Source organism: Pseudorhodobacter aquimaris (genome assembly GCF_001202025.1).
Classification (GTDB): domain Bacteria; phylum Pseudomonadota; class Alphaproteobacteria; order Rhodobacterales; family Rhodobacteraceae; genus Pseudorhodobacter; species Pseudorhodobacter aquimaris.
The window spans coordinates 285,185-341,475 of sequence record NZ_LGHS01000076.1 but is presented as its reverse complement, the minus strand read 5'-3'; the positions used below and the strand labels follow the sequence as shown (position 1 = coordinate 341,475).

Here is a 56,291-nt window from a genome sequence, read left to right as displayed (position 1 = left end):
AACTGTCATTGGCGGCCTTTCGTGCCCTCAACCTTTCCCTGACCGATTTACCCGAGGTTACGATTTATGCGCAATAGGTTGATCCCGCTGACCGGCGATTGGGCCGCAAAACGAGCCGCTTTTAAATGGCAGTGGCCCGAGGCGTTCAATATCGCCAATGCATGTTGTGATGATTGGGCCGCAGCCGATCCCGACCGCATCGCCCTGACCGAGGTTTCCGACCATAGCAATACCGATTGGACCTATGGCGCGCTGAAAGAGGCATCTGACCGGCTGGCAAGCGCCTTTGCCGAGGCAGGTGTGCAGCGCGGCGATCGGGTGGCCGTGCTGCTGGCGCAATCGGCCGCCGTTCCCGTCGTGCATTTCGCCGCGATGAAGCTGGGCGCAGTCGCCCTACCGCTGTTCACCCTGTTTGGAGAGGATGCGCTCTTGTTCCGCTTGTCCGATTCAGGGGCTGCGGTCGTGGTGACGGATGGCGAAAGCCTGCCAAAGGTTCTGAATATTTCCGACCAACTGCCTGATCTGAAACTTGTTCTATGCACTGACACCAATCAGCACACGCCCACCCTATGGGATGAGATCGCAGCACATCCGCCCTTGGCCAATCCTGTGACCACATTGGCCGAGGACCCGGCCCTGATGATCTATACCTCGGGCACCACGGGATCACCAAAGGGCGTTCTGCATGCGCACCGCGTTCTCTTTGGCCATTTGCCCTGTATGGAGCTGACGCATGAGGGCTTTCCCCAAGCTGGTGACAAGGGCTGGACCCCTGCGGATTGGGCCTGGATCGGCGGGCTGATGGATATGGCAATGCCTTGCCTTTATTACGGCGTGCCGCTGGTCGCCCACCGGATGCGCAAATTCGATGCGGCCGCGGCCTATGCGATGATTGCCGAACACAACATCCGCAACCTGTTTATGCCGCCCACAGCGTTGAAACTGATGCGCGGGGTCGATGTGCCTGCGGGGGTGAATATCCGTTCCATCTCGTCGGGCGGCGAAAGCCTTGGGGCAGAGATGCTGACCTGGGGCAAGGAGACACTGGGCGCGCCGATCAACGAGCTTTATGGCCAGACCGAATGCAACCTTTGCGTCACGCAGGTGGCAGGGATGATGGCGGTCAAGACCGGCAGCATGGGACAACCCCTGCCCGGTTTCGATGTGGTGGTGATGGATGAGGATGGCACCCCATGCCCGCCCGGCGTGATGGGCGAGATTTGCGTGCGCAAGGGGGCGGCCAGCATGTTCCTGCGCTATTGGAACCAGCCCGAGCAGACCGCCCAGAAGTTTCGCGGTGACTGGCTGCGCACCGGCGATCTGGCCAGCGTCGATGCAGATGGCTATCTGACCTTTGCCGCGCGCGATGATGACGTGATCACCTCGGCCGGATACCGCATCGGGCCGGGCGAGATTGAAAACTGCCTGATGGGGGACCATGATGTGGTCATGGCCGCCGCCGTTGGCATCCCCGACCCGATCCGCACCGAGGCCGTGCGCGCCTATGTCGTGCTGCGCGAGGGGGCTGCCCAAGAGGGCGTCGAGGCGCGGCTGATCGCCCGTGTCCGCGCCCGCATCAGCCCCCATGTCGCCCCGCGCGATGTGATCTTTGTCGACAGCCTGCCGATGACCGCAACCGGCAAGGTGATGCGACGGGAATTGCGCAGCCTGTAGCCGTGCCTTTTCAGAGCGGCAGACGCGCCTCAACCATGCCGACATACCAGCTGGCGCCAAAGGGGATCGCGCCGTCATCAAAGTCATAGGCGGGGTGGTGGATCATCGCGGAATCCCCGTTGCCAAGAAAGATATAGGCGCCGGGGCGTTCATTCAGCATGAAGCTGAAATCCTCGGCCCCCATCATCGGCGGGGTGGCCGTATTTATCCTGCCCGAAACCGAATGCGCCACCTCGGCCGCATATCCGGTGTTATCAGCCGCATTGACCGTGGCGGGATAGCCGCGCTGATAGGCCACCTCGGCACGCGCGCCGTAAGCAAGGGCCATTTGCACCGGCAGATCCCTGACCCGCGCCTCGACCATATCCTGAACCTCGGCATCAAATGTGCGCACTGTGCCCTTCATAACAACGGTTTGCGGGATGACGTTATGGGCGTTGCTATCGGTGGAAAGGGTGCAAGTAGAAACCACCGCCTGTTTGAGCGGGTCGAGATTGCGCGCCACGATGGATTGCAGCCCGACAATGATATGGCTGGCAACCAGCAGCGCATCCACGCAGTCATCAGGTTTGGCGGCATGGCCCCCCTTGCCGGTCACGGTGATCTCAAAATGGTCAGCAGCGGCCATGATCGGGCCCGGACGGATCTCAAAATCACCGACCGGATAGCCGGGCATATTGTGCAGCCCGTAGACCTCCTGGATGTTCCAGCGGTCCATCAGCCCGTCTTTGCACATCGCATCGGCGCCCGCGCCGCCCTCTTCGGCGGGCTGAAAGATCATCACGGCCTTGCCGTCAAAGTTCCGCGTTTCGCACAGATATCTTGCCGCACCAAGCAACATGGTACTGTGCCCGTCATGGCCGCAGGCATGCATCTTGCCCGGCACCTTGGAGGCATAGTCAAGCCCCGTCGCCTCCATGATCGGCAGCGCATCCATATCCGCCCGCAGACCGATAACCCTGCCCGCGCTGTCGGTTTTGCCGTGGATCACACCGACCACGCCGGTACGGCCCACGCCCTCCACCACCTCGTCACAGCCCCAAAGCCGAAGCATCTGGGCAATTTTACCAGCCGTTCGATGCACCTCATAGAGCAGCTCCGGGTTTTCATGGAAATCACGGCGGATCGCTGTCAGTTCAGGCAGCATTTCAGCAAAACGGTTCTTGACGGGCATAGGGGCCTCATTTGGAAAACATAAGGGGCAAGCTGGGCCAAACTGCAAGGGCGCGCAAGGGGGGCCAGCGCCATTCCCGGCCACATCAAGCAGTAAACCGCCATGCGACCAGAATAAAACAAATCCTCCGGCACAAGGGCCTGCGGCAGACAGGTATCGCCTTTTGGCCCCGTGCTTAGGGTCGACATTCCGCGTGACATTCCAATGCGGGACATCCTTCCAACCCCTCGGCACCGCCAGACCGGTCGCGCTATTGTCTTTCAAGACCGCTTACCGCAAAGGAAACCGAATTCCGCAGCGCGCAGGAGCATATATGTTTGAGTCCCTTGGTTTCGAAAACCTGACACCACGCGGTGCCTCGGTGATCCTTGGCCTGCTGATCGGTCTTGCCTTTGGTATCATGGCCGAGGCGACCCGCTTTTGTCTACGCCGCGGGTTGGTTGGCCCCAAGGCAGAGCGCACCCCTGCCCTTGCCCTTTGGGCGGTGGCGCTGGCAACTGCGCTGATCGGCACCCAAGCCGCCGTGTCATTGGAGTGGATTTCCTTCGAGGGCCACCGCCTGATGACACCGGATCTGCCTTGGGCGGCGATCCTCTTGGGTGGGCTGGCCTTTGGCGCGGGGATGGTACTGACGCGCGGCTGTGCATCGCGGCTGACGGTGCTGACGGGCACGGGAAACCTGCGGGCGCTGACGGTTCTGGTGGTCTTTGCCATTGCCGCCCACGCCACAATGAAGGGGCTGTTGGCGCCCCTGCGCACCACGCTTGGTAGCCTGACCCTGCCGATGGGCGATGCGATCAGCCTTGGCCTGTTGCCCGGTGGCCCGCTTTTGGTGACGGGGCTTTTGGCGGCGGTGGCCCTTGCCTATGCCCTCTCGGCGCGGCTTGGCATCATGCAAATTATCGCCGGTGTGGCAATCGGTGCCTTGGTGCCGCTGGCCTGGGTTGGCACGGGGCTGGTGCTGTTTGACGAATTCGATCCCATCGGCATGGAGAGCCTGTCCTTTACCCTGCCCCTGTCCGAGACGCTATTCTGGGCGATTGCCTCATCCTCGGTTGCGGCAAGCTTTGGCATCGGGCTTTTTGGCGGATCGGTTGCGGGGGCGGCGCTGTCGTCACTGGCCACGCGCCGCTTTAAATGGCAGAGCTTTTCTGCCCCTGCAGAAACGGGCCGCTATATTTTGGGCGGGGCCTTGATGGGGGTTGGCGGCGTCTTGGCTGGCGGCTGCACCCTTGGGGCCGGGCTGGCCGGTGTGCCGACCTTGTCGGTGGCGGCCCTTCTGGCGCTGGCCGCGATTGCGCTTGGCGCACGGATGACAGACCGTGCTTTGCAAGGGCGCGACGCCCAGCCCGCCTATTGCTAATGAAACTTCTTGCGGATCCGCCGCACCATGCCCCAGACCCCTAAAATCACCAAAGGGGCCAGCAGGGCCAGCGTCATCCCTTTGGACAGCCCCGCACTTTCGGTCAGCGGATAGACAATATAGGCCAGCAGGTTCACCGCGTAATAGCTGATCGCCACGACCGAGAGCCCCTCTACCGTGGTTTGCAGCCGCAGTTGCAAATCGGCCCGCGCATCCATGCTTTCCAGCAAATGCTGGTTCTGTGCCGAGCGTTCCACATCCACCCTTGTGCGCAGCAATTCCGCCGCTCGGGTGGCACGGGCGGCCATCGCCTGCAAGCGCGCCTCTACCGATTTCACCGTGCGCATCGCAGGATCATACCGGCGCATCATAAACTCGCCAAAGGTCTGGCGGCCATTCACGCGTTCTTCCCGCATAACCGCGATCCGCTGGTTGACGATCGCCTCATAGGCCCCAGTCGCCGCAAAGCGAAACCCCGATTGTACCGAAAGGTTTTCCAGTTCTGCCGCAATTTGCAAAAGGGTTTGCAATGCGACCTCGGGCGGTCGGTCCGTCGCCGTCATCCCCGCAATCAGGGTCGAGAGCTGCGCGTCCAGCCGGTTGATTTCCACCCCCAAATCGCGCGCGCGCATCAGGCCCAACATCGACATGGCGCGGTAGGTTTCCACCTCACACAGGCGCTGCACAATGCGGCCCACACGCCGCCCCTCGGCCCCTTTGCGGATGAACACAGCAAAACGCATATGGCCCGCCGGATCGATATGGAAATCGCCTGCGATCACTGCCGCACCGTCCACCACACGCGAAATGGCAATACTTTCGGGCACGAACCATTCCTCAAGCTTGGCCAGCATATCGGCCTCATCCGCGGGCATTTCCTCAACCCGGATCAGGGCGGAGACAAGCCGCGAACCGGGGGCGTTGGCAAGCCAGTCTTCGGGAAAGACATCAGCCTCATCCGGGTCAAAAGCACGGGCCGAAAGCCCTGTTCCAAAGGCTGAATAAGTCACGAATTCGGTATGGCTTTCCCATTTCAGGCTGTGCCGTCCGATGGCGGTCGAATAATGCGTGGCACCGGGTTGAGGATGGGCGCAACCGTGCCGGTCCAACAAGGCCAGAAGATGCGCAATATCGGCCGCGCGGTCGCGGCTGACGGCGCGCTCGGGCTCCTTGATTGCCACATAGACGGCATGGCTGGGCACAGCCAACGCGGGAAACGGGCGGGCGTGCAATTCATTCACAAGGGCGTAGCGTTGCGGGTGGTCTTCGATCTTTGGCATAGGGTCCTCAGTCAGATATGACACTTAAGGACGCGACAGCCGCATTGTAAATTCCGCAGGGGCAACCTGCGCGGTGCGCAATGGTACACTGGTATTTCCGCCACGCTCGACATGCAAAACGCCCCGCCGTTTCCAGCGGGGCGTTTGAATATTCGGCAAGACCTGCGTCAGTCGATCAATGGCAGCAATGCGTCCAAAGACTTCTTTGCATCACCGTAAAACATCCGGGTGTTATCCTTAAAGAACAATGGGTTCTCGATCCCGGAATAGCCGGTCCCCTGCCCCCGCTTGGAGACAAACACCTGTTTCGCCTTCCAGCATTCCAGAACCGGCATGCCGGCGATGGGGCTGTTGGGGTCTTCTTGGGCCGCAGGGTTCACGATGTCGTTGGAGCCGATAACGATGGCCACATCTGTTGTCGCGAAGTCCTCGTTGATCTCATCCATCTCCATCACGATGTCATAAGGCACCTTTGCCTCGGCCAAGAGCACGTTCATATGGCCCGGCAAACGCCCCGCAACAGGGTGGATCGCAAAGCGCACATTTTTACCCTTGGCGCGCAGCTTGCGGGTCAGTTCCGCAACCGCCGATTGCGCCTGCGCTACCGCCATGCCGTAACCCGGAATGATGATCACGCTATCGGCCTCATTCAAGGCCGCGGCTACACCTTCGGTATCGATCGCGATTTGCTCACCCGAGATTTCCATTGCAGGGCCGGTGGTGCCACCAAAGCCGCCAAGGATCACCGAGATAAAGCTGCGGTTCATCGCCTTACACATGATGTAGGACAAGATCGCACCCGAGGAACCAACAAGTGCGCCGACCACGATCAGCAGGTCGTTGGAGAGCGAGAAACCGATCGCCGCCGCCGCCCAGCCCGAGTAGCTGTTGAGCATGGAAACCACCACCGGCATATCCGCACCACCGATGCCCATGATCAAATGGTAACCGATAAAGAAGGCCAGCAAGGTCATCACGATCAGCGGCAGTGCCGAAGCCGTTTGCAGATAAAGCACCAGCATCAACACAGATCCAAGCGCCGCCCCTGCATTCAACAGATGCCCGCCCGGCAGCTTGTTGGCCTTGCCGTCCACCTTGCCCGCCAGCTTGCCATAGGCAATGACCGAACCGGTAAATGTCACCGCACCGATGAACACACCGAGGAAAACCTCAACCCGCAGGATCGTCAGCTCTACCGGCGCTTTATGCGCCAGCAAGGCTGCGAAACCTTCGAGGGCTGCGCGTTGATCCTCGGGTGTGCCCGCAACCAAAGCCGCCTCAATATGCGCGTTGTAGCCGATGAATACCGCGGCCAGACCAACGAGCGAGTGCATCGCCGCCACAAGCTGTGGCATCTCGGTCATCTGCACCCGCTGGGCCACGACCCAACCGATGCTGCCACCGATGATCAGCATCAGGATAGAGATCACCCAATTGCCGGCCCCCGGCTCCATGATCGTTGCCAAGACGGCCAAAGCCATGCCGAAAATGCCGTACCAGACCGCCCGTTTCGCGCTTTCTTGACCCGAAAGCCCGCCGAGCGATTGAATAAACAGAACCGCCGATACGACGTAAGCCGCTGTTGTAAAACCATATTCCATAATAATCGCCCCTCTTTACGACTTTTGGAACATGGCGAGCATGCGCCGTGTCACCATGAAACCGCCGAAAATATTGATCCCGGCCATCAAAACCGACAATCCCGCCAGAATAACCACCAGCACGCTGCTTGACCCGATCTGGAGCAAGGCCCCCAAGATGATGATCGAGGAAATCGCGTTGGTGACCGCCATCAGCGGCGTGTGCAGGCTATGGGCCACATTCCAGATCACCTGGAATCCGACATAGCATGCGAGCACGAAAACAATGAAATGCGACATGAAGCTTGCAGGCGTGAACATCCCCGCCAGCAGCAACAGCCCGCCCCCGACCGCCAGAAGCCCGACCTGATTGCGGGTCTGGGTCTTGAAGGCCGCGACCTCATTGGCGCGGATTTCTTCGGGTGTCAGCTCTTTGGCCTTGGGTTTGGGCTTTTGCACAGCAATCGCCGCAACCTTTGGCGGTGGCGGTGGAAAGGTGATTTCCCCCTGATGGGCGACCGTAGCACCGCGGATCACGTCATCTTCCATGTTATGGTTGATAACGCCGTCCTTATCCGGTGTAAGATCGGCCAGCATATGTCTGATATTGTTGGAATAAAGCGTCGATGCCTGTGCCGCCATCCGGCTTGGGAAATCGGTATATCCGATGATGGTCACACCATTATCCGACACGATTTTCTCATCCATAACCGTCAGGTCACAGTTGCCGCCACGCTCAGCCGCAAGGTCAATCACGACTGAGCCGGGCTTCATCATCTCGACCATATCCTTGGTCCACAGCTTTGGCGCGGGCCGACCGGGGATCAGGGCGGTGGTGATGACGATGTCGATATCGGGTGCCAACTCACGGAATTTTGCCAATTGCTTGGCCTGGAATTCCGGTGTCGAGGGGGCCGCATAGCCACCCGTCTCCGCACATCCGGCAGTTCCGAGGCGTCAAATTCCAGAAAGACGAACTCCGCGCCCATCGATTCAATCTGCTCGGCCACTTCGGGACGCACGTCAAAGGCATAGGTGATCGCACCAAGCGAGGTCGCCGTACCAATCGCAGCCAGACCGGCCACACCGGCACCAACCACCAGCACTTTGGCCGGCGGCACCTTGCCCGCAGCCGTCACCTGTCCGGTAAAGAAGCGGCCAAAGTTGTTGCCCGCCTCGATCACCGCACGGTAGCCCGCAATATTGGCCATCGACGACAGCGCGTCCATTTTCTGTGCGCGGCTGATGCGCGGCACCATATCCATCGCAATGACAGACGAGCCTTGCGCCTTCATCTGTTCCAAAAGTTCGGCGTTCTGTGCCGGCCAGAAGAAGGAAATCAACGTCTTGCCCGCAACCAGCCGTTTGGCCTCCTCAGCCTCCGGCCCGCGAACCTTCACGATCACATCCGCAGCCTCAAACAGTGCTGCAGCGGTTTTCACCACTTCGACGCCCGCATCCGCATAGGCCGTATCGGAAAAGCCCGCACGCACCCCGGCGCCGGTCTCTATCAAACATGTATGGCCCAGCTTTTGCAGCAGCTTGGCCGAGTCCGGCGTCATCGCTACGCGCGCTTCGCCCTCAAAAATCTCTTTGGGTGCCCCAATCTTCAACAGCTTCTTCCCCCGTAAAAATGGCCCAACATCGGGCTGCATGCCCTTAGGAAAACCCTTAAACACTGCGTAACATTATTTCACAAGACACCAAGGAACAATAATATATACCAATCCGCAGCTAAAAACGTGATATCCGCACCGCTGCGCTTTGTCACGGCTGCTATCATTCAACTTGAAACCGGCCCGGTGACGCGGTTCAATACCGCAAGTCACACAAGGATGCCCGATGACAACCGATTTTCCCAGCCTGCGCGCCCAGTTTGATGTGCCCGAGGGGGTGATCTATCTCGACGGCAACTCTCTTGGTCCGCTGCCGCGGGCAACGGCGGCACGTGTGGGGCAGGCAATTACGCAAGAATGGGGAAAAATGCTGATCACCGGCTGGAACAAGGCCGGCTGGATGGCGCAACCGACAGCGATCGGCGACCGTATCGCACGGTTGATCGGGGCGGAGGCGGGATCGGTGGTGATGGGCGATACGCTCTCGATCAAGGTCTATCAGGCCTTGGCCGCAGCCCTTGAGATGAACCCAAAGCGGCGTGTGATCCTGTCGGATACCGGCAATTTCCCGTCCGATCTTTATATGGCCGAGGGGCTTTGCCGCACGCTTGGCCCCGATTACACCCTTAAAACTGTGGCGCCCGAGGATGTAGCAGACGCCATTGATGACAGTGTCGCGGTCTTGATGATCACCGAGGTCGACTACCGTACGGGGCGCAAGCATGACATGGCCGCCTTGACGGCACTTGCCCATAAGGCGGGGGCCTTGACGGTCTGGGATCTGGCCCATTCCGCAGGGGCGCTGCCGGTGGCACTGGCTAAGTGTCAGGCCGATTTTGCGGTGGGCTGTACCTATAAATACCTCAATTCCGGTCCCGGCGGGCCCGCGTTTATCTATGTCGCGCCCCGTCACCATGATACCGCCCGACCTGCCCTTTCGGGATGGCTGGGCCATGAGGCCCCCTTTGCCTTTGACCTTGATTACCGACCCGGCGCCGGGGTGGAACGAATGCGCGTCGGCACACCGCCGGTGTTGCAACTTGCCGCGTTGGAGGCGTCGCTTGATATCTGGGATCAGGTGGATATGGCCGATGTGCGCGCCAGGTCGATCGCCCTTATCGACCGTTTCATCGCAGGCGTTGAGGCGCGTTGCCCCGACCTCGTGTTTGCCTCTCCGCGCGATGGCACGCAGCGTGGATCACAAGCATCTTTCCGCCACCCCGAGGGCTATGCGATCATGCAGGCTTTGATTGCGCAGGATGTGATCGGCGATTTTCGCGCACCAGACATCTTGCGATTCGGCTTTACCCCGCTGTTCATCAATGAGGATGATGTCGACAAGGCAATCGCGATCATCGGGGACGTAATGGACAATGACCTATGGGATCAGCCCGCGTATAAAACCCGCGCCCGCGTGACCTGACGTATACTTGCATACGGGCAAAGGTTGTGCGGGAATATCCTTTGCGGACGGCACATCCGGCGGGCGGCCGATACACACAACTATGTGAACAGGGCCTGTGACCTTGGAAATAGGCGGATTTACGTCAGATTTTAAAGCCTTGGTCTTTGACCCCGGGGCGGGATTGATTTACCACATCCTAAATGAATATCGCTGCCTTCGGGTGGCATTGTGGAAGTCTGTCTTTATGCGCCGACCCGGTTTCTCCCTTCGTATGGCTGCCGTTCCCTTGGCTGTCGCCCTGCTTTTGTCGGGCTGCGTGGCCCCTGTCGGCACCGCGCCAACAGATCCGGCAACGGCCAAGCGGAACGCCCCCGTGGAACCGGCCGAGGTGGCCTATGTTGCAAAAATGGACGGTGATATTGCGATCCCCGCCGTACCGCTGGAAAAATTCCCAGAGCAATACCGCCGCCAAGAGGTGGATTATACAACTGATCAGCCCCCCGGCTCTATCATCATCCATCCCGGACAAAAGTACCTGTATTTCGTGACCGGCAAAAACCGCGCGATCCGCTATGGTATCTCGGTGGGGAAATCCGGTTTTGAATGGGCTGGTGAGGCTGTTGTCTCCCAAACCAAAAACTGGCCGACCTGGACACCCCCAAAAGAAATGATCGCCCGCAGCCCCAAGCTGGAAAAATGGAAAGACGGCCAACCCGGCGGCCCAACCAACCCGCTTGGCGCACGCGCGATCTATCTTTTGTCAAACGGGCGTGATTACGGCTACCGTATTCACGGCACACCGGATTGGTGGTCAATCGGGCGCAATGCCTCTTCGGGCTGTATCCGTATGGTACAGCAGGATATTATCGACCTGAACCAAAGGGTCAGCAAAGGCGCGAATGTGCTGGTGTTGAACGCGGATGGCTCTATGCCCAAGGGGTTGAAAATCCCGACGCCGCCAAAACCCAAAAAGGTTGCCAAGCCCAAAATGACTCCTATCCCCAAAGTGGAAGAGCCGGAAATCAAAACTGTCTCTTATCAACCTGAGGCAGAAGAGGTCGACTCAGCAGCGGGTACTGCGCCCAAGCCGCCGGTGGCGGATACTATCGTGCCAACGATCCCTGAGGTCCCGCGCCCCTCGGTGCCCGCTGATACGGCAGCAGCGGAGCGCGCCGAGTAAGCGCCCCGCCCGTCAGGCCACCTCGGCTGATATTCGCATCGGGCTGTGATCGGCAGCCCATGCCGCGGCGGCCTTGCCAAAGGCTGTAAAAAGCGGGCGTGACACCGGATCCGCCGCCGCGTTCCACTCTGGATGCCATTGCACCGAGAGCGTGAAACCGGGGGCACCATTGATATAGATTGCCTCTGGCGTGCCATCGGGGGCATGACCATCCACAACGACCCGCGCACCTGCACGACAAATACCCTGACCGTGCAACGTATTGGTCATCACATGATCCGCCCCAAGCAATCGTGCAAAAACACCGCCAGCGGTAAAGGTAACCGGATGGCGCAGGGCAAATTTTTCCTCAATCGTGCCATCGGGCGGCATGCGGTGGTTCATCCGCCCCGGCAAATCCCGGATCTCGGGATAAAGGCTGCCGCCCATCGCCACATTCACCTCTTGAAACCCGCGGCAAATGCCAAAGAAGGGCTGGCCGCGTTCAACACAAGCACGCACCAAGGGTAAGGTAATTGCATCGCGGCACTGGTCGAAATCGCCATGCGCAGGGGTTGGGTCCTCGCCGTATTCGCTGGGATGCACGTTGGGCCGCCCGCCCGTCAGCAAAAAACCGTCACAAAGCGAGAGCAGTTCCTCAACACTGACGAAATTGGGGTCCGGTGGAATGATCAGCGGCAAACAGCCCGACACCTGCGCAACAGCCTCGGTGTTCATGGTGCCGCCCGCATGCACGGGATAGCTGTCGTTCAGCATGCTCATATTGCCAATAATTCCGACGACGGGTCGGCGCGCGGTGCTACGGGTCATGAATAGGTCCGGACATAATACATCATCGCTCAAAGATAGGGCGATTTTGGCCCGGGGTGAAGCGGAATGAACGCGCGGCTGCTATCAACGCTCTGTGATACGGTCAAAAAGCGTGACAAATGGGCGTAATTGGGCCAGATGAACCAAATTATTCCTGAATGGAGATCACGATGATCAAAAGCTATACCCTTCAGGACAAGCTCCTGACCCCGCATGACGGCGACCTTGCACAGGCTGTCTGGGTCGACCTTCAATCCCCAACACCCGAGGAAGAGCGCGCAGTCGAGGCCGCGCTGAACTTTGAACTCCCGACCCATGAGGAGATGCATGAGATCGAGGTCTCTTCGCGGCTGTATTCCTATAAGAACACAGCCTATATGACGGCCGTTCTGCCCGCAAATTCAGACAGCGGCGACCCGGCGATGGGGCCGGTGGCCTTTGTGCTGACCCGGACGCATCTGGTCACCATCCGCTTTCACGATCCGCGCGTATTCACCAATTTTCCGGCACGTGCCCAGACAACGCATGCCGAAATGGATGGCCCACAGGATATGCTCGTCGGCATTCTAGAGGCGATCATCGACCGCCAGGCCGATATTTTGGAACGCAGCGCGCGCGATATTGACCGATTGTCACGCGATATTTTTCGCCCCGTTCAAAAAGGAAAAACCCGTGATTTCCAGGCGGTTCTGGAAAAGGTGGGGCAAATGGGGATCCTGAACTCCAACATCCGCGACAGCCTGCTGACGATGGACCGGCTCACGGCATTTCTGATGCAGATTCTGGACAAGAACCAGGTAGAGGCCAGCCTGCGCGCCCGTGGAAAAACCCTTGGCAGCGACCTGAAGTCACTGGCCGATCATGCCGATTTCTTGTCAGACAAGATCACTTTTCTGTTGGATGCCACACTCGGCCTGATCAATATTGAGCAAAACGGCATCATCAAGATATTCTCGGTGGCTGCAGTGATTTTTCTGCCGCCGACGGTGATCGCCTCGCTTTACGGGATGAACTTTGTGAATATGCCAGAGCTGGAGTGGACCTACGGCTATCCCTTTGCATTGGGGTTGATGGTGATCTTTGCGGTGCTGCCCTATCTCTATTTCAAATACAAGAAATGGCTTTAACTTTGCGCCATAACATATTGAACTAAAGATATATCACCCGAAATGCGCTGAGACCACCTTGGTCGCCGCAAGGACCCCGCCCTCGCCATGTGCGATGTTCAGGCTTTGCATCCCCGCCTCCATGACCGCCAGCACGCCAAGCGTCATATGCGCATTTACATGCCCCATATGGGCCACCCGCAAAAACCCGTGCCATGCCGGATCATCTGGCGGGGCCATGCCAAGGCCAATGCCCAGCGTGACCCCTCCCTGCTGTTCGCACCATTCACGCAGACGCGTCGCATCCCTGCCGCCCAGCCGTGCCGCTGTCACGGCACAGCCCCGGTTCACGGCCTGCACAACATTGAGCGCAATTGCGGGGTTCCCCCCTCCCCAAACCTCAAAGGCCGACCAGACCGCCCCCGCCAAGGTGCGGTGACGCGCCCAAACATTTGCCAATCCCTCGTCCTCGATCATCTTCAAGGCTTCAGACAGCCCATAGATATGATGCGTGGGGGCGGTACCACAGAATTTCTGCCAGAACTGGCTACCACAGGCGCGTGGCTCCCAATCCCAATAGGGCGTGCGAATATCGCTGTCCGCGCAGCGCGCCCGTGCCTTTTCGGAAAACCACAAGAACCCCAGACCGGGCGGCGTCATCAACCCCTTTTGGCTGGCGGCGACGGTCACATCGACACCCCAATCATCCATGTGATATTCATCGCAACCCAAGGAGGCGATGCAATCCACCGCCAAAAGCGCCGGATGCCCGGTCGCGTCCAGCACCCCACGCAGCCCCGTGATATCGGTCTTGATAGAGCTTGACGTATCGACATGGGTGGCCAGCAACGCCTTGATCTTATGACCAGTATCGGCGCGCAAGGCGTCCTCAACCTGCGACAGATCAACCGGGGTGGATATCCCAAAATCGAGCACCTCAACATCGACCCCAAGCGCCCGCGCGGACTGCGCCCAATTCAGCCCGAAATGGCCGACAGCCACCACCAGCGCCTTGTCTCCACGGCTAAAGAGGTTGGCATTCGCCGCCTCCCATGCCGCATGACCGTTGCCAATATAGACCGCGCAATGCTGCTTGGTACGCGCAACCGCCTTCAGCCGTGGCCAGATGGCATCGACCACGTCATAGACCTCCCCCCCATAGATATTGGGCGCGGCGCGGTGCATGGCCTGCAACACCCGGTCCGGCATAACCGATGGGCCGGGAATGGCCAGATAGGGGCGCCCGAAGGCAAGCGAGGCAGCGCGAGGCGTATCAGACATCAGCAGACTTTCTGGGTTCTATTCTGCATCAAGTGCTAGGCGCGTGCAGGCGTCGGGTCAATACCGATCCAGCCGCCTGCGCTTGCGGCCTGCGATCATATCGCGTTACATCAGGGCAAACCTGATCCAATGATGGCGGCCCCCTTCCCGTGACCCAAAGAAAACCCGTGAACCCTTACCGTTCCTCTCGCCTTTTCGGGCGGCTTTGGGCGGGGTATCTTCGCCCATTCAAAGGGTTGATGGCCTTGGCCTTTGGCGTGATGGTGGTTGAGGGCAGCACGCTTGGCGCGCTCTCCTATTTGCTAAAGCCGTTGTTTGATAAGGTGTTCTCAGAAGGTGGGCAGGATGCGTTGATCTGGGTCGGCTTTGCAATTTTGGGGCTGTTTGTGCTACGGGCGATCACCTCCATCACCTCTAAGTCCTTGCTGACCACGATTGCACAGCGGTCCTCATCGGCGATGCAGGTGGATCTGTTGCGTCATATCCTGACGCTGGACGCCGGATTTTTCCAATCCAATCCGCCCGGCGCGCTGATCGAGCGGGTGCAGGGCGATACCCTAGCGGTGCAAGGGGTCTGGTCCACGCTGATCACCGGCGTCGGGCGCGATATCATATCCTTGATCGGGCTGTTTGCGGTGGCGCTGGCGGTTGATCCGACATGGACCCTTGCCGCGCTGATCGGCGCGCCTTTGCTGATCCTGCCCGCCGTGGTGATCCAGCGCTATATCCGCCGCAAAACCGCCGCCATGCGCATTGATGCAGGTCAGCGCGCCACACGGCTGGATGAGGTGTTCCACGGCATTCAGGCGGTCAAGCTGAACCGGATGGAAGAGTACCAAACCGGCCGGTTCCGAACCATCGTCAACATGATTGTCCGCGCCGAGATCAAGATGATGATCGGCCGTTCCACCCTGCCCGCGCTGATTGATGTGATCACGGGCATCGGCTTTTTCACCGTGCTGATGCTGGGGGGCGCGCAGATTGCCGATGGCACCCGCACGATCGGGGATTTCATGGCCTTCTTCTCGGCCATGGCGCTGACGTTCCAACCCCTGCGGCGGTTGGGCGATATGGCGGGGTTCTGGCAAGTGGCCGCGGCCAGCCTGGAACGGCTTTTCCGGCTGTTTGACACGCAACCTGCGCCGCGCCCCGATGCCACCGCCACCCTGCCCAATGCGGGTCAGGCGCCGCGTATCGAGGTTCGCGATGTCGTCTTCGGCTATGGCGATGTGCCGGTGCTGCACGGGCTGTCACTGGTGGCCGAGGCGGGCAAGATGACGGCCCTTGTTGGCGCATCGGGGGCGGGGAAAAGCACGGTCTTTAACCTGTTGACGGCGATGGCCACCCCCCAAGCAGGGCAGATCACGCTGGACGGCACCGATATCGCCACCCTGCCCCTGCCCGCGCTGCGCAGCCAGTTTGCCGTGGTCACTCAGGATGCCGCGCTCTTTGATGAGACCATCCGCGAGAATATCGCCCTTGGCGGCAACCCGACCGAGGCCCAGCTGCGCGCCGCGATGGATGCCGCCCATGTCACCGAATTCGTGGCGGGCTTGCCACTTGGCCTCGACAGCCCCGCAGGCCCGCGTGGGTCGGCCCTGTCAGGCGGGCAGCGTCAGCGCGTGGCGATTGCGCGCGCCCTGCTGCGCGACGCCCCTGTCCTGCTACTGGATGAGGCGACAAGCGCGCTGGACGCCCAATCCGAGGCACTGGTGGCCGAAGCACTGTCCCATGCCGCCAAGGGGCGCACCACGCTGGTCATCGCCCACCGGCTTGCCACGATCCGCAACGCCGACCGCATTGTGGTAATGGATGCAGGCCGCGCGGTCGACAGTGGCACACATGATGAACTGCTTGCCCGTTCCGGCCTTTATGCCGATCTGTGCAAGCTGCAATTCCAATCCTGAGGGGGTATTTCCATGCAAGGTGAGATGACAACCGACCGCCGCCTGATTTCTGTGACCGGCAAGGATGCGCTGGATTTTCTGCAAGGGTTGGTCAGCAATGATATTTTGTGCCTGCGCGACGCGCCGGGCATTGTCTGGGCTGCGTTCCTGACGCCGCAAGGCAAATATCTGGCCGATTTCTTTGTGGTCAACACCGGAGATGCCCTGCTGCTGGACCTGCCCGAGGCGCTGGCTGATGCGACGCTCAAACGGCTGACAATGTATAAACTGCGCGCCGCTGTGCAGCTTGCGCCAAGCGCCTTACAGGTCAACCGCGGTTTGGGCACGCTTCCTGACGGCGCAATGGCCGACCCGCGCCACCCGGCGCTTGGCTGGCGGCTTTACGGCACCGAACAGGGCGCGGCGCCCACGATTGATTGGGATGCGATCCGCGTTGAACATGCCATCCCCCAAAGCGGGATAGAGCTAATCCCCGACGACAGCTATTTGCTGGAAATGGGGTTCGAGCGTCTGCACGGTGTGGATTTCCGCAAAGGCTGCTATGTCGGGCAAGAGGTCACCGCCCGTATGAAGCATAAGACCGAGCTGCGTAAAGGGCTGCGCCGGGTGCGGATTGAGGGGACGGCCCCCATCGGCACCGAGATCACCACCCAAGGCGGCAAGCCTGCAGGCACGCTTTTCACCCAAAGCGGCGGCTATGCGCTGGCCTATCTGCGGTTTGATCGCGCCACCGGCCCGTTGCAGGCCGGTGAGGCGGTTTTGCACATGCTCGACGCGGATTAAGCGCGCTCGGAGTATTCCATCAATTCGGTGTGAACGATGACATCCTCGTCCACGCCGACAAAGGGCGGCACCATGATCCGCACGCCATTGTCCAGAATCGCAGGCTTGAAACTATTGGCGGCCGTCTGGCCTTTTTGCACAGGCTCTGTCTCCACAATCTTGCAGCGTACCTTTTGTGGTAAACGCATCGAGAGCGCCTCTTCGCCGTAATATTCCACCGCGGCCATCATCCCGTCTTGCAAGAACGGGCGACGCTCCCCCAAAAGATCCGCAGGCAGTTCGATCTGCTCAAAGGTTTCATTGTCCATAAAAACCAGCATACCATCGGTTTCATACAGGAATTGCTGGTCTTTGGTTTCCAATGAAACCCGCTCAACCCTATCCTCGGACCGGAAGCGTTCGTTCAGCTTGCGGCCATCGCGCAGGTTCTTCAGCTCTACCTGCGCAAAGGCGCCACCCTTGCCGGGCTTGACGATGTTAACCTTAACTGCTGCCCATAGGCCCTTATCATGCTCCAGCACATAGCCGGGTTTAATTTCGTGCCGTTTATTTTGGGCATTATGACAAAACCTTGACAAAACGTTGAAAGATCGCAAGCCATCCCTATATATACCACTGTGCTGGGCGGCAAGATAACAAGATACAGTGTTTCAAAAAGAAAGCTATGCGCTGGATGCATATGTGCTATGCCAAACGGGGTATGCCGAATCACTGAGAAATCGTCATATTGGCCGAACGTCAAAAAGAGCAAGAGCAAGAGTAGGACGACACTATGCTGGACTTCGTGGATGGAACTGCGTTCAACTTTGAACAGGGGCAACGGGCGCGCAAGCTTTTTGCCGCGGTGGTTCTCGCCGCATTGGATGACGCTATTGCAGACGACAAGAAATACGGGAACGGTCCCGATCAAATCGCGCGTTGGGCACGCTCTCGTGATGGGCGTGAGGTACTGTCTTGTGCCGGGATCGACCCAAATGAACGCGTCGTAAAGGGCCTGATGGAATTCGTATCCAAAGGTATCCGCACATCGGTCGCGCTGTCGCGCGAAGAATCCGAACGCCGCAACGCATTGGAACAGGCCGAAGCAGCCTGAATTAATTCAGATCGGGGAACGACCGGTCTCTGCATTTCACAAACAAAGCGCGCCTTAAATGGGCGCGTTTTGTTTTACAGAATATCTCAAAATAAAATCAATCGAGGTTGCGCGCCGTAATTGCCCTGTTAATCTCTGCACGTACCAACTTGCGCACATTGCGCGTGATACGTTCGCCCAATGATCCGCTCAACTCCTCACGGATAAGATCGCGGACCAGATCGCGCAGCACCGCCTCATCAATACCCTGAGCCCGCGTAGAGGCACGGCCAGCGTTTTCAGTTGTCGCATCCGCCGCCATACGGGCCGTAATTTCGGCAACCGCAGCGGCCTCGGCAGCATCTGCAATTTCTTTTTCGCTTGCCGCATCGCCCGCAGCTTGGGGTGATACCACCTCTGCCTCCGGCACCCATTCAGGCGCTTGCCAAGACATCGGCACCATAGGCCCGTCGCCGCTTTCTGGTTCCCATTCTTGCTGGTTGCCGGCCACTGCCGCACGGATCTCGCTAAGCACCCGGGCCATATCCGCCTGTGCCTGCGTCTGTGGTTCAGGATTGGTCGGCACGGCACCGCCTGATGGTCTGGCTTGGCTATCTTGGCGCGAAGGCGCGCCGGACACCACCCGCAGTGCAGGTGTCAAAAGCAGTTTTCCGACCGGCTCATCACTGACAGGGGGCGCTGCAGGGCGCAAATCATCGGTTACCAAACGGCGAATCGAAGACAAAACGTCTTCAATCTCACCCGAACTCATCGGTTCTGACATGTGACCCTGCTTCATTATCCAAACCACCCCAGCGCGATACAGCTTGACGCCGTATTTCTTTTTAACCGCCCAAAAGACGAGAACGGCCTGCTGCCCTACAATACTCAGCGAAGGTTATCAAGCCGCCAAGGGTAAAACAAGGAATTGGCGGCCGCAGCAACGGGTTATTCTTCAAAATGAGGTCGAATTCTGGGGATTTATGCGGGGTTTAGTTGCCGATTGATTTCAGGATTCGGTCCAAACGCTTGCCCTGACTGGATGTCGCGGGCGCGCTTTTGACAGCGTTGTAATAGGCCTCAGGATCATAGGTCGGGATGCCGAGCTTCAGGTGATCAACCGTCAAAAGGCCCATGCGCGACAACAAGGTATAAACCCCGATCGAATAATTCGACTGCGCCGTAAGCCGGGATGTACGCGCGCTCAAGAGCTCTTGCTCGGCATCCAATACATCAAGCGTGGTCCGCGAACCAAGCCGCGCCTCCTCCTTGACGCCCTCATAGGCAGTCTGGGCAGAGCGGATCTGACGTTCGCTGGCGGCAATACTTGCGCGCGCCACTTCGATATTGGACCAGGCTGCGGCAACGGCCTGAACAACCTGTGCGGTACTTTGGTGCAGTTGCGCACGCGCCGTATCGCGCCGAGCCAAAGACTGCCGATAGAGCGCGGAAAAGCTGCCCCCGGCATAGATGGTCTGGTTCAATGTCACAGATGCACTGAAGCTGTCAGTGTCCACATTATTGTCGGAGGCGGCGATATTGCCGCTCAGTGTCGGGCCCATATTCGCCTTTGCCAAGACGATCCCCGCCTCGGCAGTGGCCACTTCATGTTGCAGCTGACGCACAAGGGGGTGCATGCGAATAGCGACTGATTTCGCCTCGTCCAGACTGCTTGCTGTGCGCGGCATTGCGGGCAAACGCTGCAATCTTCCGGGAAGCTTGCCAATCGCCAGCTTGTAATTCTCACGTGCGACGGTCAAATCACCCTGCGCCGCGGCCAATTCGGACTGAGACGCAGCAAGGCGCGAATCCGCGATTGCAACATCAGTGCGTGTGATTTCCCCCACCTCAAAGCGGTCACGCGCGGCCTGCAATTCCTGCGAGATCAATCGCAGATTGGACTGACGCAGCGCCACCGTATCTTGTGCCTGTTGCAGACCTACATAGGCCGTCACGGCAGCCAATAGGACATCCTGCTCATAGCTGACAAGCGATTGGCGCGCCGCCAGAACGGCCGATTTACGCGCGGCAATCGTCGCCTTGTTGCGACCGAAATCATATAGTGTCATCTCGGCCAGCAGGCTGACGGTGTTGGTCAACCCTTCGGTATATTTTGTGTGGCTGTAGACGCCACCAACACGAAAGGCCAGAACCGGGCGCAGGCTGGCAACGGCAATTGCGACATCCTCATCGGCGGCGCGCAGAACCGCACGGTTCTGTTCCAGAATATTGGAATTCCGATAGGCGGCGATCAACGCATCGGCAAGGCTGTCCGCCCAAGCCGCCTGCGGAAGCGCCAGTGCCGCGCCCAGAATTCCGACACGCAGCCATTTGCCAAGTGATGTCATTTACCTATCTCCGCATTTCCAAATTCCGGGCCACATGCCGGCCAAACCGTCTATTACAGCGCAAAAGTGGCTGTTTTTTCAAATCCTTGCAGCACCGGGGCCGAGGCATTGAACGCATAACGCCACGTCACCCCGTCTTCGCCCTTATGTCCGATACGGGCCACGCCAAGACTGCCTTCCATGAACAGCGCACCAATACGGCCCCCGTCCTTTAGCTGGTCAAGCAAAGCTTGCGGAACCTCTTGTACGGCACCCTCAACCACGATCACGTCATAGGGGCCGTGTTTTGCCGCCCCTTCGGCCAAGGCGCCAGTGATCACGGCTGCATTATCCACGCCCTGCGCCGACAGGCGCCCTTGTGCGTCATCGGCCATTTCGGCCGAGTCCTCTACGGCAACCACGGCATCAGCGAGATTGGCGATAACGGCGGTGGAATAGCCAAAACCGCAACCAAGGTCGAGAACGGCCTCGTCAGGTTGAATATCCACAGCATCCAATAGCTTGGCAAAGCTGCGCGGTTCAAGGATGACACGGCCGGGTGCGATGGTCAGATTGCCGCCGACATAGGCTGCCTCTTGCTGATCGGCGCCCACATAGACCTCACGCGGGACGGTCAGTATCGACTCGATGATCGGAAATTTTGTGACGTCAGAAGGACGAACCTGCGTATCGACCATCATGGTCCGACGAGCGGCAAAATCGATCATTGATGAACCTATTGATTAAATTGCTGTTCTCGATCTGATGACACAGAACCGCCAAATGGGCAACATCGCCACGCGGGTCTGGCACGGAATAATGCATAGTATTGCATAGTTATCGCACCGATAAATCCGCGCGGCCTAAATCAAATTTTAACCATCCATCCCTTTGGCAACCGCAAAAATCTACAGCACATGCATGATCCGGGCGAAGGTATTTACAAATATCCCGCCGCGCGCACCGCTTTGACGCTAGGCCGCTCACCCATGGCCGCGTGATGGGCTGCCAGCTTTGGGTAATCAAAAATCGTTACCCCGTCACCCGCCAGCCATGTGCTCACGACATAAAGATAGGCGTCTGCGACACAGAACTGATCGCCCAGCACATAGGGGCCCTTGATCGCGTTTCTCTCAATATAGGCACAACAATCCGCCATGTTTTCTGTCACTTTGGCCCGCATATCCTCGTGGCTTGCGGTTTGTGTCGCCCAGCGATGACCGCGCAGCTTGTGGGCGTGATTTACATGCATGGTCGAAGCGAGGTAATACATCACCTCACGCATCCGCCCCGCTTGCACCGGATCTTGCGGCACCACCCCCGCCGAGGGAGCCAAATCCGCTAGGTAATCCAAAATCGCCCCCGTCTCGGTCAGGATACCGCCCGGAACCTCTAGTGCAGGCACGCGTCCCTTGGGGTTGATCGCCAGATATTCCGGCTGGTTCTGCACCCCTGCGGCGAAATCCACGACCATCGGCGTATAGGCCAGCCCCGCCTCCTCTGCCACGATTGCCGCCGCGACAGAGATTGTGCCTTTCGCCAGATAGAGCTTCATTTCGGACCCTTTCCATTGGAGACGTCAAAAACCGGCATCATGCCGCATGGCCAAAAATTTGCGCAGAATGCTCGGCCAGATAAATGCGCAGCCACGGCGTAAAAGCCGCCTCATTGGCTGCAATCTCGGCCAAAAGATCGGATAGGGCAATCCAACGGGCGGCCTGCACCTCTTGGGCGTTCAAGGCCAGGGGCAAATCCGCAGGCGCCTGCGCGGTAAACACCTGCACCACCTCATCCTCGATCAAGCCTCCGCCCACATCGGCACGGTAGCTGACCTCCCCCTGATGGGTAAGGTCCAGCCCTTTGACACCCAGCTCCTCGGCCAAGCGGCGGTTGGCACAGGCCAGATCGGCCTCGCCCCAATGCGGATGGGTACAGCAGGTATTGGCCCAGAGGTTCGGCGTATGATATTTGCCCGCCGCGCGCTGCTGGATCAGCACCCTTGTCCCGTCCAGCACAAAGACCGAAACCGCCTTATGCCGCAGCCCGCGCTGATGCACGGACAGCTTTTCGACGGGCTCCAAAACCCCGTCAATCCATGCCGGGATCAGATCCATTTCGCCATCGGAGGCAGGCTCATCAAGACCGCATTGGCATCATGGCCGGTGGCAAGCCCGAATTTGGTTCCGCGATCATAGACAAGGTTATATTCGGCATAAAGCCCGCGGTGGACCAGCTGCGCATCCTTATCGGCCTCGGTCCAAGGGGTGTCGCGGCGCCTGTCCACCAATGGCACAAAGGCAGGCAAAAAGGCGCGGCCGATATCCTGCGTCAATGCGAAATCCGCCGCCCAATCGCCGCTGTTGCGATCATCCATAAAAATCCCGCCCACCCCGCGCGCACGGTTGCGGTGCGGGATATAGAAATACTCATCCGCCCAGGCCTTGAGCTTGGGGTAAAGATCATCGCCATGCGGGGCCAGATGGTCGCGCTGCACATCATGGAAATGCGCGGTATCCTCGGCATATTCGATGCAGGGGTTCAGGTCCGATCCGCCCCCGAACCACCACGCCCCGGGCGTCCAGAACATCCGCGTGTTCATATGAACCGCAGGCGCATGGGGGTTTTGCATATGAGCGACAAGGCTGATGCCGCTGGCCCAGAATCGCGGATCGCTGTCCATGCCCGGCACACCGCGCGCGGCCATCGCCTTTTGCGCCGCCGCGCCCAACTGGCCGTACACGGTCGAGATATTGACCCCGACCTTTTCAAACACCCGCCCGCCACGCATGACCGACATCAAACCGCCACCCGCGTCAGAGCCATCCTCGGACGTGCGCGCGGTCTTGGTCACCTCAAACCGGCCTGCGGGCAGGGCTGCGGTCGGGCCACTGGTCTGGCGATCTTCCAGCGCTTCAAAGCTTGCCACAATCTCGTTGCGCAGGGTTTCAAACCACGCGGCGGCGGTCTGGCGTTCTTGCTCCAGCATCTCGGTCATCTGCGGCCCTCTCCTTAGCTTGCCATCCCTTAGCATCGCTCCGGATGGAGGCCAAGAGCCGCGCGGTCAGATGCTGGTATTCTCGATCAACCCGCGCAGGCGGGCAACGCATCGCGCCAGCAAATCCGTATCGCCGCGCGTTTCCACATTCAGACGCAGCAAGGGCTCGGTATTCGAGGACCGCAAGTTCAACCGCCATGCCCCCATATCCAGCGACATCCCGTCGGTGTCGTCACGCGCGATCACCTCATCCCCCAGATCGGCCAGCACGCGGTCACGCGCCGCTGCCGGGTCCTCGCTGCGGAAATTGATCTCGCCCGAGGAGGGGAACGCCGCCATCCGCGCGCTGACCAGATCGGCAAGGCAGACATTGCGCCGCGACATCAGCTCGATCAAAAGCAGCCACGGGATCATGCCGCTGTCACAACAGGAGAAATCACGGAAATAGTGATGCGCCGACATCTCGCCACCATAGACCGCACCAGTATCGCGCAGCGCCCGCTTCAGATAGGCATGGCCCGTGCGCGCCATGACCGGCGCACCGCCCAGACGGGTGACGATTTCGCGCGTGTTCCATTGAACGCGCGGGTCATGGACGATCTTCGCACCCGGCTCTTTGGCCAGAAAAATCTCGGCCAAAAGGCCCACGATATATTCGCCCGGAACAAAACGGCCCAGATGGTCGAAGAAAAAGCACCGATCGAAGTCGCCATCCCATGCGATGCCCATATCGGCCTTGGCCGCCACAACCGCATTGGCCGTCATCGGCTGGTTCTCGGGCAAAAGCGGATTGGGGATACCGTTGGGAAAGCTGCCGTCGGGATCATGGTTCAGACAGATAAAGGAGATCGGCGCCCCCCGTTTCGAGAGCGCCTCGGCAATCGCATCAAAGGTCGGACCTGCCGCGCCATTGCCCCCATTCACCAAAATCTTCAACGGGCGCAGCGCCGCCACATCCACAAAAGACAGCACCCGCCGCACATAGGCGGTACGCGCGGCCTTGGCCGGGCGCACCTCGCCGCCCGCTTTGTCGGGGCCAAAATCGCCGCTTTCGGCCAGCGCCTTGATCGCCAGCATATCCGTCGCCGGATCCAGCGGGCGCGACCCTTTGCCGACCAGCTTCAACCCGTTGTAATCCATCGGATTATGCGAGGCCGTGACCTCGATCCCGCCATCGGCCTCGAAATAATCGGTGGCGTGATACATCTCTTCGGTGCCGCAGAGGCCAAGGTCCAGAACCTCAACGCCGGATTTGACCAGCCCCGCCTTGACCGCCGCCACCAGCGCGCCCGATGAGGCCCGCGGATCATGGCCGACCACCACCCGCTCTGCCCCCAACACCTGTGCAAAGGCGCGCCCAATCCGTTCGGCAATCCCCTCGTTCAGCTCTGCGCCCAATCGCCCGCGGACATCATAGGCTTTGAAGCAGGTAAGCTCGGTCATGCAAGGTCTCCGGTTTGCTTGGTCTTGCGCGCCTCAGACCACAGCTTTTCCTCAAGGCCAAGTTCAAACAAAATTAACGGCGTGAAACCGCGCAGGGTGTTTACACGCGAAACGGGTAATGCGTGAAATTCGCAGCAATTGACACAGTATCGGCATCAATCGGGCCGCGCGCACTTTACCGGAGCGCAGGGGTCGTTTAATCAGACAGGCAAGACACAGGAGGCATCAATGCGCATTTTGATTACAAATGACGACGGCATAAACGCGCCGGGCCTCAAGGCTTTGCATGAAATCGCCACAGAAATCGCAGGGCCGGACGGCGAGGTCTGGACCGTGGCCCCCGCGTTTGAGCAATCCGGCGTCGGCCATTGTATCAGTTACACCCATCCGATGATGATCTCGGAACTGGCCCCGCGCGCCTTTGCCGCCGAGGGCAGCCCGGCCGATTGCGTGATGGCGGGCATCTATGATGTGATGACCCATGCCCGCCCCGATCTGGTGCTTTCCGGTGTGAACCGGGGCAATAATGCGGGGCAGAACGCGCTTTATTCCGGCACAATCGGCGGCGCGATGGAGGCCGCGCTACAGGGCATCCCCGCGATTGCGATGTCGCAGTTCATGGGCCACCGCACCCAGACCCTTCCCGACCCCTTTGAGGCCGCGCGCGCGCACGGTGTCGACGTGGTACGCACCTTGTTGGAAAAAGGGCTCTGGGACAAGGATGACGACTACCAGCTTTTCTACAACGTCAACTTCCCGCCCTGCGCGGCCGCCGATGTAAAGGGCAAACAGGTCGTGACCCAAGGCTGGCGCCCCGACACCTATTTCGGGGTGCAACCGCATCACGCCCCCAACGGCCGCCGTTTCCTGTGGATCAAGGGCGGAGAGCAACATGTGGATAGCGGCCCCGGCACCGATGTCCATGCCAATCTGGCTGATTTCATTTCCGTCACGCCAATGCGCGCCGATCTGACCGCCCATGACCGCATGACCGATTTACAGGCCCGCCTCGCATGAGTTTCAGCGCATCAGAAGAAGAGGAAGCCCTTGCCGAGCGCAAGATGCGCTTTCTCTTTGCGCTGCGCTCAAAAGGCGTCACCGATACCCGCGTGCTGACCGCGATGGAGCGGGTGGACCGTGGCAATTTTATCAAGGGGCTGTTCGCGGACCGCACCTATGAGGATATGCCTCTGCCCATCGCCTGTGGCCAGACCATCAGCCAGCCTTCGGTTGTGGGGCTGATGACACAGGCGCTGAACCTGCAACCGCGCGATACCGTGCTGGAGGTAGGCACCGGCTCCGGCTATCAGGCGGCAATTCTCGCCCAGCTGGCGCGCCGCGTCTATACGGTCGACCGCCACCGCCGCCTTGTGCGTGAGGCAAACGAGGTTTTCCTGCGGCTTAGCCTGAGCAATATCACCGCCTTTGTCGCCGATGGCAGCTTTGGCCTGCCCGACCAAGGCCCCTTTGACAAGATATTGGTAACCGCCGCCGCCGAAGATCCGCCAGGGCCACTCTTGGCGCAATTGAAGATCGGGGGTATCATGGTGGTGCCCGTCGGCCAGTCAGATGCCGTGCAAACCCTGATCAAAGTGACCCGCCTTGAAAAAGGCTTTGATTACGAAGAGCTTCGGCCAGTGCGTTTTGTGCCGCTGCTCGAAGGGCTAGGACTAGACTAACCCCTGTTTCAACCCGTAACCGGGACCAACCCGGACGAACCCAATGAGGCCTTGCATGATGACCCGTTTTTCCCGCTTTCTTACCCTTGGTGTGGCCCTTGGTGCGCTCTCGGCCTGCGGGCCGGATGGCAATGCGCTGGATTGGGATCTGCGTGGAATGACCGGCGGCGCGCTTGATACCAGCGAAGCCGTCCGCAACGCGACTGCAAACCGGCCCAGCCCGGATGCGCGCGGGGTGATCTCCTATCCCGGGTATCAGGTCGCACTTGCGCGGCGCGGCGATACTGTGGCCAGCGTTGCCAGCCGCCTGAATATCAACGCGAATGAGCTTGGCGGCTATAACGCCCTCAAGCCCGACGATCTGTTGCGCGACGGTGAGGTGATCGCCTGCCCCGCCGCATTGAATCGGCCTCTGTCATCGGCAGTGCCCCACAGGCAGGCGCTATTGTCGGCGGCACGATCGCGCCTGCCCCGATCGAGGTCACCTCGATCGCCTCGGGCGCGCTTGACCGTGTTGGCAGCACCAGCACCCCGACCACGCAAGCGGCCACCACCGCGCAACCCGGCCGCCACCGCGTACAGCGCGGAGAGACTGCCTATTCCATTGCCCGCACCTATGGCGTCAGCGTCAAGGCGCTGGCCGATTGGAACGGTCTCGGCACGGACCTTGGGCTGCGCGAGGGCCAGTACCTGTTGATCCCCGTGGTCAGCAGCACTGCCCCTGCGGCCGCGACGACCAACCCCCCGGGGACCGCGTCCCCCACGCCGGTCCCACCGTCCGCCACACAACCCCTCCCTGCCGAGAAAACGCAGCCTGCGGCGGCCAAACCCCAAGGCACGCCGACCTCACCCGATCTGGGCAAAACCCGCACCGCCGCCTCTGACAGCAAATTCGTGATGCCCGCCGATGGCAAGATCATCCGCCCCTTCGTAAAGGGTAAAAGTGAGGGCATCGACATTGGCGCCACCGCCGGATCCCCCGTGCGTGCGACCGCAGCAGGCGAGGTGGTCGCCATTACCAAAGACACAGGACAGGTGCCGATCCTGGTTATGCGTCACGCGGATAACCTGCTTTCGGTCTATGCCGGAATTGATAATGTAAAGGTCAGCAAGGGCGACAAAGTGGCCAAGGGTCAGGCCATCGCCGTGGTCCGCAATGCCAACCCCGCCTTTTTGCACTTTGAATTGCGCAAGGGGGTCGAGGCGCTGGACCCAATGACGTTGCTGCAATAGCGCGCGGTTCTTGCGGGCGGTCAGGAACCGCCCGCAAGAATTTGATCGCCTGTAAGGTTATTCCACGATCACCTCACCCGAGGGGCGCGGTGTCGTCGCTGTCTCGGCGGGCATGACCGGATAGACAACAGGTGGCAATGTGCCTGTCAGACTGCCAAGGAAGGCCACGATCTGATCGGCGCTCTCATCGCTCATTTCCTCACCCAGCTGCGATTCCGCCATAATCTGCACCGCAACCTTCAGATCCCATACCTTGCCGGAGTGGAAATAGGGCGCGGTAATGGCCACGTTGCGCAAGGGGGCCGCGCGGAACACATATTCATCATCAACCGTTTCGGTCACGGCAAAGCGGCCCTTGTCGCCCACAGGCAGGATATCCGCGCCCGGCTTTTCGATCAGCCCGAATGGGTAATACCCCTCGCCGCCAAGGTTGGTCCCCGCATGGCAGGCAACACAGCCCAGATCGACAAATTGCTGCAAACCGGCCTTTTGGTCATCGGAAAGGGCGGCATCATCGCCATTCAGCCATGCATCAAATGGCGCCGGTGTAATCAACGTGGCCTCGAACGCCTCGATCGCCTTGGCAAAATTGTCAAAGCTGACGGGATCGCTCTCGCCCTCAAAGGCGGCGTTGAACCAATCCACATATTGCGGCATGGAGTTCAGGGTTGCCACCACGTTATCAGGCGTATTGGCCATCTCGACCCCGGCCTGAACCGGACCTTTGGCCTGTTCTGCAAGGTCGGCCGCGCGGCCATCCCAAAACTGCGCCTCATTAAAGACAGAGTTGAATACAGTGGGCGAGTTGCGCGGGCCCCGCTGCCAGCCATGCCCAATCGAGGTTTCAAGATTATCATCCCCGCCCGTGCCAACGTTATGGCAAGAGTTGCAGGAAAAAACCCCCGAGGCGGACATGCGTGGGTCAAAGAACAGCGCCTTGCCCAGCTCTATCTTGGCGGGGGTAATGGGGTTGTTGGCCACCGCGGGCACTGTCGAAGGCAGCGCCTTGAACATTTCCAAAGCCTCATCGCGCAGGGCATCGGCATGCGCCCCGCTGGCCGCGACGATCGCAGTCAACGCCAAGGTGGAAAGAGAGAGGGGTCCGGTTTGCATCATTATCTCCAAAATTTACGTCCGCGCGCGGAAGTAGATTATTTTGAAGATTGCCCCCGCTGCGTTGATTTAGATCAATTCTAAAAGATTACTGGTTCAGGCATGGGCCTTACGAAAGCTTTACCCCATGGCGCGCCGCCAGATCGGTAAAAAACTGCCAGGCAACCCGCCCCGAACGCGAGCCGCGCGTGGCCTGCCATTCGATCGCCTCGGCACGCAATGTACCCGCGTCCACCGTCAGCCCATGTGCCACGCAATAGCCGTCGATCATCGCCAGATATTCATCCTGACTGCACGGATGGAACCCCAGCCACAACCCGAAACGATCAGAGAGCGATACCTTTTCCTCTACCGCCTCTGAGGGGCTAATGGCGCTGGACCGTTCATTTTCAATCATGTCACGCGGCATCAGATGGCGGCGGTTGGAGGTGGCGTAAAAGATCACATTTTCGGGCCGCCCCTCAATCCCGCCATCCAGAACCGCCTTGAGCGATTTGTAATGCGTATCATCATGGCTAAAGCTGAGGTCGTCGCAAAACAGAATGAAACGATGGTCCTTGGCCGCCCGCAGATGACCCAATAGGGATGCGACCGTCGGCAAATCCTCGCGGCTCAACTCAACCAGTTTCAGGTCGTGCTTTAGGTTAACATCGGCATGGATCGCCTTGACAAGGCTTGATTTGCCCATCCCGCGTGCCCCCCAGAGAAGCGCGTTATTCGCGGGCAACCCTTGGGCAAACAGCCGCGTGTTTTCGTGCAAAATATCGCGCGCGCGGTTAATACCCACCAAAAGCGACAAATCCACCCGCGCCACATTCGGCACCGGGTCCAGACGATCAGGAGCCACATGCCAGATAAAGGCGCTGGCGGCATCGAAATCAGGGGCCGGAAGCGGGCGGGGGCTGATCCGCTCAAATGCCTCGGCGATACGAAGAAGCGCTGCATTGTCCATCATTTCATCTCCTCGCCGCTATCGTCCTCTTCATAATCGTCCTCATCGACCCACAGACCTTGGGCACGCAATTCGGCCTCGCGTTTCTTTTCAACACGGCGCACCAGAATGATCGAAATCTCATAGAGTCCGTAAACCACAACAAAAAGGATCACCTGCGTGATCACATCTGGCGGTGTGACCAAAGCGGCAAGCGCCAGAATGGCAACCACCGCATATTTGCGTACAGACCCCAGACCCCGCGCCGAAACCAGCCCCGCTTTGCCCATCAAAGTCAACAAAACCGGAAGCTGAAAACAGATTCCGAAGGCGAGGATGAACTTGGTCGTCAGCGCCAGGTATTCCTCCATCGACCCTTGAAACAAGACCCCGGCACTGCTGTTTTCGACCTCTCCGGTCGTCGGGGTCATTTGCTGGAACCCGAGAAAGAAATCAAAGGCAAGCGGCAGGATCGCGTAATAGGCAAAGGCCGCGCCAAGTGTGAACATCACCGGCGAGGCGATCAGAAACGGCAGGAAGGCGCCCTTTTCATTCTTGTAAAGCCCCGGCGCCACGAAACGCCACATCTGATAGGCAATCATTGGAAAGGAAAGGATAAAACCGCCAAAAAGCGAGATGCGGATGGCGACAAAAAACCCTTCTTGCAGCTTGATCAACACAAGCCCGCAATCCTGATTCCTCTCGGCCAGTGCCGAGCAGATCGGCTGCGTCAGAAAATTGAAGATCGGGTTCCAGACCGAAAAGCACAAAACCATGCCGACCACAAAGGCCAGCACCGAATAGATCAGCCGGTTGCGCAGCTCTGCCAGATGCTCGATCAGCGGGGCGGAGCTATCATCAAGGTTTTCGGTGCTCATGCGTCACTCTTTTTCGGGCCGGGTTTCTTGGTGGCGGTTGTCTTGGCAGCAGATTTGGCTGCGGCTTTGGGTGCGGCCTTGGCTTTGGCCGGGCCTTTGGATTTTGGAGCAGGCTTGGGCTTATCCGTAGCTGCCGACGTCGCGGCCACCTCTGGCGTTGGGGCCGACGGGTCGGGCTTGACCTCGGTGGACTTGGTCGATTTCATCGGATCCCATGCCTCAAACTTGCTTGCCGCATCCTTAACCGCGTCAAGCCCCATCGACTTGGCCGAAGTCGCCTTGCGCAGATCCGCAGCCACATCCTTGACGCCCGCCTCATCCGCCGCCGATTCCATTGCGCGCGAAAACTCTCGCGCCATGCCTTTGGCCTTGGCGGTAAAGCGGCCAAGGGTGCGGAACATCTCGGGCAGGTCTTTGGGGCCGATCACGATCAGCGCGACAACCCCGATAACCATAAGTTCGGTCCAGCCGATATCAAACATGCGCGGTTTCCCCGATCAATGGCTGTCAGACTTTATCCTTGTCTTTGGGGGTCACATCCACCGCATCATCCGACGCCTTACTCAGCTCTTCTGTTTCTTCCTTCACGCCCTTTTTGAACGCATTGATGCCCTTGCCAACTTCGCCCATCAAAGACGAAACCTTGCCCCGGCCAAACAGCACAAGGACGACAACGGCAATTAAAAGAAGGCCCGGAATACCGATATTGTTAAGCATATGCCTATTCTCCTATGTCGGGCCCTGATAATAGGCCCGCAATGTTACCCTCTTCGTTTAGGGCGATTGCGCGGCGGATCAAAGGGGGATTTTGCTTTACGCGCCATGCTGCTGACAGTATTTTGTCAGTTGAAGCAAATTGACAGGCCCGACCACATGAGCCGCGACCAGCGCATATTCGATCTGATCCAGCGGATGCGGGACGGCAAATTGCACACCGCGGCCGAACTGGCGCAGGCGGTGGGCGTTTCCACCCGCACAATCTGGCGTGACATGGCTATGATGGCTGCAACCGGCATCCCCGTCGAGGGAGAGCGCGGCTTGGGGTATATCTTACGCTCGCCGCTGGTCTTGCCCCCCCTGATGCTGACGACCGAAGAGTTGGCGGCCTTGATGGACGGGCTTGCACGCGTCGGAAGTGGTGGCACCCCGCATGCCAAGGCCGCCCGCGCGTTGCGGTTCAAGATCACCACACTGCTGCCGCAGGCGGGCTTCATTCCCGACCCTGAGGATCTGGGCTAGGCTTCAGGCCTTGAACACAAAACAACGGTCGCGGCGGATCATCAACCACAAAGGGGTGCCGACCTTGGGCAAAAACACCCCCGGAACGGCGGCTGTCAGTTTGGAGCCGTCAAAATCCATTTTGAAATCCACAAGGCTTTCATGTCCCAAAAACCGCGCGCGCGACACCACACCGCGCGCAGGTGTGCCCTCCAACGAGGTTGGATTAGGGCCGCGACCGGCACGATCAAAGTCGATCTTCAAGTGCTGCGGGCGGATCACAATGTCGACACTTCCGCCATCTTGATGCCCCGGCGTCAGAAAGGCACCAAAGGGGGTCTGCGTCAGCGCCCCTTTGGAAACCCCCCTGATCACATTAATATCGCTAAAGAATGCTGCGGCCTCTTTATCGGCGGGGGCGTTATAGATATTATAGGGAGAGCCCCTTTGCACAATCTCTCCATCGCGCATCAAGGCGATCTCATCGGCCATGCGCAGCGCCTCTTCCGGTTCATGGGTAACCAACAGGACGGCGGCGCCTTCTTCTTTCAACACCTCAAGTGTGGTATCGCGGATGCCATCGCGCAGACGGTTATCGAGGCCCGAAAACGGCTCATCCATCAGCATCACACGCGGACGCGGGGCAAGGGCGCGGGCAAGGGCCACGCGCTGCTGCTCCCCTCCCGAAAGCTCATGCGGGTATTTGCGGTCAAAACCTGAAAGGTTCACCCGGTCCAACAATTCCGCCACGCGGGTCGCCTTTTTCGTGCTGTCTCCCTGCAGTCCGAAGGCCACATTCTTGGCAATGGTCAGATGCGGAAACAGGGCAAAATCCTGAAACATCATGCCGACGCCGCGGGCCTCTGGCGGCAGTTGGCGACTGGCATCGCAAACCGTTTTCCCGTCGATCTTTATGGTTCCGCTATCGGGCGCCTCCACGCCAGCGATCATCCGCAAGGTGGTGGATTTTCCACAACCCGAGGGGCCAAGCAGACATGTGACCTGCCCCGCAGCAACAGTAAGCGACAGGTCGCTGACAACTGCACGAGGCCCAAACTTCCGGGTCAGATTGCTGGCTTGGAGACGGGGTGTTGCGGTTTGGGGCATCTGGGCGCCGGACCTTACCTTATAAATTCAATCGGAAATAATTAGCAGGCCCCACCACAAGGGGCAAGCCATTCACTTGGCTGAAGCGGTTTCCAACGCTTGCCAACCATGCGTGGGCTCAAAACCCGCACTGTCGTAATTACCCGCCCAAAAGCTGCCACCACGGCGCTGACCCGCAGCGCGCGTGATCGGGGTCTTGGTCAGCGCGGACCATAGGAAACTGCCAACAGCGCCATGGCCGACAAAGATCATATCGTCTGAAACTTCGGACAGAACCTCTTGGAAACATTTTATAATTCTTGCTGATGCAACATTGGCGGATTCCCAGCCCTCAGGGCCAACCGCGGGCCGGTCAAAGAGCGCGCAGGTCAATAGATCATACCGGTCCTGCGGCACATAGCCGGTGGCGCGCCGGTCAACCCCTCCCATTTCGGGGTGGGTATGCAGCGGCAGCGCAAAAGCCTGCGACAAAATCTCTGCGGTTTGTTGGGCTTTTACCTCCGGTGAGGCGATAAGCCGCCAGCCGCGTCCCGGCCAGCCCCGCTTGATCGCTGCGCGCAGGCGACGACGCCCCTGATCGGACAATTCCCATTCAGGACCAGGTACTTGCGGGTCAATCTTCACCTCGGGGTGGGACAGGTACAAAATCCGCATTACTTCGTTGTCCCGCCATAGAAACGGATGATATCCCCGCGCGTCTTGCCCAGAATGAAATCAGACCAAATCAAAGTCCGGCCTTTCGGATCAGTCACGCGCGCGCCCTCGGACATCTTCAAAAGCTCATCGGGCTTGATCTCCACCCCGCACAGGGTCACGGCAATCAGACCTTGGCGACGGGACCGCACCCAAGGCAGAACCGCCCAGATATAGCTGAGCAGATTGATCCGCGACATAAACTCGGTCGGGAATTTTACCGCCAGACTGTTCGGGATGGCCTCTACCGTTTCTTGCGCGGCCCAACTCATGAAGCGTTCGTCGGCGATCATGGGACGAAACCACCATTCCTGCTTTTTAGTCCAGAATTCAATAAATTGCGCGGCGATCTTTGTGTGATGCTTTGGATGGAATGCCACCAAAGAGGAGTTCCCGCGCGCGTATTTCCGCCCCTTCGTCCGCCGCCAGATAAACCGTCCCACAGCCCCCAAAGGCACAATCGCGCTTTGCAGCAACATCAAGCCATCCGGTCGCGGCAGCAGATCCAGTATGCGCTTCAGGTCCCCCGTCACCACGGTATCGAGATCGATATAAAGCGCGGGCAGATCATCGGCCAGAACGCCCTTGTCAAACATCGCAAGCTTGGTCTGACAGCCTGCGCCGCGGAATTGAGGCGTCAGCCAGAAGTCGGGGATCATCCGCAGTTCTGCCCTTGGGTCGAGGTCCGGGCGCGCGCGATCCGACAGCAGCACAAACCGCGGCTGGCTGCTGGCATGATCGGCAATCGCATCGATCAAGCGGTTTACAATGGCGACATCATATTTGTCGCCCCATAGAAACATGACGCATTGCCAGTCCGGCGCGCACTCCCCCTCAGATTGTGGCATTGATCGCCCCGCCATCCAACAAGAGGTTCTGCCCCACGATAAAGCCCGCCTTATCCGAACACAAAAACGCACAGGCCGCGCCAAATTCCGCAGGCGTGCCATAGCGGCGGGCCGGGATGGTCGCTTCACGCTGTTTGCGGGCGGCGTCCATGTCGATGCCTTGCGCCTCAGCCACGCCGGTATCAAGGCTGGTCGCGCGGTCGGTGTCATGGATGCCGGGCAGCAGGTTGTTGATCGTGACCCCATGCGGGGCCACTTGCCGCGCGGTGCCCGCAACAAAGCCGGTCAAGCCCGTGCGCGCCGCATTCGACAGGCCAAGCTGGGGGATCGGCGCCTTGACGGACCCCGAGGTAATATTCACCACCCGGCCCCAATTGCGCGCGATCATTCCCGGCAACAGCGCCTGCATCAAGGCAATCGGCGCCAGCATATTGCCGTCCAACGCCTTGATAAAATCGTCGCGCGACCAATCCGACCAGACACCGGGGGGCGGGCCGCCTGCGTTCGTAACCAGAATATCCGCCCCATCGGCCTTGGCCAGAACGGCGGCGCGGCCTTCGTCGGTGGTGATGTCGGCCGCAACTGTGGTGACATTCACTCCATAGGTGGCGCGGATATGGGCGGCGGTGCCTTCGAGCGCCTCTGCGCCGCGCGCATTGATCACAAGGTTCACTCCCGCTTCGGCCAGCGCCTCGGCGCAGCCGCGCCCCAATCCTTTGGAGGCCGCACAAACCAACGCCGTTTTGCCCTTGATCCCCAGATCCATAATGTCACTCCCCTGCGCATGAATTCATTGCTCTCTGGCTATCAGCCGGGTGCGAAAAGGGAAAGTGGCATGACACAATTCACGCTGGCAGCGAGTATTTTCGGAAATACAAAGAAACTGGCGTCGATCTTAAGGATTTGCTAGGGATAATGCCGAACACTCTGGCTGAGCCTTCTCCCTTGTATTGAACAACTTTGTGAGCTTCGCGATGAAAAACGTCACCCTGCCTGATCAGGTCTGTCAGGTTTTTCAGGCCGATGACATGGTTGTCACCATCGGCGTGAATATGGATGACGGGCTCTTTGGGCCAGAGGACGTCTGTCTTGGCGATATCTATGAGCTGATGCAGGACGCCAGAGCGCAAAAACTGATCCTGAACCGCAGCGGCAACAGCCAGACCGTGGCCGAGGGCAGCAGTATCGGTGTGCCCCACTCTTCCGTTACCCTGATTGCGCGCTATACCATGATGGCCTCTGACGGTGAGAGGGTAGAGCTTCTTGCCCTTCGGCTGGAACAGGATGGTAGCTATTGGGTGCTGCCCTTATCCCCGATCGGGATGGGCATCGACTATACCTTGCTTAAAATGGAGGCGCCGCAACCTTCCGAACGCCTGCTGGATCTGCTATGCATTTCATTTGGGCGGGGGACATTGATTACATTGGGAAATGGTGCGCAGCGCCCGATTGAGGATCTCTCTGTCGGTGACCGGATTCTGACCCGTGATCACGGCCCACAAGAGCTGCGCTGGCTGGGCAAGGTGACCTTGCGGGCCGTCGGCGCCTATGCGCCCGTGGTGATACCGGCGGGCGAGATCGAAAATGCGGGCGATCTGATCATCAGCCAACATCACCGCGTGTTCCGCTACCTGCGCCACCGCGGGGGCGACGTCGCAAAACCCGAGGTTCTGGTACAGGCCAAACATCTGGTCGACGGCGAGCGTATCTTTATCCGAGAGGGCGGCTATGTGGATTACTTCAGCCTTGTCTTCGACAGCCACGAGGTCATCTATGCCGAGGGTATTCCCGCCGAGAGCCTGTTGGTGACAGAGGCGACCGTTTCGCGCCTGCCCTCAGATCTTGCCGCCGAAGTACAGGCGCGCTTCCCCGGAGTGAGCCAGAATCAGCATTTTGGAATTGAGGCAGGACCACAAGTTGTGGCCGCCCTCAGACACGATGTGGCAAAACGTCGGCGCGGCACACCCTGAAAGGTCATATCACGCCAGTTGCGAAGCATCGAAATAGCGGATATGTGCCAGCCTATGCAGCAAAATCGCCCCCCCCTTCCGCCCGAAATCGCCCGCCGCCGGACCTTTGCGATCATCGCACATCCGGACGCCGGTAAAACCACATTGACCGAAAAGTTCCTGCTGTTTGGCGGGGCGATCCAGATGGCGGGCCAAGTGCGTGCCAAGGGTGAGGCACGGCGCACCAAATCCGACTTCATCAAGATGGAGCAGGACCGCGGGATTTCGGTCTCGGCCTCGGCAATGTCCTTTGATTTTCGTGAGTACCGGTTCAATCTGGTCGACACCCCCGGCCACTCCGATTTCTCCGAAGATACCTACCGCACGCTGACGGCGGTGGATGCGGCCGTGATGGTTATCGACGGCGCAAAGGGTGTCGAAAGCCAGACCCGCAAGCTGTTCGAGGTGTGCCGTCTGCGCGACCTGCCGATCCTGACGTTTTGTAACAAGATGGACCGTGAGGCCCGCGACACCTTTGAAATCATTGACGAGATTCAGGAAAATCTGGCGATTGACGTCTCGCCCGCCAGTTGGCCTATCGGGTCGGGGCGCGATTTTCTGGGCTGCTATGACATTTTGAATGATCGTCTTGAGTTGATGGACCGCGCCGATCGTAACCGCGTGGCCGAGACCATCTCGATCAACGGCCTCGATGATCCGAAACTGGCCGAACATATCCCCGCCGAGGCGCTGGAACGTCTGCGTGACGAGCTGGAGATGGCCCGCGAATTGCTGCCCGCGCTGGACCGTGAGGCGCTTTTGAACGGGTCGATGACGCCGATCTGGTTCGGCTCTGCGATCAACTCTTTCGGGGTCAAGGAATTGATGGACGGAATCGCCAAATTCGGCCCCGAGCCACAACCCCAACCCACCGCCACGCGTGAGGTGATGCCCGAGGAAACCACCGTCGCGGGAATGGTGTTCAAGGTGCAGGCCAATATGGATCCCAAGCACCGCGACCGTGTGGCCTTTGTCCGGCTTGCCTCGGGCCATTTCACCCGCGGGATGAAGCTGAACCATGTGCGCAGCAAAAAGGTGATGACGATCAGCAGCCCCGTGCTGTTTCTTGCCGCCGACCGCGAGTTGGCCGAAGAGGCCTGGGCCGGCGATATCATCGGCATTCCCAACCACGGTCAGCTGCGCATCGGCGATGCCCTGACCGAGGGGGAGGCGCTGCGCTTTACCGGCATCCCCTCCTTTGCGCCGGAACTCTTGCAAGGGGTGCGCGCGGGCGATCCGCTCAAGGCGAAACATCTGGAGAAGGCACTTTTGCAGTTTGCCGAGGAAGGTGCCGCCAAAGTGTTCAAGCCGATGATCGGGTCGGGCTATATCGTGGGGGTTGTGGGCGCGTTGCAGTTTGACGTGCTCGCCAGCCGGATTGAGCAGGAATATTCGCTGCCCGTCCGGTTTGAGCCGTCTCAATTCACCTCTGCCCGCTGGGTGCAGGGGCCCAAACCCGAGATGGATAAATTCATGGCCGTCAACAAGGGTCATATCGCCCAAGACAGCGATGGGGACACCGTGTTTCTGACGCGCTTGCAATGGGATATCGACCGCATCGCCCGCGACTACCCCGAATTGAAGCTGACCGCGACAAAGGAGATGATGGCATAACCTTTGCGCCGGACCGATCAAGATAAGGCAGAGCATGACCGACCCCACCTATCCCGATGCCCCCCAAAGCCTGATCACGCATTGGGACAAAAGGCGTGGCCCGCTGCGCCACCATGGGGGCGAGGGGTTGCCGGGGCTGGATGTTGATCTGGCCGCATTGGCACGCATCACCTTGCCGCCCTCCCCCCCCGATCTGCCCGAGGGGGCCAGCCGTCACGCCACCAAAGAGCATGAGCTGCGCCGTGAGCTTGGCGGCCAGTCAGAGCTGGCCTTGCTGCACGCGCTGGTGATTTCCCATCTGCGCAAGCGTCGCTTTCCAGATCACGCCCCTGCGCTGTTTCGCAAAACCTGGGCCGAGCAATCCCCCTATCTTTTGAACTTTTTGAACACACGTTGGCTGATTTCGGCAGTTATTACCTTTGGCGAACATGGCGCGACCATGAATGAAAAGCTGTTGGGGCGCGAAATGGGGATGCTGTTTTCGGTCATGAAGCTCTATGAATTTGAACGGCTCCACAGCGGCAAAGCCCCTGATGAAGCCTTTGGCCTGCGCCGCCTCAAGGCGGATATGCCGCTGGATATGACGCCTTTCTCACTGGGCTCAGGGGGGTTGGATATTAACCTGCTTGCGCCACTTTGGCAGCGCGCGCTGGCGGAACCGGTGATGGGTCCGCTTGGCTGCACACTGCTGGAGCGGCTGAACCATGACAAGGGCGGCCTTTTTCGGCGTATATCTCAAATGCGCGTCAAAAAGCAGGCGCGGATCGCTGCACGCAAGCCGTAAAGGCAGGGGGCAACATGACCAAGATGAGGGCCTTTCTGGTTACCACCGCCACGAATGAGGCGCCCTATTTTTTGGAATGGGTCGCCCATCATCAGGAGCTTGGCTTTACCGATATCGTTATTTTTCAGAATGATAGCGATGATTTGACACATGAAACCCTGTTTGCCCTGCGCAAGATCGGAGCAATCAAATATTTCTATAACCGCGCCGAAAAACCCCAAGTCAAAACGCAAGCCTATACCCGCGCCAGCGCGTTCCCTGAATTCCGGGAAAGTGATTGGGCGATGGCGCTGGATATGAACGAATTTCTGGTGGTCAAAACCGGCGATGGCACCTTAGCCGACCTGATTGCAGCGGTGCCGGAAAGCGATTGCCTGCATATCAATCGGCGCGATTTCGGCAGTTCCGGCTTTGAGTTGCTGACAGATGAGCTGGTAACGGACCGTTTTTGCATGGCCGACCGCCCGCTTGGCCCCAAAGGCAATGCGACACCTTACAAATGCCTGTTCCGGCCTAGCGTGTTTCAACGGCCCGGCATTCACCACCCCGAACTGCCCGCAATCGCGCCCGAGGCTATTCGCTATCGCAACGGCAGCGACTTGCACCCCGATGACTACCGTGTCAAAAATATTCTGTCGACCGATGCGCGCGGCTGCGCCTTTGCGCAGATCAACCACTATGCATCACGCGATCTGGCCAGCTTCATGTTGAAATCTCTGGCCAGCCCCGGCAGCACCGCCAACCGCCGCGTGGCCTTTCGCCACTGGAAAAAACGCAACAAAAACATTGAAATCGACGATTGTATGGCACTATGGCAAGAGCGGATCATCGCCCGAATGGCGGCCTTGAATGCGGCCTCTGGCGGGCAGTTGAAAGAGCTGCGCGAAACCGCCATCTACACCCATCTTGCGCGCTACTATATGTTGTTGCAAACTCCTATCATGCGGGCCTTTCGTGACAGGTGCAAATCGCATACCAAAGCAGCAACGGATTAATGCCGTCGTACCCAGCTGATCTGCCCCATCTGCGCGGGTATATTCAAACGGACACACAAGGTTTTGCGGCTTCAACTTGACCTTTGGCCCTAAAAAGGCTAATTGCTGTCACGCCTTCGGGCATTGACGCCGGGACGCCCGGAAATCTTGCGTCCCATCCCATTTTTGCGGTCCGATACCGCATATACAGGACGCACATGACCAAATTCTCTGATCTCGCGCTGGATCCCCGCGTGTTGAAAGCAGTGGCCGAAGCTGGCTACGAATCCCCAACCCCGATCCAGGAGCAAGCGATTCCCCATGCGCTTGAAGGGCGGGATGTTTTGGGTATCGCGCAAACAGGCACCGGCAAAACGGCAAGCTTTACGCTGCCGATGATCACCCTTTTGGGCAAGGGCCGCGCCCGCGCCCGGATGCCGCGCTCATTGGTGCTGGCCCCAACACGGGAACTGGCCGCACAGGTTGCCGAAAACTTTGATATTTATGCCAAACACACTAAACTGACCAAGGCGCTTTTGATCGGCGGCGTCGCATTTGGTGAGCAGGACAAGCTGATCGACCGCGGCGTTGACGTGCTGATTGCGACCCCCGGCCGCCTGCTCGATCACTTTGAGCGGGGTAAGCTTTTGCTGCAAGGCGTGCAGATCATGGTGGTCGATGAGGCCGACCGGATGCTCGATATGGGCTTTATTCCTGATATTGAAAAAATCTTCAGCCTGACGCCGTTCACACGCCAGACTTTCTTTTACTCTGCCACCATGGCACCCGAGATTGAACGGATCACCAATACATTCCTGTCCGCCGCCGTGAAGATCGAGGTGGCGCGCCAAAACTCCAGCTCTGAGACGATCACGCAAAAACTGATTGAAGTGGTGCCGACCCGTAAGGACCGCACCGCCTCGCAAAAACGTGATGTTTTGCGCGCCCTGATTCGAGCCGAAGGCGAAAGCTGCACCAATGCGATCATTTTCTGCAATCGGAAATCGGACGTGGATATTGTTTCCAAGTCATTGAAACAGCATGGTTTCAACGCCTCGCCAATCCATGGCGATCTGGACCAATCGGTGCGGACCCGCACGCTGGACGGCTTCCGCGAAGGGTCGGTTCACTTGCTTGTTGCCTCTGATGTGGCAGCACGCGGTCTGGATGTGCCCGCCGTCAGTCATGTTTTCAACTTTGACGTGCCAAGCCATCCCGAGGATTACGTTCACCGTATCGGTCGTACTGGCCGCGCCGGGCGCGAAGGGAAGGCCTTTACGCTGTCTTCCCCGACAGATGCGAAATATCTGGCCGCGATCGAGCAGCTTATCGGCAAAACCATTCCGCGCGGCGAATTGCCTGGGGATAAGAATGAAAAACCGGCCCCTGCAGCCAAAGAAGCCAAACCCGATGAGGTCGAGAAATCTGGCCGCAGCCGAACACGGAGCCGGACCCGCAAGACCGATAAGGTAGAACTTGTCGCAGCCGAGGCAGCTCCGCCAGAGCCCCAGCCCGCAAAAGAGATCGCTGCAAAGGAAACTGCAACAGCTGACACCCCGATCAAGGAGTCCCGCCGCGCACCGCGTGAGACGCGGCGCGATGACAGACGGGGCGACCGGCGCAATGGTAACGGCAATGGTAATGACCGAGTTATTGGCATGGGCGACCACGTGCCTGATTTCATTCTGCGCAGTTTCAAGCTTGAGGAACACTCTGACGATGACGAAGACAGCACTGATGTAGCGCAAGTTGAATAATCGCAGCATCCGCATTTGATCAGCCATAAAAAAGGCGCGCAAGGTTTCCCTTGCGCGCCTTTTTCTTGATGCATTTACAATCAGCCTTCGGTCAAGCGGCTGACAACCACGGTCACTTCGGGCTTTTTACCGATTTCTTCCATACAGATCTGGCGTACGACACGACGCACGGCCTCATCCAGCTTGGAATCGTCCTTCAAAACTTTTTTGCCTGCCCCGTCGAGATATTCGGTCAGATCCGCCTCAAGCGTCTCCGCCAAAACAGCACCGGTGCGCCCCTTCTCTGCCAGACCTTTGACCTCTACCCAGGCGTCGCCCAGCAAGGAATCAGCCTCATCGAGCAGAAGCGTCACCATCACATGACCGTTGAGAACCATCCGGATCCGGTCCCGCACAACACCATCCCGCGCGCCAATCATAACGGAACCGTCAAGATAGGTGCGACCCGCCTCGATATATTCGGCAACATCCGGCTTCTTGCCGGTAAGATCCATCATCATGCCATTGATTACAACATCCGACACCCGGCCCGCAGCCATTGCAATCCGCGCATGTTCGCGCAGGTGACGGTGTTCACCGTGCATCGGGATCACCATTTCGGGGTCCAGTACACGGTGGACAGCCTCAAGATCGGGGCGGTTGGCATGCCCGGAGACATGATAAAGCCCGCCACTGTCATCCACAATATTCACGCCCATCTCGGAAAAAGCGTTCATGATGGAAATCACGCCACGTTCATTGCCCGGAATGGTTTTGGACGAGAACAGGAAGGTATCGCCTTCCTTCATAGACAGGCCCAGATATTTCCCGCGGGACAGTTGCGCTGAAGCCGCCCGCCGTTCTCCCTGACTGCCGGTAACGATCAACATCAGATCGCCGCGCGGAACCTCTTGCGCCTCTTCGGGGCTGATAGTGCGTGGAAAGCCGGTCAAAACGCCCGACGCCTCGGCCGCAGAAACCATCCGCCGCATCGCACGCCCCAAAAGACAAATCGTGCGCCCGGCAGCCTGGGCCGCCTCTGCCAGTGTTTTCAGACGCGCAACGTTAGAGGCAAAAGTCGTGGCCACGACCATTCCGCGTTGGGCGCTGATCAACTCGCGCAGAGGGTCGCGCAAAGATGCCTCAGAGCGGCCTGCATGCAGTGAAAACACATTGGTACTGTCACACATCAAGGCCTTGACGGGACGTTCCTGTGCGATGGCCTTGAACACATCCGGCTGCCAAGCCTCACCGACCAAAGGCTCTTCGTCAAGTTTGAAGTCACCCGAATGCACGATCCGGCCCGCCTCGGTATCAATGATCAAAGCCGAGCTTTCGGGAATGGAATGGGCAACAGGTACGAACTGCACATCAAACGGGCCGGCCTTGACCACATCGGGGCGCGGTTCAACCACTGTGATCGCGTCTTTGGGGTGGCCGTGTTCATCAAATTTCAGCTTGCCGATGGTCGCGGTAAAGCGGCGGGCATAGACCGGGCATTTAAATCGCGACCAGAAATGAGCAACCGCACCGATGTGGTCTTCATGGGCGTGGGTGATGAAAATCGCCTCCAGCCGGTCCTTGCGCGCCTCAAGCCACGAAATATCGGGCATGATCAAATCAACCCCAGGGGTCGTATCCATATCGGGAAAGGCCACGCCCAGATCCACAAGGATCAGGCGTTCTTTATCCTCTGGCCCATAACCATAAACATATGCGTTCATCCCAATCTCTCCCGCGCCGCCGAGGGGGAGATAAATTAACCGGTTCGCTTTCATGCGGTGTCTCGATCCTTATTCAGTTCATTTATGAGGACAAGACCATGCATGGTCAAATCATCCTCGATTGCGTCAAAAATTTCTGTTCCCTGTTGGAACAACGGGGCAAGCCCCCCGGTGGCTATCACTTTCATCGGGCGGATATGTTCCACCCTGATCTGGCGGCAAATGCCCTCAACCAAACCGATATAGCCCCAATACACCCCCGATTGCATACAAGCTACCGTATTCTTTCCAATAGTTTGGGCGGGAAGCGTAACATCCACATGTGGCAAGGCCGCGGTCGCCGCCGATAACGCGGCAAGGCTAAGGTTGACACCAGGGGCAATGACGCCACCGATATAAGCGCCATCCCGGTCCACAACGTCAAAGGTGGTGGCCGTGCCAAAATCAACCAGGATCAGATCCCCCCCATGTCGATCAAACCCCGACACGGAGTTCACCAGCCGGTCCGGCCCCACGGTGGTGCCGTAATCCACCCTAGGGTCAACGGGCAACCGACAATCCGGCCGACCCACAACCAAAGGGCGACAGCCGAAATAGCGGTCCGTAAGAACCCTCAGATTGAACACAACACGCGGAACGGTAGAAGAAATGATAACCTCAGTGATGTGAACCTCCATCTTGTGAAGGTTCATCAATGTCGTCAGCCAAACAAAGTATTCATCAGCCGTCCGCTTGTGATCAGTGGAACAGCGCCAAGTCGCAATGAATTCTGTCCCGTCCCAGATAGAAAACACGGTGTTGGTGTTCCCGCAATCAATTGCCATCAGCATGATGCCAGGCCCCCATCTCAAAAGAAAATCTCTGCCGCTGGAATGGCACGGCGCCCCCGCGTGGTTTTCAAGATCAACGCGCCTGACGCGTCGATGGTTTCAAAAACGCCGGTCTCAGAACTGGTGCCCGTGCGCGCAGTGATGGTTTCGCCCAAGCGCGCAGCATGTGAAAGCCAAGCCGTGCGCAAAGGTGAAAACCCCTGATTGGCAAAGATCGATTCCCAATGCGCATAGGATTTGGCCAGCGCCGTCAGAAAGGCCTCCGGGGAAATGCGGACCCCGGTCTCGGCCAGCAGGGAGACCGGCGGGGTTGCGCCCTGCTCTACCAGATCGCGCGGCGGGGCGGCGATCAGGTTTACGCCGATGCCGATACACAGTTGGGATATTTTAGGTCCAGCCCCGTTGCTTTCAAGCAAGATGCCCGCAAGCTTGCCTCCGTTAAGCAAAACATCATTTGGCCATTTCAGCGATAGCCCAACCTCAAGCCCTGTCAACGCGACACAGGCATCACGCAATGCGAGCGCCGCACCAAAGGACCGCAGTGCAACCTGCGCCGCATCTTCTGTGGGCTGAAGCACAAGCGTGCCATAAAAATTTCCACGAGGGCTTTGCCATGGGCGCCCGCGACGACCACGGCCGCCTGTTTGTTCGGCCGCCGTGATCCATGTCGGACCAGCGGGGGCAAGCTGTGCCGCATATGCATTGGTGCTGTCCACACTATCGAGCGAAATCCGGGCCACCCCATGCGGCCAGCCCGGAGCGACCTCATTACCGGACAAGCGCTTCCGCCGCGATCTGTGCCACGCCCTCAACGCCAAAGAGGTTGACGACGCCAAACACCATCACCGCTGCAGAGCCCATAAGCGCGATCCACTGTACCCGGCCAATTTGGGCATCGATACCGTCGCCCTCATTGCCAAAATACATGAAGTATACGACACGAAGATAATAAAACGCACCGATCACCGAGGCAACAGCACCCGACACCGCAAGCCATGTCATATCTGCATTGACCGCCGCCTGCAGCACATAGAACTTGCCAAAGAAGCCCAGCATCGGCGGCACACCCGCAAGGCTAAAGAGCAGTACCAACATGGCCAGCGCCTGCAAAGGAGCCTTTTTCGACAGCATGTTCAGACCGTCAATCGTCGTCACTGGCACCCCGTCACGTTCCATCGACAGGATAAAGGCAAATGTGCCGATGTTCATGCTGACATAGATCACCACATAGATCAGCATTGCCTGCACGCCAAACACCGTACCGGATGCAAGCCCGATCATCGCGAACCCCATATGTGAAATAGAGGAATACGCCATCAGACGCTTGATATCACGCTGACCGATCGCGGCAATCGCGCCAACAAACATCGACAGGATGGAAAGCACTGCGATAACCTGCCCCCATTGACCGGGGATCGCGCCAAATGCGTCATACATCAGACGGGCCAAAAGCGCCATTGCCGCAACCTTTGGGGCGGTCGCGAAAAAGGCTGTGACCGGCGTTGGCGAGCCTTCATAAACATCAGGTGTCCACATATGAAACGGCACCGCAGAAACCTTGAACGCCAGACCGGTGATCAAAAAGACCAAGCCAAAGATCAGCCCAAGCGGCACATCACCCTGCCCCAAGGTGGACAAGATGCCTGCAAATTCAGTCGTGCCCGCATAGCCATAGGTGAGCGCCGCACCGTAAAGCAAAATCCCTGATGAAAGCGATCCAAGCACAAAATACTTGAGACCGGCCTCGGAGGACTTCACGCTGTCACGCCGCAAACTTGCCACCACGTAAAGCGCCAAGGATTGCAGCTCCAACCCCATATAAAGCGCGATAAGATCGCCAGCCGAGACCATGAACATCATGCCAAGCACCGAAAGCGCGATCAAAATCGGATATTCAAACCGCATCAGCCCGCGTTTGACCATATAATCATGGCTGATGGCCAGAACCGCCGCAGCTGACAGCAGTATCGTTACCTTGGCAAAGCGCGCAAAGGGATCATCGTTGAACAAACCGTCAAAGGCGACCCGCTCACCGCTGGTACCGATACCGATCCAGAAGGCAAGGATTACAAAAACCCCGGCCATGCCCCAGTTCAGCGATGAAGCAAGTGCATCCTTACCCGTATAAACCACCCCAAGCAACGCGGCCATAGCGACAAGCGCCAAGGTGATCTCCGGGAGGACGGTTGAAAAATCTATCGGAGTCATCTGTCGTCCCTCAATGAGTTGCCAGCTGCACATCACCCGTAACGGGGATGGCCGCCTGGTAGTCGGTCACAAGCGCATTTACCGAAGGACCGATGATATCGGTCACAAGGCTAGGATACACGCCCAAGAGCAAGGTCATTACGACCAACGGAGCAAAGATAAGGCGCTCGCGCGTGGTCATATCGGTAATGGATTTCAGGCTTTCCTTGATCAGATCGCCGAAAACCACCCGACGATAGAGCCACAAGCCGTAAGAGGCCGACAAGATCACGCCCGAAGCCGCCACAACCGCAACCCATGTGTTCACCTGGAAAACACCGACCAAGGTCAGGAATTCCCCGACAAAGCCCGAAGTGCCCGGAAGACCGACGTTGGCCATGGAAAAGAACATGAAGATCAGCGCGTAATGCGGCATCCGGTTTACCAAGCCGCCATAGGCGTCAATCTCACGGGTGTGCATCCGGTCGTATATCACCCCAACGCACATGAACAGCGCACCCGAGATAAATCCGTGGCTGATCATCTGGAAGATCGCACCGTCCACACCCTGCTGGTTGGCCGAGAAAATCCCCATCGTGACATAACCCATATGCGCCACCGAAGAATAGGCGATCAGCTTTTTCATATCGCTTTGTGCCAAGGCCACCAGCGAGGTGTAAACAATCGCGATCGCCGACATCCAGAGCACCAATGGGCTAAACAAATCCGCCCCGACCGGGAACATCGGCAAGCTGAACCGCAAGAACCCGTAGCCCCCCATCTTCAGCAAAATCGCAGCCAGAACGACCGAACCCGCCGTCGGCGCCTGAACGTGCGCATCGGGCAACCAGGTGTGCACTGGCCACATCGGCATTTTGACCGCAAAGCTGGCAAAAAACGCAAGGAACAGCAGTGTCTGCAAACCACCCACGATCTGGAACCCGGCAATCGACATCGTGTCAGAACCGAAGCTATGGGTCAGCAATGTCGGGATATCAGTGGTCCCAGCATCCGCATACATCGCGATCATCGCCACCAACATCAAAACCGACCCGAGGAAGGTATAGAGGAAGAACTTGAACGCGGCATAGATCCGCTCTTTGCCGCCCCAGATCCCGATAATCAGGAACATCGGAATAAGGCCCGCTTCGAAGAACAGATAGAAAAGCACCAGATCCAGCGCACAGAACACGCCAAGCATCAATGTTTCCAAAAGCAGGAAGGCGATCATATATTCCTTGACGCGGGTCTCTACCGTCCAGCAGGACGCAATGGTTATCGGCATCAGGAAGGTGGTCAACATCACGAACAGAACCGAAATCCCGTCGACGCCCATCTTATACTTCAGGCCCAAGATCCACTCATACTCTTCGACCATCTGGAAACCAGTGTCACCGGAGTTGAAGCTCGACAGGACAAAGAGCGAGATCAGGAAAGTCGCCGAAGTCGCAACCAAGGCCACCCATTTTGCATTTTTGCGCGCCGCAGCATCATCGCCCCGCAGGAAAAGCGCAAGTATGGCGGCGGCAACCGCCGGGATGAATGTGATGATGGAAAGGAGATTTTCCATTAGTGCGCGCCCCCCGAGAGCGTCATCCAGGTGACAAGGGCAACGATGCCCAGGACCATGGCGAATGCATAGTGAAAGATGTAACCGGACTGTGCGCGGCCTGCGAGGCGGGTCAGCATCGGGATAATCCCCAAGGCAAGCCCGTTTATGGTTCCGTCAATAACCTTCCCGTCGCCCTTCTTCCAGAGGAAGGCGCCAAACCATTTGGCCGGACGGACAAAGATCAGGTCATAAAGCTCGTCGAAATACCACTTGTTGAGCAAGAACAGGTAGAGCGGACGCTGTTGCTTGGCCAATGTGGCCGGCAAGCTCGGCTTGGCGATATAGAAAACCCAAGCCACGACAAAGCCAAGAATCATCGCCACGAAAGGCGAAACCTTTACCCAGGCAGGCACGTCATGTGCTTCATGGATCGTATGGTTTTCGGGCCCAAAGAATATCGCGCCTTGGGGGGCCACCGCGTGGGCAACCTCGCTCTGCGCTTCGCCCTCAGCGACCTCATGCTGGGCAACTTCCATGCCAAACCAGCTGTGGATCTTATCAAGATCGCCGAAGAAGGAGTTATACCACACCATCCCCGAGAACACGGCCCCAAGCGCCAGAACTCCAAGCGGGATCAGCATAACCTTTGGCGCCTCATGCGCATGATCATGTGTGTGCTTGTCGCCGCGCGCCTTACCAAAGAAGGTCAGGAACATCAGACGCCAGCTGTAGAAGCTGGTCATAAGCGCGGCAATAACCAACATCCAGAAAGCATAGCTGGAGCCGACAAAGGCGCTCTCAATCACGGCATCCTTGGATAGAAAACCCGCGAAACCGATATGGGTCAATGGGATACCGACCCCGGTTATGGCCAGCGTGCCGATCATCATTGCCCAGAAGGTCATCGGGATCTTCTTACGCAGCCCGCCATAGTTCCGCATGTCCTGCTCATGGTGCATCGAATAGATCACCGAGCCCGCGCCCAGAAACAGCATCGCCTTAAAGAAGGCGTGGGTAAAGAGGTGGAACATCGCCACCGGATAGGCACCAACACCGGCGGCCACGAACATATAGCCAAGCTGCGACATGGTCGAATAGGCGATCACGCGCTTAATATCGTTCTGAACCAGACCGATGGTCGCGGCGACAAAGGCCGTCGTTGCACCAAGGATGGTGATAAAGGCCAATGTATCGGGCGCATATTCAAAGATCGGCGACATCCGCACGACAAGAAACACACCGGCGGTCACCATGGTTGCCGCGTGGATCAGGGCCGAAACAGGCGTCGGACCTTCCATCGCGTCCGGCAACCATGTGTGCAAGAACAGCTGTGCCGATTTCCCCATCGCGCCGATAAATAGCAACATCGCAATTAGGTTGGCCGCGTTCCAATCCGTCCACAGGAAATGCAGATCGGTCTGTGCAAGAGTCGCCCCTGCCGCAAAGATATCATCCAGTCGAATGCTATCCGTCAGGAAGTACAGCGCCACAATCCCCAGAACAAAGCCGAAATCACCGACCCGGTTGACCACAAAGGCCTTGATCGCGGCGGCATTGGCTGTCGGTTTGCGATAGTAAAATCCGATCAGAAGATAAGAGGCAACGCCCACCCCTTCCCAACCAAAGAACATCTGCACAAGGTTGTCAGCCGTGACCAGCATCAACATCGCAAAGGTAAAGAAGGACAGGTAAGCAAAGAAGCGAGCCTTGTAATGCTCACGATCTGTCCAGTTGTGGTCATGCGCCATATAGCCAAAGCTATAAAGGTGCACCAGCGCAGAGACAGAGTTGACCACGACCAGCATAATAGCCGTCAGACGGTCCAGCCGGATACCCCATTCGGTAGAGAGCGAGCCGCTTTCAATCCAGCGCATAACCACGATGTGCTGAGTCTCGTCAAAGTGGCCAAGAAAGAGGATCCACGAAAAAAAGGCCGCTAGGAACACTAGGCCGGTGGTGATCACCTGGCCTGCGAACTCTCCGATCAAACGCCAGCCAAAGCCGCAGATCAGGGCGCCAACCAGGGGCGCAAAAAGGATGATCGTTGCCATCAGCTTAGCCTTTCATCACGTTGACATCTTCGACGTCGATAGAACCACGGGAGCGGAAGAAGGTGACAAGGATCGCAAGACCAATCGCCGCCTCTGCCGCGGCAACCGTCAGCACAAACATCGTAAAGATTTGCCCGACGAGGTCACCGTGAAAGGAAGAGAAAGCCACAAGATTGATGTTCACCGACAACAGCATCAATTCGATCGACATCAAGATGACGATCACGTTCTTCCGGTTCAGGAAGATGCCAAAAATCCCAACCACAAACAGGGCCGCAGCCACTGCCAGATAATGCTCTAGTCCTACCATCTTACGTCCCTCCGGGTCATTGCCCGATTTCTTCGTATTGTTTGGAGGGCGGATACCGCCCCCCGGCGACCGGATCGAGTATTAAAGCCCCTGCCCCGGTTTCACATCTTTCAACTCCATCGCCTTGGCCGGATCACGCCACATCTGGTGTAAGACGTTTTGACGTTTCACGTCCTTGCGGTGGCGCAGCGTCAGGGCAATCGCACCGATCATGGCAACCAGCAACACCATCCCCGCAAGTTGGAACAGCATCAGGTACTTGTCATAAAGCAGCAATCCGATTGCACGGGTGTTTTCCACCTGCGCCATATCAGGCGTCACGGCCTTGCGCAGTCCCATGGCACCATCCGCCTGAACCCAAGCGCCAACCCCAATCATAAGTTGCATCAAAAGCACAACGCCGATCAACAAGCCGATAGGCATATAGCGCGACATCTCGCCCTTGAGCTCAGAGAAATCGACATCAAGCATCATCACAACAAAGACGAACAGAACCGCCACCGCGCCAACATAGACGATGATCAAAAGCATCGCGACGAATTCAGCACCGAGCAGAACAAACAGCCCCGCAGAGGAGAGAAAAGCCAAGATCAACCACAGCACCGAATGCACCGGGTTGCGCGACACAGTCACCAACACCCCGGCAGCTACAGCCGTTAGGGCAAAGGCGTAAAAAGCCAGATCAGCGATGGTCATTTCTCTGTCTCCTCAGTCTCCGCAAAGACGGTCTGGGCAATTTCCAACGCCTTTTGCATGGCGGGCAAGCCGCCGAACATGCTCATCTGCCAGATCACCTCGGCGATCTCGCGCTTTGTGGCCCCTGCCGTGATGGCCTGCCGGATCGTCAGCCGCAACTGCGCATCGGCCTGCGCGCCAAGCACCGTCAGCGCGGCAATCGTCACCAGCAAACGGGTACGGGCATCAAGCCCGTCCGGGTTCATCGTCTTGCCAAACCACAGCTCCAGCATCTCGGGCGGCATCGACGGAAAGAGCTTCTCAAAGCCCTTCACATTCGCCCCCTCAAGCGCAGGTGCAAAGGCTTTGGCCATTTCCTGCCCCTGCTCCATCATGGATTTGACCATTTTTGCAAATTCATCAGTCATCTGTAGGGTGCATCCAATTCGAGGTTGCGGGCGATTTCCCCTTCCCAACGGTCACCGTTGGAAAGCAGCTTTTCCTTGTTGTAGAACAATTCTTCCCGCGTCTCGGTGGCATACTCGAAGTTCGGCCCCTCAACGATGGCATCCACCGGGCACGCCTCTTGGCAGAACCCGCAATAGATGCATTTGGTCATATCGATGTCATAGCGCGTGGTACGACGGCTGCCGTCATCGCGCGGCTCGGCATCGATTGTGATCGCCTGCGCGGGGCAAACGGCCTCGCACAGCTTACAGGCGATGCAACGTTCTTCACCATTTGCATAGCGGCGCAGCGCGTGTTCACCACGAAAACGCGGACTAAGCGGCCCTTTTTCATGCGGATAGTTCAACGTGCTTTTCGGCGCGAAGAAATATTTGAAGCCCAAGCCGAACCCTTTGACGAAATCCATCAAAAGGAAATATTTCGCGGCGCGGCCCCAATCTACCGGACGGTTCTCACCCATGATCAGCCCCCAATAACCCAGCGTGCCCAAAAGCCGCCAAGAATTTCAAATTTCGCAAGGAAAGCCACCAGCACAACCCAACCCAAAGACAGCGGCAGGAACACTTTCCAGCCAATGCGCATCAGCTGGTCATAGCGGTAGCGCGGCACGATGGCCTTCACCATAGCGAACATGATGAAGAAGAACGTCATCTTGCCCACCATCCACAGCACACCATCCGGCAAACCGGGGATCGGAGACAGCCAGCCGCCAAAGAACAGCAAGGACATCAGCGCGCACATCAGGAAGATGGCAATATATTCACCCGCCATGAACAACAGATAGGGCGTAGAGGAATATTCAACCATAAAGCCTGCAACCAGTTCCGATTCAGCCTCTGGCAGATCGAAGGGCGGGCGGTTGGTCTCAGCCAAGGCGCTGATAAAGAACAGGAAGACCATCGGGAAGTGCGGCAACCAGTACCAGTTGAACAACCCGAAATCACCGCGCTGTGCCTCAACGATCGCGCTGAAGTTCATCGAACCGGTGGAAATGATGATCCCGATGATGATCAACCCCAAGGAGACCTCATAGGAGATCATCTGCGCGGCAGAGCGGAGCGAGCCAAGGAAAGGATATTTGGAGTTGGACGCCCAGCCCCCCATGATCACGCCGTAAACTTCCAACGAAGAGATCGCGAAGACAAAGAGGATGGCCACGTTGATATTCGACAGAACCCAACCGTCACTGAAGGGGATCACGGCCCACATCAAAATGGCAAGTACGAAAGACAACATCGGTGCGAGAAAGAACACCGCGCGGTCCGCACCCGCGGGCACCACGATTTCCTTCACCACATATTTCAGCGCATCCGCAACAGATTGCAGAATGCCCCAAGCGCCCACCACGTTCGGGCCCCGCCGCATCTGAACGGCGGCCCAAACCTTACGGTCGCCATACACCAGAAACAGCAGCGAAATCATCACAAAGGCGATGACAAGAAGGCATTGTGCAACGATCAGCAATGTGATCCCCAAGCCCGTTTGCAGAAATTGATCCATGACGCCTTTTATCCTTCGGCCTTATTCGAGTTCGTCTTCGTCATATCGTCGGTATCCCCTGTTCGCCGCAATCGCGGACGGTGACTTCGGCATCGATTGTTGCCGACCCACGAGGAAGCTCTTTTGAGATGGTGTAAACCGCATCGCCGCGCCAATTACCACCCGTTTGTGCAATGGATGTGCGGACGTGCCGCGTAAATGACGCACCGCGGATCAATGCATATTGCGCCGCAGCACAACGTGCATAGGTATCCACATCCGACCGGTCCCGCGCACCCTTCATCGACACGTGGAAATTCACCAAGTCACCGTCCAGCAGCACCGTTTGAATGCCGCCATAAACCGGCTTAAACTCTGCGCGCGCCACATCATCCCCCCCTGACGGCACACAGGCCGACAGGCTGGCAATTGCCAGAACGCAGGGGGAAAGGGACGCGCGCAGGCTCATATCTTACTCCGCCGCCAAGGGCTTTGTGGACCGCGCCTTGGCAATCGCCGAAAGCTCCCCCATCAGGCTGGAAGCCCGTGCGATGGGATTGGTCAGATAGAAATCCGTGACCGCATAGCGGAAATCGGCATTGGCCGGGTCGCGCAATGGAATACGCTGCCATTCGTTCTCGGCCACCTCGTCGATGTTGCCCAGATGCGGAACCGCAGTCACGATCGCCTTGCGAAGGGTGGCAAGGCTATCCCATGGCAGGGCGTTGCCCATCTCACCCGACAATGCTCGCAAGATAGCCCAGTTTTCCTTGGCCTCGCCGGGCGCAAACCCTGCGCGGGCGGAAAGCTGTGGACGGCCTTCGGTATTGACGAAAAGCCCCGATTCCTCGGTATAGGCAGCGCCGGGCAAGATCAGATCCGCACGATGCGCGCCCCGATCGCCATGGCTGCCCTGATAGATCACAAAGGCACCGGGAGCGATTTCGACCTCATCCGCGCCAAGGTTATAGACAACATCAGCCCCGTCCAGAGCATCGGTCATCCCATGCTCGTTCACCGCACCGACATCCATCGCGCCAACGCGGCCCGCCGCCGTGTGCAAGATCATCAGCTTGCTGTCCGAGGCTTCTGCCATCGCCATCGCTTGCGACAGGATGGCCTCACCGTCTGCCTCGTTCAACGCGCCCATGCCGAGGATGATAATCGATGGGTTTTCCTTGACCTTATCGGAGCATTTGGTTTTCGCCAGCTCCATCAAAGCCGCGCGGCCATTGCCCTTATGCGCATAGTCATAGGTCAGATCAACGGCCGGGCCGACCAGATCAACATCGCAACCATTGGTCCAGGCCTTGCGGATGCGGGCATTCAAAACCGGGCTTTCGACACGTGGGTTGCTGCCGATCAACAAGACATATTTGGCCTCGTCGATATCCTCGATGCTTGCCGTCCCGACATAGGCAGAGCGGTTGCCTGCGGGCAGCTTGGCCTTATCGGTGCGGCATTCGACCTTGCCGCCCATCCCTTCGATCAGGGTTTTCAGAGAAAACGCAGCCTCAACCGGCACCAGATCACCGACCAGACCGGCGACCTTCTTGCCCTTCATCGCGGCAGATGCAGCCTTGAGTGCCTCATCCCAGCCCGCTTTGCGCAAGCGACCGTTTTCACGGATATAAGGCGTATCAAGACGCTGACGGCGCAGACCGTCCCAAACGAAACGGGTCTTATCGGAAATCCATTCCTCATTCACGCCGTCATGGTTGCGCGGCAAAATGCGCATCACTTCGCGGCCCTTGGTATCCACGCGGATATTGGCCCCAAGCGCATCCATCACGTCGATGGTCTCTGTCTTGGTCAATTCCCAAGGCCGCGCGGTAAAGGCATAGGGCTTGGAGGTCAGCGCACCAACCGGGCAAAGGTCGATGATATTGCCCTGCAGGTTGCTGTCGAGCGTGGCACCCAGATAGGTGGTGATCTCGGCATCCTCACCGCGGCCGGTTTGGCCCATGGTCAGGATCCCGGCCACCTCAGAGGTGAAGCGCACACAACGTGTGCAGGAAATACAACGCGTCATGGTGGTGGACACCAGCGGCCCAAGATCAAGGTTCTCGCTCGCGCGCTTTGGTTCGCGGAAACGGCTGAAGTCGACACCGTAGGCCATCGCCTGATCTTGCAAGTCGCATTCGCCACCCTGATCGCAGATCGGGCAATCAAGCGGGTGGTTGATCAGCAAGAACTCCATCACGCCTTCGCGCGCCTTTTTGACCATCGGGCTGTTGGTCTTGACCACAGGGGGCTGGCCCTCAGGTCCGGGGCGCAAATCCTTGACCTGCATCGCACAAGAGGCCGTAGGCTTGGGCGGACCGCCAACAACCTCGACCAGACACATGCGGCAATTGCCCGCAATCGTCAGCCGCTCATGGTAGCAAAAGCGCGGGATCTCAATCCCAGCCAAATCAGCTGCCTGGATAAGGGTCATGGCCGGATCAACCTCGACCTCGATGCCGTCAATGATGATTTTCTTGAGGTTGGACATGCCTTTACTCCGCCATCCGCTGTGCTGGTGCCGGAAGTCCCCGGTCAGCGCTGTTCATTTCCGGCCTTTGGCCAGTATCATTTCTGCTCTTCGCCATCACGCGCAGCCCTCCACAATCAACCAAGTACTGCCCTGAAAGCGGTCCTTGATAGAGGTCTTGGCGCGGGTGACACAAAAACGGTCCGCCGCGCGCCGCGCCTCCTGGCCTTCCCAATTCTCGAACGGACGCCCGATACGGGAAACTTCAACCGCCCCCGTCGGCCGTTTGGCCACGTCATAGCTGACCCCGTCCAGCACAATCGGCGCCCGCGGCAAGGGGGGCACGGATGTCGCACAGGCCGAAAGCACAAGCGCGCAAACTGTCAGGGGAAAGCCGGGGTGCATCATTCTGCTGCCATCGCCCCCATGCGGCCAGTCTTTTGCGCCTTGATCCGGTCCTCGATCTCTTCGCGGAAATGCCGCACGAGACCCTGGATAGGCCAAGCCGCCGCATCGCCAAGTGCACAAATAGTGTGGCCTTCGACCTGTTTGGTCACATCAAGCAGCATGTCGATTTCCTCGACCTCTGCCTCACCACGCACAAGCCGGTCCATGACCCGCATCATCCAGCCTGTGCCTTCGCGGCAGGGCGTACACTGGCCACAGGATTCGTGTTTGTAAAACGCCGACAAGCGCCAGATCGCCTTGATCACATCGGTAGACTGATCC

At 58.5% G+C, this 56,291-nt stretch carries 55 protein-coding genes and 2 pseudogenes (2 of these 57 running past the window's edge); 19 read left to right on the top strand and 38 right to left on the bottom strand.

Annotated features, from left to right (window positions below):
* Window positions 1-77, top strand: partial view of a hypothetical protein gene (locus AKU94_RS18480; RefSeq protein ID WP_050528699.1) — the end only. Its footprint begins 391 nt before the window's first position; 77 of the gene's 468 nt are visible here — the last part of the coding sequence; the start codon falls outside the window, past its left edge; the stop codon is at window positions 75-77.
* The gene (locus tag AKU94_RS18475) at window positions 67-1,674 is read left to right on the top strand and encodes an AMP-binding protein (RefSeq protein ID WP_050528698.1); all 1,608 of its coding nucleotides are present in this window, start codon (window positions 67-69) and stop codon (window positions 1,672-1,674) included. Before AKU94_RS18480 ends, AKU94_RS18475 begins: the two co-directional genes overlap by 11 nt.
* 10 nt (window positions 1,675-1,684) lie before the next feature.
* On the opposite strand, the gene AKU94_RS18470 is transcribed toward AKU94_RS18475, so the two are convergent.
* Window positions 1,685-2,848: a M20 aminoacylase family protein gene (locus tag AKU94_RS18470; RefSeq protein WP_050528697.1), complete on the bottom strand. Its 1,164-nt coding sequence runs from the start codon at window positions 2,846-2,848 to the stop codon at window positions 1,685-1,687.
* 313 nt (window positions 2,849-3,161) lie between these two features.
* Here AKU94_RS18470 and AKU94_RS18465 point away from each other — a divergent pair, with 313 nt between their 5' ends.
* On the top strand, window positions 3,162-4,211 hold the full coding sequence (locus AKU94_RS18465) for a YeeE/YedE family protein (RefSeq protein WP_050528696.1): 1,050 nt from the start codon (window positions 3,162-3,164) through the stop codon (window positions 4,209-4,211).
* Here AKU94_RS18465 and AKU94_RS18460 read toward each other — a convergent pair.
* From AKU94_RS18460 to AKU94_RS18450, 3 genes and pseudogenes are all read right to left on the bottom strand, one after another.
* Window positions 4,208-5,491: a DUF3422 family protein gene (locus AKU94_RS18460; protein ID WP_050528757.1), complete on the bottom strand. Its 1,284-nt coding sequence runs from the start codon at window positions 5,489-5,491 to the stop codon at window positions 4,208-4,210. The genes AKU94_RS18465 and AKU94_RS18460 overlap by 4 nt on opposite strands.
* Before the next feature lie 167 nt (window positions 5,492-5,658).
* Window positions 5,659-7,092 (bottom strand): NAD(P)(+) transhydrogenase (Re/Si-specific) subunit beta, encoded by a 1,434-nt coding sequence (locus AKU94_RS18455; protein WP_050528695.1) that lies wholly within the window; start codon window positions 7,090-7,092, stop codon window positions 5,659-5,661.
* Window positions 7,093-7,107: 15 nt separating this feature from the next.
* A pseudogene (locus AKU94_RS18450) lies at window positions 7,108-8,684 on the bottom strand (Re/Si-specific NAD(P)(+) transhydrogenase subunit alpha).
* 229 nt (window positions 8,685-8,913) lie between these two features.
* Here AKU94_RS18450 and kynU point away from each other — a divergent pair.
* Together kynU and AKU94_RS18440 are read left to right on the top strand one after the other, a co-directional pair.
* Entirely contained in the window at window positions 8,914-10,110 is a 1,197-nt protein-coding gene (gene kynU / locus AKU94_RS18445; RefSeq protein ID WP_050528694.1) for a kynureninase, read from the top strand.
* A gap of 226 nt (window positions 10,111-10,336) precedes the next feature.
* On the top strand, window positions 10,337-11,272 hold the full coding sequence (locus AKU94_RS18440; RefSeq protein WP_232295812.1) for a L,D-transpeptidase: 936 nt from the start codon (window positions 10,337-10,339) through the stop codon (window positions 11,270-11,272).
* Between the two features lie 12 nt (window positions 11,273-11,284).
* Here AKU94_RS18440 and AKU94_RS18435 read toward each other — a convergent pair whose 3' ends face one another.
* A complete protein-coding gene (locus tag AKU94_RS18435; protein WP_050528692.1) occupies window positions 11,285-12,082 on the bottom strand; it encodes a gamma-glutamyl-gamma-aminobutyrate hydrolase family protein in 798 nt (265 codons plus the stop codon).
* Window positions 12,083-12,252: 170 nt separating this feature from the next.
* On the opposite strand from AKU94_RS18435, the gene AKU94_RS18430 reads away from it, so the two are divergent.
* A complete protein-coding gene (locus AKU94_RS18430) occupies window positions 12,253-13,209 on the top strand; it encodes a magnesium transporter CorA family protein (protein WP_050528756.1) in 957 nt (318 codons plus the stop codon).
* A gap of 33 nt (window positions 13,210-13,242) precedes the next feature.
* On the opposite strand, the gene AKU94_RS18425 is transcribed toward AKU94_RS18430, so the two are convergent.
* On the bottom strand, window positions 13,243-14,469 hold the full coding sequence (locus tag AKU94_RS18425; RefSeq protein WP_050528691.1) for a pyridoxal-phosphate-dependent aminotransferase family protein: 1,227 nt from the start codon (window positions 14,467-14,469) through the stop codon (window positions 13,243-13,245).
* Between the two features lie 239 nt (window positions 14,470-14,708).
* Here AKU94_RS18425 and AKU94_RS18420 point away from each other — a divergent pair, with 239 nt between their 5' ends.
* Both AKU94_RS18420 and ygfZ read left to right on the top strand, forming a co-directional pair.
* The gene (locus AKU94_RS18420; protein WP_083445131.1) at window positions 14,709-16,376 is read left to right on the top strand and encodes an ABC transporter ATP-binding protein; all 1,668 of its coding nucleotides are present in this window, start codon (window positions 14,709-14,711) and stop codon (window positions 16,374-16,376) included.
* A gap of 12 nt (window positions 16,377-16,388) precedes the next feature.
* Window positions 16,389-17,159, top strand: a complete 771-nt coding sequence (gene ygfZ / locus AKU94_RS18415; RefSeq protein WP_050528689.1) for a CAF17-like 4Fe-4S cluster assembly/insertion protein YgfZ — start codon at window positions 16,389-16,391, stop codon at window positions 17,157-17,159.
* On the opposite strand, the pseudogene efp reads toward ygfZ, so the two are convergent.
* A pseudogene (gene efp / locus AKU94_RS18410) lies at window positions 17,156-17,718 on the bottom strand (elongation factor P). The gene ygfZ and the pseudogene efp sit on opposite strands and share 4 nt — an antisense overlap.
* A gap of 213 nt (window positions 17,719-17,931) precedes the next feature.
* On the opposite strand from efp, the gene AKU94_RS18405 reads away from it, so the two are divergent.
* Window positions 17,932-18,252: a DUF6280 family protein gene (locus tag AKU94_RS18405; protein ID WP_022703400.1), complete on the top strand. Its 321-nt coding sequence runs from the start codon at window positions 17,932-17,934 to the stop codon at window positions 18,250-18,252.
* 97 nt (window positions 18,253-18,349) lie between these two features.
* Here AKU94_RS18405 and AKU94_RS18400 read toward each other — a convergent pair whose 3' ends face one another.
* From AKU94_RS18400 to AKU94_RS18370, 7 genes are all read right to left on the bottom strand, one after another.
* Window positions 18,350-19,015, bottom strand: coding sequence for a hypothetical protein (locus AKU94_RS18400; protein WP_050528687.1), 666 nt, complete (start codon window positions 19,013-19,015; stop codon window positions 18,350-18,352).
* A gap of 208 nt (window positions 19,016-19,223) precedes the next feature.
* Window positions 19,224-20,579 (bottom strand): TolC family outer membrane protein, encoded by a 1,356-nt coding sequence (locus AKU94_RS18395; RefSeq protein ID WP_083445130.1) that lies wholly within the window; start codon window positions 20,577-20,579, stop codon window positions 19,224-19,226.
* A gap of 53 nt (window positions 20,580-20,632) precedes the next feature.
* Entirely contained in the window at window positions 20,633-21,286 is a 654-nt protein-coding gene (locus AKU94_RS18390; protein ID WP_050528686.1) for a protein-L-isoaspartate O-methyltransferase family protein, read from the bottom strand.
* 212 nt (window positions 21,287-21,498) lie between these two features.
* Window positions 21,499-22,113 (bottom strand): glutathione S-transferase family protein, encoded by a 615-nt coding sequence (locus AKU94_RS18385; RefSeq protein WP_050528685.1) that lies wholly within the window; start codon window positions 22,111-22,113, stop codon window positions 21,499-21,501.
* Window positions 22,114-22,150: 37 nt separating this feature from the next.
* Complete coding sequence (idi, locus tag AKU94_RS18380) at window positions 22,151-22,672, bottom strand: isopentenyl-diphosphate Delta-isomerase (RefSeq protein ID WP_050528684.1); 522 nt, start codon at window positions 22,670-22,672, stop codon at window positions 22,151-22,153.
* Window positions 22,663-23,553, bottom strand: coding sequence for an oxygen-dependent coproporphyrinogen oxidase (gene hemF / locus AKU94_RS18375; protein WP_050528683.1), 891 nt, complete (start codon window positions 23,551-23,553; stop codon window positions 22,663-22,665). Before hemF ends, idi begins: the two co-directional genes overlap by 10 nt.
* A 66-nt stretch (window positions 23,554-23,619) precedes the next feature.
* Window positions 23,620-24,996, bottom strand: coding sequence for a phosphohexomutase domain-containing protein (locus tag AKU94_RS18370; RefSeq protein ID WP_050528682.1), 1,377 nt, complete (start codon window positions 24,994-24,996; stop codon window positions 23,620-23,622).
* Between the two features lie 228 nt (window positions 24,997-25,224).
* On the opposite strand from AKU94_RS18370, the gene surE reads away from it, so the two are divergent.
* Genes surE through AKU94_RS20600 form a run of 4 tightly spaced genes read left to right on the top strand, consistent with a single transcriptional unit; the run spans window position 25,225 to window position 27,908 of the window.
* On the top strand, window positions 25,225-26,013 hold the full coding sequence (gene surE / locus AKU94_RS18365) for a 5'/3'-nucleotidase SurE (RefSeq protein WP_050528681.1): 789 nt from the start codon (window positions 25,225-25,227) through the stop codon (window positions 26,011-26,013).
* Window positions 26,010-26,675, top strand: coding sequence for a protein-L-isoaspartate(D-aspartate) O-methyltransferase (locus AKU94_RS18360; protein WP_050528680.1), 666 nt, complete (start codon window positions 26,010-26,012; stop codon window positions 26,673-26,675). The genes surE and AKU94_RS18360 overlap by 4 nt, the downstream gene beginning before the upstream one ends.
* Window positions 26,676-26,730: 55 nt before the next feature.
* Window positions 26,731-27,372 (top strand): hypothetical protein, encoded by a 642-nt coding sequence (locus AKU94_RS20605; protein WP_232295811.1) that lies wholly within the window; start codon window positions 26,731-26,733, stop codon window positions 27,370-27,372.
* Between the two features lie 5 nt (window positions 27,373-27,377).
* Entirely contained in the window at window positions 27,378-27,908 is a 531-nt protein-coding gene (locus AKU94_RS20600) for a murein hydrolase activator EnvC family protein (RefSeq protein WP_408633713.1), read from the top strand.
* 57 nt (window positions 27,909-27,965) lie between these two features.
* Here the strand turns inward: AKU94_RS20600 and AKU94_RS18350 are convergent, their stop codons facing one another.
* The 5 genes from AKU94_RS18350 to tatA form a co-directional block, all read right to left on the bottom strand.
* Complete coding sequence (locus tag AKU94_RS18350) at window positions 27,966-29,021, bottom strand: cytochrome-c peroxidase (RefSeq protein ID WP_050528754.1); 1,056 nt, start codon at window positions 29,019-29,021, stop codon at window positions 27,966-27,968.
* 109 nt (window positions 29,022-29,130) lie between these two features.
* Window positions 29,131-29,973 (bottom strand): ATP-binding protein, encoded by an 843-nt coding sequence (locus AKU94_RS18345; RefSeq protein WP_050528679.1) that lies wholly within the window; start codon window positions 29,971-29,973, stop codon window positions 29,131-29,133.
* Window positions 29,973-30,830 carry a twin-arginine translocase subunit TatC gene (gene tatC, locus AKU94_RS18340; RefSeq protein ID WP_050528678.1) on the bottom strand — a complete coding sequence of 286 codons (858 nt, stop codon included), beginning with the start codon at window positions 30,828-30,830 and terminating at the stop codon, window positions 29,973-29,975. Before tatC ends, AKU94_RS18345 begins: the two co-directional genes overlap by 1 nt.
* The gene (gene tatB / locus AKU94_RS18335) at window positions 30,827-31,312 is read right to left on the bottom strand and encodes a Sec-independent protein translocase protein TatB (RefSeq protein WP_050528677.1); all 486 of its coding nucleotides are present in this window, start codon (window positions 31,310-31,312) and stop codon (window positions 30,827-30,829) included. The genes tatC and tatB overlap by 4 nt, the downstream gene beginning before the upstream one ends.
* Before the next feature lie 25 nt (window positions 31,313-31,337).
* On the bottom strand, window positions 31,338-31,547 hold the full coding sequence (gene tatA, locus AKU94_RS18330; RefSeq protein WP_050528676.1) for a twin-arginine translocase TatA/TatE family subunit: 210 nt from the start codon (window positions 31,545-31,547) through the stop codon (window positions 31,338-31,340).
* 156 nt (window positions 31,548-31,703) lie between these two features.
* Between tatA and AKU94_RS18325 the strand changes: the two genes are divergently transcribed.
* Window positions 31,704-32,069, top strand: a complete 366-nt coding sequence (locus tag AKU94_RS18325) for a helix-turn-helix transcriptional regulator (RefSeq protein WP_050528753.1) — start codon at window positions 31,704-31,706, stop codon at window positions 32,067-32,069.
* A 3-nt stretch (window positions 32,070-32,072) separates the two neighbouring features.
* Here the strand turns inward: AKU94_RS18325 and AKU94_RS18320 are convergent, their stop codons facing one another.
* The 4 genes from AKU94_RS18320 to AKU94_RS18305 form a co-directional block, all read right to left on the bottom strand.
* Window positions 32,073-33,155 carry an ABC transporter ATP-binding protein gene (locus tag AKU94_RS18320; protein ID WP_050528675.1) on the bottom strand — a complete coding sequence of 361 codons (1,083 nt, stop codon included), beginning with the start codon at window positions 33,153-33,155 and terminating at the stop codon, window positions 32,073-32,075.
* 72 nt (window positions 33,156-33,227) lie between these two features.
* A complete protein-coding gene (locus AKU94_RS18315; protein ID WP_050528674.1) occupies window positions 33,228-33,809 on the bottom strand; it encodes a histidine phosphatase family protein in 582 nt (193 codons plus the stop codon).
* Window positions 33,809-34,696 carry a hypothetical protein gene (locus tag AKU94_RS18310; RefSeq protein WP_157056610.1) on the bottom strand — a complete coding sequence of 296 codons (888 nt, stop codon included), beginning with the start codon at window positions 34,694-34,696 and terminating at the stop codon, window positions 33,809-33,811. Before AKU94_RS18310 ends, AKU94_RS18315 begins: the two co-directional genes overlap by 1 nt.
* On the bottom strand, window positions 34,683-35,462 hold the full coding sequence (locus AKU94_RS18305; RefSeq protein WP_050528672.1) for an SDR family oxidoreductase: 780 nt from the start codon (window positions 35,460-35,462) through the stop codon (window positions 34,683-34,685). Before AKU94_RS18305 ends, AKU94_RS18310 begins: the two co-directional genes overlap by 14 nt.
* A 208-nt stretch (window positions 35,463-35,670) precedes the next feature.
* Between AKU94_RS18305 and AKU94_RS18300 the strand changes: the two genes are divergently transcribed.
* The 5 genes from AKU94_RS18300 to AKU94_RS18280 all read left to right on the top strand — a co-directional run bounded on the left by AKU94_RS18300 (window position 35,671) and on the right by AKU94_RS18280 (window position 41,834).
* Window positions 35,671-36,666 carry a Hint domain-containing protein gene (locus AKU94_RS18300; protein WP_050528752.1) on the top strand — a complete coding sequence of 332 codons (996 nt, stop codon included), beginning with the start codon at window positions 35,671-35,673 and terminating at the stop codon, window positions 36,664-36,666.
* 54 nt (window positions 36,667-36,720) lie between these two features.
* On the top strand, window positions 36,721-38,319 hold the full coding sequence (locus AKU94_RS18295; protein WP_050528671.1) for a peptide chain release factor 3: 1,599 nt from the start codon (window positions 36,721-36,723) through the stop codon (window positions 38,317-38,319).
* A gap of 34 nt (window positions 38,320-38,353) precedes the next feature.
* Entirely contained in the window at window positions 38,354-39,103 is a 750-nt protein-coding gene (locus AKU94_RS18290) for a hypothetical protein (protein WP_050528670.1), read from the top strand.
* A gap of 14 nt (window positions 39,104-39,117) precedes the next feature.
* Complete coding sequence (locus AKU94_RS18285; protein WP_050528669.1) at window positions 39,118-40,098, top strand: glycosyltransferase family 2 protein; 981 nt, start codon at window positions 39,118-39,120, stop codon at window positions 40,096-40,098.
* 197 nt (window positions 40,099-40,295) lie between these two features.
* On the top strand, window positions 40,296-41,834 hold the full coding sequence (locus AKU94_RS18280; protein WP_050528668.1) for a DEAD/DEAH box helicase: 1,539 nt from the start codon (window positions 40,296-40,298) through the stop codon (window positions 41,832-41,834).
* Window positions 41,835-41,914: 80 nt separating this feature from the next.
* Here the strand turns inward: AKU94_RS18280 and AKU94_RS18275 are convergent, their stop codons facing one another.
* The 15 genes from AKU94_RS18275 to nuoF all read right to left on the bottom strand — a co-directional run.
* Window positions 41,915-43,591, bottom strand: coding sequence for a ribonuclease J (locus AKU94_RS18275; protein WP_050528667.1), 1,677 nt, complete (start codon window positions 43,589-43,591; stop codon window positions 41,915-41,917).
* A complete protein-coding gene (locus AKU94_RS18270) occupies window positions 43,588-44,367 on the bottom strand; it encodes a type III pantothenate kinase (RefSeq protein WP_050528666.1) in 780 nt (259 codons plus the stop codon). The genes AKU94_RS18275 and AKU94_RS18270 overlap by 4 nt, the downstream gene beginning before the upstream one ends.
* 17 nt (window positions 44,368-44,384) lie before the next feature.
* Entirely contained in the window at window positions 44,385-45,107 is a 723-nt protein-coding gene (locus tag AKU94_RS18265; protein WP_050528665.1) for a biotin--[acetyl-CoA-carboxylase] ligase, read from the bottom strand.
* A 28-nt stretch (window positions 45,108-45,135) separates the two neighbouring features.
* Window positions 45,136-46,575, bottom strand: a complete 1,440-nt coding sequence (gene nuoN, locus AKU94_RS18260) for an NADH-quinone oxidoreductase subunit NuoN (RefSeq protein ID WP_050528664.1) — start codon at window positions 46,573-46,575, stop codon at window positions 45,136-45,138.
* Window positions 46,576-46,585: 10 nt separating this feature from the next.
* Window positions 46,586-48,124 carry an NADH-quinone oxidoreductase subunit M gene (locus AKU94_RS18255; protein WP_050528663.1) on the bottom strand — a complete coding sequence of 513 codons (1,539 nt, stop codon included), beginning with the start codon at window positions 48,122-48,124 and terminating at the stop codon, window positions 46,586-46,588.
* Window positions 48,124-50,157 carry an NADH-quinone oxidoreductase subunit L gene (gene nuoL / locus AKU94_RS18250; protein WP_050528662.1) on the bottom strand — a complete coding sequence of 678 codons (2,034 nt, stop codon included), beginning with the start codon at window positions 50,155-50,157 and terminating at the stop codon, window positions 48,124-48,126. The genes AKU94_RS18255 and nuoL overlap by 1 nt, the downstream gene beginning before the upstream one ends.
* Before the next feature lie 4 nt (window positions 50,158-50,161).
* Window positions 50,162-50,467 carry an NADH-quinone oxidoreductase subunit NuoK gene (gene nuoK, locus AKU94_RS18245; protein ID WP_050528661.1) on the bottom strand — a complete coding sequence of 102 codons (306 nt, stop codon included), beginning with the start codon at window positions 50,465-50,467 and terminating at the stop codon, window positions 50,162-50,164.
* Window positions 50,468-50,548: 81 nt separating this feature from the next.
* Window positions 50,549-51,163 carry an NADH-quinone oxidoreductase subunit J gene (locus AKU94_RS18240; protein WP_050528660.1) on the bottom strand — a complete coding sequence of 205 codons (615 nt, stop codon included), beginning with the start codon at window positions 51,161-51,163 and terminating at the stop codon, window positions 50,549-50,551.
* Complete coding sequence (locus AKU94_RS18235; RefSeq protein ID WP_050528659.1) at window positions 51,160-51,570, bottom strand: carboxymuconolactone decarboxylase family protein; 411 nt, start codon at window positions 51,568-51,570, stop codon at window positions 51,160-51,162. The genes AKU94_RS18240 and AKU94_RS18235 overlap by 4 nt, the downstream gene beginning before the upstream one ends.
* Window positions 51,567-52,070, bottom strand: a complete 504-nt coding sequence (nuoI, locus tag AKU94_RS18230; protein WP_050528751.1) for an NADH-quinone oxidoreductase subunit NuoI — start codon at window positions 52,068-52,070, stop codon at window positions 51,567-51,569. The genes AKU94_RS18235 and nuoI overlap by 4 nt, the downstream gene beginning before the upstream one ends.
* 2 nt (window positions 52,071-52,072) lie before the next feature.
* On the bottom strand, window positions 52,073-53,110 hold the full coding sequence (nuoH, locus tag AKU94_RS18225; protein ID WP_050528658.1) for an NADH-quinone oxidoreductase subunit NuoH: 1,038 nt from the start codon (window positions 53,108-53,110) through the stop codon (window positions 52,073-52,075).
* 40 nt (window positions 53,111-53,150) lie between these two features.
* The gene (locus AKU94_RS18220) at window positions 53,151-53,558 is read right to left on the bottom strand and encodes a hypothetical protein (protein ID WP_157056609.1); all 408 of its coding nucleotides are present in this window, start codon (window positions 53,556-53,558) and stop codon (window positions 53,151-53,153) included.
* A 3-nt stretch (window positions 53,559-53,561) separates the two neighbouring features.
* Entirely contained in the window at window positions 53,562-55,583 is a 2,022-nt protein-coding gene (nuoG, locus tag AKU94_RS18215; protein WP_050528657.1) for an NADH-quinone oxidoreductase subunit NuoG, read from the bottom strand.
* 96 nt (window positions 55,584-55,679) lie between these two features.
* Complete coding sequence (locus AKU94_RS18210) at window positions 55,680-55,970, bottom strand: hypothetical protein (RefSeq protein WP_050528656.1); 291 nt, start codon at window positions 55,968-55,970, stop codon at window positions 55,680-55,682.
* Window positions 55,967-56,291: the 3' portion of an NADH-quinone oxidoreductase subunit NuoF gene (nuoF, locus tag AKU94_RS18205; protein ID WP_050528655.1), read on the bottom strand. It continues 971 nt past the right edge of the window; the window shows 325 of its 1,296 coding nt (coding positions 972-1,296); its start codon lies off the right edge, out of view — the gene reads right to left on this strand; the stop codon is at window positions 55,967-55,969. The genes AKU94_RS18210 and nuoF overlap by 4 nt, the downstream gene beginning before the upstream one ends.

What these genes read in the sequence shown, in the direction of transcription:
- AKU94_RS18475 (WP_050528698.1), top strand. Translation starts at nt 67, where the DNA reads ATGCGCAATAGGTTGATCCCGCTGACCGGCGATTGGGCCGCAAAACGA.
- AKU94_RS18470 (WP_050528697.1), bottom strand. Translation starts at nt 2,848, where the DNA reads ATGCCCGTCAAGAACCGTTTTGCTGAAATGCTGCCTGAACTGACAGCG.
- AKU94_RS18465 (WP_050528696.1), top strand. Translation starts at nt 3,162, where the DNA reads ATGTTTGAGTCCCTTGGTTTCGAAAACCTGACACCACGCGGTGCCTCG.
- AKU94_RS18460 (WP_050528757.1), bottom strand. Translation starts at nt 5,491, where the DNA reads ATGCCAAAGATCGAAGACCACCCGCAACGCTACGCCCTTGTGAATGAA.
- AKU94_RS18455 (WP_050528695.1), bottom strand. Translation starts at nt 7,092, where the DNA reads ATGGAATATGGTTTTACAACAGCGGCTTACGTCGTATCGGCGGTTCTG.
- kynU (WP_050528694.1), top strand. Translation starts at nt 8,914, where the DNA reads ATGACAACCGATTTTCCCAGCCTGCGCGCCCAGTTTGATGTGCCCGAG.
- AKU94_RS18440 (WP_232295812.1), top strand. Translation starts at nt 10,337, where the DNA reads ATGCGCCGACCCGGTTTCTCCCTTCGTATGGCTGCCGTTCCCTTGGCT.
- AKU94_RS18435 (WP_050528692.1), bottom strand. Translation starts at nt 12,082, where the DNA reads ATGACCCGTAGCACCGCGCGCCGACCCGTCGTCGGAATTATTGGCAAT.
- AKU94_RS18430 (WP_050528756.1), top strand. Translation starts at nt 12,253, where the DNA reads ATGATCAAAAGCTATACCCTTCAGGACAAGCTCCTGACCCCGCATGAC.
- AKU94_RS18425 (WP_050528691.1), bottom strand. Translation starts at nt 14,469, where the DNA reads ATGTCTGATACGCCTCGCGCTGCCTCGCTTGCCTTCGGGCGCCCCTAT.
- AKU94_RS18420 (WP_083445131.1), top strand. Translation starts at nt 14,709, where the DNA reads ATGGCCTTGGCCTTTGGCGTGATGGTGGTTGAGGGCAGCACGCTTGGC.
- ygfZ (WP_050528689.1), top strand. Translation starts at nt 16,389, where the DNA reads ATGCAAGGTGAGATGACAACCGACCGCCGCCTGATTTCTGTGACCGGC.
- AKU94_RS18405 (WP_022703400.1), top strand. Translation starts at nt 17,932, where the DNA reads ATGCTGGACTTCGTGGATGGAACTGCGTTCAACTTTGAACAGGGGCAA.
- AKU94_RS18400 (WP_050528687.1), bottom strand. Translation starts at nt 19,015, where the DNA reads ATGTCAGAACCGATGAGTTCGGGTGAGATTGAAGACGTTTTGTCTTCG.
- AKU94_RS18395 (WP_083445130.1), bottom strand. Translation starts at nt 20,579, where the DNA reads ATGACATCACTTGGCAAATGGCTGCGTGTCGGAATTCTGGGCGCGGCA.
- AKU94_RS18390 (WP_050528686.1), bottom strand. Translation starts at nt 21,286, where the DNA reads ATGATCGATTTTGCCGCTCGTCGGACCATGATGGTCGATACGCAGGTT.
- AKU94_RS18385 (WP_050528685.1), bottom strand. Translation starts at nt 22,113, where the DNA reads ATGAAGCTCTATCTGGCGAAAGGCACAATCTCTGTCGCGGCGGCAATC.
- idi (WP_050528684.1), bottom strand. Translation starts at nt 22,672, where the DNA reads ATGGATCTGATCCCGGCATGGATTGACGGGGTTTTGGAGCCCGTCGAA.
- hemF (WP_050528683.1), bottom strand. Translation starts at nt 23,553, where the DNA reads ATGACCGAGATGCTGGAGCAAGAACGCCAGACCGCCGCCGCGTGGTTT.
- AKU94_RS18370 (WP_050528682.1), bottom strand. Translation starts at nt 24,996, where the DNA reads ATGACCGAGCTTACCTGCTTCAAAGCCTATGATGTCCGCGGGCGATTG.
- surE (WP_050528681.1), top strand. Translation starts at nt 25,225, where the DNA reads ATGCGCATTTTGATTACAAATGACGACGGCATAAACGCGCCGGGCCTC.
- AKU94_RS18360 (WP_050528680.1), top strand. Translation starts at nt 26,010, where the DNA reads ATGAGTTTCAGCGCATCAGAAGAAGAGGAAGCCCTTGCCGAGCGCAAG.
- AKU94_RS20605 (WP_232295811.1), top strand. Translation starts at nt 26,731, where the DNA reads ATGATGACCCGTTTTTCCCGCTTTCTTACCCTTGGTGTGGCCCTTGGT.
- AKU94_RS18350 (WP_050528754.1), bottom strand. Translation starts at nt 29,021, where the DNA reads ATGCAAACCGGACCCCTCTCTCTTTCCACCTTGGCGTTGACTGCGATC.
- AKU94_RS18345 (WP_050528679.1), bottom strand. Translation starts at nt 29,973, where the DNA reads ATGGACAATGCAGCGCTTCTTCGTATCGCCGAGGCATTTGAGCGGATC.
- tatC (WP_050528678.1), bottom strand. Translation starts at nt 30,830, where the DNA reads ATGAGCACCGAAAACCTTGATGATAGCTCCGCCCCGCTGATCGAGCAT.
- tatB (WP_050528677.1), bottom strand. Translation starts at nt 31,312, where the DNA reads ATGTTTGATATCGGCTGGACCGAACTTATGGTTATCGGGGTTGTCGCG.
- tatA (WP_050528676.1), bottom strand. Translation starts at nt 31,547, where the DNA reads ATGCTTAACAATATCGGTATTCCGGGCCTTCTTTTAATTGCCGTTGTC.
- AKU94_RS18325 (WP_050528753.1), top strand. Translation starts at nt 31,704, where the DNA reads ATGAGCCGCGACCAGCGCATATTCGATCTGATCCAGCGGATGCGGGAC.
- AKU94_RS18320 (WP_050528675.1), bottom strand. Translation starts at nt 33,155, where the DNA reads ATGCCCCAAACCGCAACACCCCGTCTCCAAGCCAGCAATCTGACCCGG.
- AKU94_RS18315 (WP_050528674.1), bottom strand. Translation starts at nt 33,809, where the DNA reads ATGCGGATTTTGTACCTGTCCCACCCCGAGGTGAAGATTGACCCGCAA.
- AKU94_RS18310 (WP_157056610.1), bottom strand. Translation starts at nt 34,696, where the DNA reads ATGCCACAATCTGAGGGGGAGTGCGCGCCGGACTGGCAATGCGTCATG.
- AKU94_RS18305 (WP_050528672.1), bottom strand. Translation starts at nt 35,462, where the DNA reads ATGGATCTGGGGATCAAGGGCAAAACGGCGTTGGTTTGTGCGGCCTCC.
- AKU94_RS18300 (WP_050528752.1), top strand. Translation starts at nt 35,671, where the DNA reads ATGAAAAACGTCACCCTGCCTGATCAGGTCTGTCAGGTTTTTCAGGCC.
- AKU94_RS18295 (WP_050528671.1), top strand. Translation starts at nt 36,721, where the DNA reads ATGCAGCAAAATCGCCCCCCCCTTCCGCCCGAAATCGCCCGCCGCCGG.
- AKU94_RS18290 (WP_050528670.1), top strand. Translation starts at nt 38,354, where the DNA reads ATGACCGACCCCACCTATCCCGATGCCCCCCAAAGCCTGATCACGCAT.
- AKU94_RS18285 (WP_050528669.1), top strand. Translation starts at nt 39,118, where the DNA reads ATGACCAAGATGAGGGCCTTTCTGGTTACCACCGCCACGAATGAGGCG.
- AKU94_RS18280 (WP_050528668.1), top strand. Translation starts at nt 40,296, where the DNA reads ATGACCAAATTCTCTGATCTCGCGCTGGATCCCCGCGTGTTGAAAGCA.
- AKU94_RS18275 (WP_050528667.1), bottom strand. Translation starts at nt 43,591, where the DNA reads ATGAAAGCGAACCGGTTAATTTATCTCCCCCTCGGCGGCGCGGGAGAG.
- AKU94_RS18270 (WP_050528666.1), bottom strand. Translation starts at nt 44,367, where the DNA reads ATGCTGATGGCAATTGATTGCGGGAACACCAACACCGTGTTTTCTATC.
- nuoN (WP_050528664.1), bottom strand. Translation starts at nt 46,575, where the DNA reads ATGACTCCGATAGATTTTTCAACCGTCCTCCCGGAGATCACCTTGGCG.
- AKU94_RS18255 (WP_050528663.1), bottom strand. Translation starts at nt 48,124, where the DNA reads ATGGAAAATCTCCTTTCCATCATCACATTCATCCCGGCGGTTGCCGCC.
- nuoL (WP_050528662.1), bottom strand. Translation starts at nt 50,157, where the DNA reads ATGGCAACGATCATCCTTTTTGCGCCCCTGGTTGGCGCCCTGATCTGC.
- nuoK (WP_050528661.1), bottom strand. Translation starts at nt 50,467, where the DNA reads ATGGTAGGACTAGAGCATTATCTGGCAGTGGCTGCGGCCCTGTTTGTG.
- AKU94_RS18240 (WP_050528660.1), bottom strand. Translation starts at nt 51,163, where the DNA reads ATGACCATCGCTGATCTGGCTTTTTACGCCTTTGCCCTAACGGCTGTA.
- AKU94_RS18235 (WP_050528659.1), bottom strand. Translation starts at nt 51,570, where the DNA reads ATGACTGATGAATTTGCAAAAATGGTCAAATCCATGATGGAGCAGGGG.
- nuoI (WP_050528751.1), bottom strand. Translation starts at nt 52,070, where the DNA reads ATGGGTGAGAACCGTCCGGTAGATTGGGGCCGCGCCGCGAAATATTTC.
- nuoH (WP_050528658.1), bottom strand. Translation starts at nt 53,110, where the DNA reads ATGGATCAATTTCTGCAAACGGGCTTGGGGATCACATTGCTGATCGTT.
- AKU94_RS18220 (WP_157056609.1), bottom strand. Translation starts at nt 53,558, where the DNA reads ATGAGCCTGCGCGCGTCCCTTTCCCCCTGCGTTCTGGCAATTGCCAGC.
- nuoG (WP_050528657.1), bottom strand. Translation starts at nt 55,583, where the DNA reads ATGTCCAACCTCAAGAAAATCATCATTGACGGCATCGAGGTCGAGGTT.
- AKU94_RS18210 (WP_050528656.1), bottom strand. Translation starts at nt 55,970, where the DNA reads ATGATGCACCCCGGCTTTCCCCTGACAGTTTGCGCGCTTGTGCTTTCG.